The sequence below is a fragment of the Mycobacterium sp. G7A2 genome (assembly GCF_041902445.1).
GTDB lineage: Bacteria > Actinomycetota > Actinomycetes > Mycobacteriales > Mycobacteriaceae > Mycobacterium.
The window spans coordinates 454,926-510,629 of the sequence record NZ_CP169251.1 but is presented as its reverse complement, the minus strand read 5'-3'; the positions used below and the strand labels follow the sequence as shown (position 1 = coordinate 510,629).

General features: G+C 69.0%; 61 protein-coding genes (1 of these 61 cut by a window edge). 34 read left to right on the top strand and 27 right to left on the bottom strand.

The features are described from left to right. Positions 1-65: 65 nt before the first annotated feature. From ACEWX3_RS02485 to ACEWX3_RS02470, 4 genes are all read left to right on the top strand, one after another. Entirely contained in the window at positions 66-350 is a 285-nt protein-coding gene (locus ACEWX3_RS02485; RefSeq protein ID WP_374158605.1) for a type VII secretion target, read from the top strand. Between the two features lie 3 nt (positions 351-353). Beyond that, positions 354-1,325, top strand: a complete 972-nt coding sequence (locus ACEWX3_RS02480; RefSeq protein WP_374158604.1) for a WXG100 family type VII secretion target — start codon at positions 354-356, stop codon at positions 1,323-1,325. A gap of 163 nt (positions 1,326-1,488) precedes the next feature. After that, positions 1,489-1,701 (top strand): hypothetical protein, encoded by a 213-nt coding sequence (locus ACEWX3_RS02475; protein WP_374158603.1) that lies wholly within the window; start codon positions 1,489-1,491, stop codon positions 1,699-1,701. Further along, positions 1,698-2,429 (top strand): hypothetical protein, encoded by a 732-nt coding sequence (locus tag ACEWX3_RS02470; RefSeq protein WP_374158602.1) that lies wholly within the window; start codon positions 1,698-1,700, stop codon positions 2,427-2,429. Before ACEWX3_RS02475 ends, ACEWX3_RS02470 begins: the two co-directional genes overlap by 4 nt. A gap of 60 nt (positions 2,430-2,489) precedes the next feature. On the opposite strand, the gene ACEWX3_RS02465 is transcribed toward ACEWX3_RS02470, so the two are convergent. After that, complete coding sequence (locus ACEWX3_RS02465) at positions 2,490-3,002, bottom strand: hypothetical protein (protein ID WP_374158601.1); 513 nt, start codon at positions 3,000-3,002, stop codon at positions 2,490-2,492. A 435-nt stretch (positions 3,003-3,437) separates the two neighbouring features. On the opposite strand from ACEWX3_RS02465, the gene ACEWX3_RS02460 reads away from it, so the two are divergent. Then, positions 3,438-4,367, top strand: a complete 930-nt coding sequence (locus tag ACEWX3_RS02460; protein WP_286183810.1) for a phosphatase PAP2 family protein — start codon at positions 3,438-3,440, stop codon at positions 4,365-4,367. 2 nt (positions 4,368-4,369) lie between these two features. On the opposite strand, the gene ACEWX3_RS02455 is transcribed toward ACEWX3_RS02460, so the two are convergent. Continuing rightward, positions 4,370-4,507 carry a hypothetical protein gene (locus ACEWX3_RS02455; RefSeq protein WP_173012127.1) on the bottom strand — a complete coding sequence of 46 codons (138 nt, stop codon included), beginning with the start codon at positions 4,505-4,507 and terminating at the stop codon, positions 4,370-4,372. Between the two features lie 11 nt (positions 4,508-4,518). Further along, positions 4,519-5,505, bottom strand: coding sequence for an LLM class F420-dependent oxidoreductase (locus ACEWX3_RS02450; RefSeq protein WP_207069223.1), 987 nt, complete (start codon positions 5,503-5,505; stop codon positions 4,519-4,521). 106 nt (positions 5,506-5,611) lie between these two features. Here ACEWX3_RS02450 and ACEWX3_RS02445 point away from each other — a divergent pair, with 106 nt between their 5' ends. From ACEWX3_RS02445 to ACEWX3_RS02410, 8 genes are all read left to right on the top strand, one after another. Next, on the top strand, positions 5,612-6,793 hold the full coding sequence (locus ACEWX3_RS02445) for a hypothetical protein (protein ID WP_374159764.1): 1,182 nt from the start codon (positions 5,612-5,614) through the stop codon (positions 6,791-6,793). A gap of 1 nt (position 6,794) precedes the next feature. After that, positions 6,795-7,445, top strand: a complete 651-nt coding sequence (locus ACEWX3_RS02440; protein WP_374158600.1) for a DUF4129 domain-containing protein — start codon at positions 6,795-6,797, stop codon at positions 7,443-7,445. Continuing rightward, a complete protein-coding gene (locus ACEWX3_RS02435; protein ID WP_374158599.1) occupies positions 7,442-8,590 on the top strand; it encodes a DUF4350 domain-containing protein in 1,149 nt (382 codons plus the stop codon). Before ACEWX3_RS02440 ends, ACEWX3_RS02435 begins: the two co-directional genes overlap by 4 nt. Positions 8,591-8,628: 38 nt before the next feature. Further along, positions 8,629-9,549: an AAA family ATPase gene (locus tag ACEWX3_RS02430; RefSeq protein ID WP_374159763.1), complete on the top strand. Its 921-nt coding sequence runs from the start codon at positions 8,629-8,631 to the stop codon at positions 9,547-9,549. A 4-nt stretch (positions 9,550-9,553) separates the two neighbouring features. After that, the gene (locus tag ACEWX3_RS02425) at positions 9,554-10,876 is read left to right on the top strand and encodes a DUF58 domain-containing protein (RefSeq protein WP_207065399.1); all 1,323 of its coding nucleotides are present in this window, start codon (positions 9,554-9,556) and stop codon (positions 10,874-10,876) included. A 177-nt stretch (positions 10,877-11,053) separates the two neighbouring features. Continuing rightward, a complete protein-coding gene (locus ACEWX3_RS02420; RefSeq protein WP_374159762.1) occupies positions 11,054-11,686 on the top strand; it encodes a methyltransferase domain-containing protein in 633 nt (210 codons plus the stop codon). Positions 11,687-11,760: 74 nt separating this feature from the next. Further along, positions 11,761-13,008 carry a molybdopterin-dependent oxidoreductase gene (locus ACEWX3_RS02415; protein WP_207065411.1) on the top strand — a complete coding sequence of 416 codons (1,248 nt, stop codon included), beginning with the start codon at positions 11,761-11,763 and terminating at the stop codon, positions 13,006-13,008. After that, complete coding sequence (locus tag ACEWX3_RS02410; RefSeq protein WP_374158598.1) at positions 13,005-13,517, top strand: hypothetical protein; 513 nt, start codon at positions 13,005-13,007, stop codon at positions 13,515-13,517. The genes ACEWX3_RS02415 and ACEWX3_RS02410 overlap by 4 nt, the downstream gene beginning before the upstream one ends. Here ACEWX3_RS02410 and ACEWX3_RS02405 read toward each other — a convergent pair. Then, positions 13,507-14,499, bottom strand: a complete 993-nt coding sequence (locus ACEWX3_RS02405; protein WP_374159761.1) for a stage II sporulation protein M — start codon at positions 14,497-14,499, stop codon at positions 13,507-13,509. The two genes, ACEWX3_RS02410 and ACEWX3_RS02405, sit on opposite strands and share 11 nt — an antisense overlap. Before the next feature lie 28 nt (positions 14,500-14,527). Here ACEWX3_RS02405 and ACEWX3_RS02400 point away from each other — a divergent pair, with 28 nt between their 5' ends. Next, positions 14,528-15,400: an RDD family protein gene (locus ACEWX3_RS02400; RefSeq protein WP_207065397.1), complete on the top strand. Its 873-nt coding sequence runs from the start codon at positions 14,528-14,530 to the stop codon at positions 15,398-15,400. A 4-nt stretch (positions 15,401-15,404) separates the two neighbouring features. Here ACEWX3_RS02400 and ACEWX3_RS02395 read toward each other — a convergent pair whose 3' ends face one another. Continuing rightward, entirely contained in the window at positions 15,405-16,751 is a 1,347-nt protein-coding gene (locus tag ACEWX3_RS02395; protein ID WP_374158597.1) for a carotenoid oxygenase family protein, read from the bottom strand. Positions 16,752-16,856: 105 nt separating this feature from the next. Between ACEWX3_RS02395 and ACEWX3_RS02390 the strand changes: the two genes are divergently transcribed. The 6 genes from ACEWX3_RS02390 to ACEWX3_RS02365 all read left to right on the top strand — a co-directional run bounded on the left by ACEWX3_RS02390 (position 16,857) and on the right by ACEWX3_RS02365 (position 22,332). Beyond that, positions 16,857-17,390 carry a PadR family transcriptional regulator gene (locus ACEWX3_RS02390; RefSeq protein WP_221359067.1) on the top strand — a complete coding sequence of 178 codons (534 nt, stop codon included), beginning with the start codon at positions 16,857-16,859 and terminating at the stop codon, positions 17,388-17,390. A gap of 265 nt (positions 17,391-17,655) precedes the next feature. Beyond that, a complete protein-coding gene (locus tag ACEWX3_RS02385; RefSeq protein WP_374158596.1) occupies positions 17,656-18,369 on the top strand; it encodes a PadR family transcriptional regulator in 714 nt (237 codons plus the stop codon). Between the two features lie 73 nt (positions 18,370-18,442). After that, positions 18,443-19,318, top strand: coding sequence for an oxidoreductase (locus ACEWX3_RS02380; RefSeq protein ID WP_374158595.1), 876 nt, complete (start codon positions 18,443-18,445; stop codon positions 19,316-19,318). A 13-nt stretch (positions 19,319-19,331) separates the two neighbouring features. After that, a complete protein-coding gene (locus ACEWX3_RS02375; protein ID WP_374159760.1) occupies positions 19,332-20,111 on the top strand; it encodes a class I SAM-dependent methyltransferase in 780 nt (259 codons plus the stop codon). Positions 20,112-20,160: 49 nt separating this feature from the next. After that, on the top strand, positions 20,161-21,639 hold the full coding sequence (locus ACEWX3_RS02370) for a glutamate--cysteine ligase (RefSeq protein WP_221359064.1): 1,479 nt from the start codon (positions 20,161-20,163) through the stop codon (positions 21,637-21,639). Between the two features lie 33 nt (positions 21,640-21,672). Continuing rightward, a complete protein-coding gene (locus tag ACEWX3_RS02365; RefSeq protein ID WP_207065408.1) occupies positions 21,673-22,332 on the top strand; it encodes a class I SAM-dependent methyltransferase in 660 nt (219 codons plus the stop codon). Positions 22,333-22,335: 3 nt separating this feature from the next. On the opposite strand, the gene mftD is transcribed toward ACEWX3_RS02365, so the two are convergent. Next, a complete protein-coding gene (gene mftD / locus ACEWX3_RS02360; RefSeq protein WP_374158594.1) occupies positions 22,336-23,508 on the bottom strand; it encodes a pre-mycofactocin synthase MftD in 1,173 nt (390 codons plus the stop codon). Between the two features lies 1 nt (position 23,509). Next, on the bottom strand, positions 23,510-23,605 hold the full coding sequence (gene mftA / locus ACEWX3_RS02355; protein WP_374158593.1) for a mycofactocin precursor MftA: 96 nt from the start codon (positions 23,603-23,605) through the stop codon (positions 23,510-23,512). Positions 23,606-23,761: 156 nt separating this feature from the next. Between mftA and mftM the strand changes: the two genes are divergently transcribed. Next, entirely contained in the window at positions 23,762-24,646 is an 885-nt protein-coding gene (gene mftM / locus ACEWX3_RS02350) for a mycofactocin oligosaccharide methyltransferase MftM (RefSeq protein ID WP_374158592.1), read from the top strand. Between the two features lie 19 nt (positions 24,647-24,665). Here mftM and ACEWX3_RS02345 read toward each other — a convergent pair whose 3' ends face one another. The 13 genes from ACEWX3_RS02345 to mrf form a co-directional block, all read right to left on the bottom strand. Further along, a complete protein-coding gene (locus ACEWX3_RS02345; protein ID WP_207065386.1) occupies positions 24,666-25,304 on the bottom strand; it encodes a response regulator transcription factor in 639 nt (212 codons plus the stop codon). Beyond that, positions 25,301-26,644: a histidine kinase gene (locus ACEWX3_RS02340; RefSeq protein WP_374158591.1), complete on the bottom strand. Its 1,344-nt coding sequence runs from the start codon at positions 26,642-26,644 to the stop codon at positions 25,301-25,303. Before ACEWX3_RS02340 ends, ACEWX3_RS02345 begins: the two co-directional genes overlap by 4 nt. 19 nt (positions 26,645-26,663) lie before the next feature. Next, positions 26,664-27,890 (bottom strand): iron-containing alcohol dehydrogenase, encoded by a 1,227-nt coding sequence (locus tag ACEWX3_RS02335; protein WP_163672062.1) that lies wholly within the window; start codon positions 27,888-27,890, stop codon positions 26,664-26,666. Positions 27,891-28,021: 131 nt separating this feature from the next. Beyond that, positions 28,022-29,545: a VWA domain-containing protein gene (locus ACEWX3_RS02330; protein ID WP_374158590.1), complete on the bottom strand. Its 1,524-nt coding sequence runs from the start codon at positions 29,543-29,545 to the stop codon at positions 28,022-28,024. Between the two features lie 19 nt (positions 29,546-29,564). After that, the gene (locus ACEWX3_RS02325) at positions 29,565-30,728 is read right to left on the bottom strand and encodes an AAA family ATPase (RefSeq protein WP_374158589.1); all 1,164 of its coding nucleotides are present in this window, start codon (positions 30,726-30,728) and stop codon (positions 29,565-29,567) included. Between the two features lies 1 nt (position 30,729). Next, positions 30,730-32,022, bottom strand: a complete 1,293-nt coding sequence (mdo, locus tag ACEWX3_RS02320; protein ID WP_163672065.1) for an NDMA-dependent methanol dehydrogenase — start codon at positions 32,020-32,022, stop codon at positions 30,730-30,732. Positions 32,023-32,218: 196 nt separating this feature from the next. After that, complete coding sequence (gene egtE / locus ACEWX3_RS02315) at positions 32,219-33,298, bottom strand: ergothioneine biosynthesis PLP-dependent enzyme EgtE (RefSeq protein ID WP_374159759.1); 1,080 nt, start codon at positions 33,296-33,298, stop codon at positions 32,219-32,221. A gap of 14 nt (positions 33,299-33,312) precedes the next feature. Beyond that, positions 33,313-34,281 (bottom strand): L-histidine N(alpha)-methyltransferase, encoded by a 969-nt coding sequence (gene egtD, locus ACEWX3_RS02310; protein ID WP_374158588.1) that lies wholly within the window; start codon positions 34,279-34,281, stop codon positions 33,313-33,315. After that, a complete protein-coding gene (gene egtC, locus ACEWX3_RS02305) occupies positions 34,281-34,970 on the bottom strand; it encodes an ergothioneine biosynthesis protein EgtC (protein WP_163672067.1) in 690 nt (229 codons plus the stop codon). The genes egtD and egtC overlap by 1 nt, the downstream gene beginning before the upstream one ends. Then, entirely contained in the window at positions 34,963-36,267 is a 1,305-nt protein-coding gene (gene egtB / locus ACEWX3_RS02300) for an ergothioneine biosynthesis protein EgtB (RefSeq protein WP_374158587.1), read from the bottom strand. Before egtB ends, egtC begins: the two co-directional genes overlap by 8 nt. Positions 36,268-36,274: 7 nt before the next feature. Continuing rightward, entirely contained in the window at positions 36,275-37,549 is a 1,275-nt protein-coding gene (gene egtA, locus ACEWX3_RS02295; RefSeq protein WP_207065379.1) for an ergothioneine biosynthesis glutamate--cysteine ligase EgtA, read from the bottom strand. Positions 37,550-37,692: 143 nt separating this feature from the next. Beyond that, positions 37,693-38,298, bottom strand: coding sequence for a sensor domain-containing protein (locus ACEWX3_RS02290; RefSeq protein ID WP_374159758.1), 606 nt, complete (start codon positions 38,296-38,298; stop codon positions 37,693-37,695). 126 nt (positions 38,299-38,424) lie between these two features. Beyond that, positions 38,425-39,540: a ribosome hibernation factor-recruiting GTPase MRF gene (gene mrf, locus ACEWX3_RS02285; protein WP_374158586.1), complete on the bottom strand. Its 1,116-nt coding sequence runs from the start codon at positions 39,538-39,540 to the stop codon at positions 38,425-38,427. Positions 39,541-39,639: 99 nt separating this feature from the next. Here mrf and rpmB point away from each other — a divergent pair, with 99 nt between their 5' ends. The 5 genes from rpmB (at position 39,640) to ACEWX3_RS02260 (ending at position 41,515) form a co-directional block, all read left to right on the top strand. Continuing rightward, on the top strand, positions 39,640-39,876 hold the full coding sequence (gene rpmB, locus ACEWX3_RS02280) for a 50S ribosomal protein L28 (protein ID WP_163672071.1): 237 nt from the start codon (positions 39,640-39,642) through the stop codon (positions 39,874-39,876). Beyond that, complete coding sequence (gene rpmG, locus ACEWX3_RS02275) at positions 39,876-40,040, top strand: 50S ribosomal protein L33 (RefSeq protein WP_152519031.1); 165 nt, start codon at positions 39,876-39,878, stop codon at positions 40,038-40,040. The genes rpmB and rpmG overlap by 1 nt, the downstream gene beginning before the upstream one ends. Further along, positions 40,040-40,345 carry a 30S ribosomal protein S14 gene (rpsN, locus tag ACEWX3_RS02270; protein WP_207065376.1) on the top strand — a complete coding sequence of 102 codons (306 nt, stop codon included), beginning with the start codon at positions 40,040-40,042 and terminating at the stop codon, positions 40,343-40,345. Before rpmG ends, rpsN begins: the two co-directional genes overlap by 1 nt. After that, complete coding sequence (gene rpsR / locus ACEWX3_RS02265; RefSeq protein ID WP_374158585.1) at positions 40,342-40,593, top strand: 30S ribosomal protein S18; 252 nt, start codon at positions 40,342-40,344, stop codon at positions 40,591-40,593. The genes rpsN and rpsR overlap by 4 nt, the downstream gene beginning before the upstream one ends. Before the next feature lie 106 nt (positions 40,594-40,699). Next, positions 40,700-41,515, top strand: coding sequence for a MerR family transcriptional regulator (locus ACEWX3_RS02260; RefSeq protein ID WP_207065374.1), 816 nt, complete (start codon positions 40,700-40,702; stop codon positions 41,513-41,515). Here ACEWX3_RS02260 and ACEWX3_RS02255 read toward each other — a convergent pair. From ACEWX3_RS02255 to ACEWX3_RS02225, 7 genes are all read right to left on the bottom strand, one after another. After that, positions 41,506-42,351 carry an SDR family NAD(P)-dependent oxidoreductase gene (locus tag ACEWX3_RS02255; protein WP_374158584.1) on the bottom strand — a complete coding sequence of 282 codons (846 nt, stop codon included), beginning with the start codon at positions 42,349-42,351 and terminating at the stop codon, positions 41,506-41,508. The genes ACEWX3_RS02260 and ACEWX3_RS02255 overlap by 10 nt on opposite strands. Then, positions 42,348-42,713 (bottom strand): nuclear transport factor 2 family protein, encoded by a 366-nt coding sequence (locus tag ACEWX3_RS02250; protein ID WP_374158583.1) that lies wholly within the window; start codon positions 42,711-42,713, stop codon positions 42,348-42,350. The genes ACEWX3_RS02255 and ACEWX3_RS02250 overlap by 4 nt, the downstream gene beginning before the upstream one ends. Positions 42,714-42,833: 120 nt before the next feature. After that, positions 42,834-44,279 carry a catalase gene (locus ACEWX3_RS02245; RefSeq protein ID WP_374158582.1) on the bottom strand — a complete coding sequence of 482 codons (1,446 nt, stop codon included), beginning with the start codon at positions 44,277-44,279 and terminating at the stop codon, positions 42,834-42,836. Positions 44,280-44,383: 104 nt separating this feature from the next. Further along, the gene (locus tag ACEWX3_RS02240) at positions 44,384-44,821 is read right to left on the bottom strand and encodes a hypothetical protein (protein WP_163672079.1); all 438 of its coding nucleotides are present in this window, start codon (positions 44,819-44,821) and stop codon (positions 44,384-44,386) included. Between the two features lie 56 nt (positions 44,822-44,877). Next, positions 44,878-45,954: a DUF4185 domain-containing protein gene (locus ACEWX3_RS02235; protein WP_374159757.1), complete on the bottom strand. Its 1,077-nt coding sequence runs from the start codon at positions 45,952-45,954 to the stop codon at positions 44,878-44,880. Between the two features lie 34 nt (positions 45,955-45,988). Then, the gene (locus ACEWX3_RS02230; RefSeq protein WP_163672080.1) at positions 45,989-47,023 is read right to left on the bottom strand and encodes an aspartate-semialdehyde dehydrogenase; all 1,035 of its coding nucleotides are present in this window, start codon (positions 47,021-47,023) and stop codon (positions 45,989-45,991) included. A gap of 2 nt (positions 47,024-47,025) precedes the next feature. Beyond that, positions 47,026-48,291 (bottom strand): aspartate kinase, encoded by a 1,266-nt coding sequence (locus ACEWX3_RS02225; RefSeq protein ID WP_152519040.1) that lies wholly within the window; start codon positions 48,289-48,291, stop codon positions 47,026-47,028. Between the two features lie 97 nt (positions 48,292-48,388). On the opposite strand from ACEWX3_RS02225, the gene ACEWX3_RS02220 reads away from it, so the two are divergent. The 8 genes from ACEWX3_RS02220 to ACEWX3_RS02185 form a co-directional block, all read left to right on the top strand. After that, positions 48,389-48,976, top strand: a complete 588-nt coding sequence (locus ACEWX3_RS02220) for a nitroreductase family protein (RefSeq protein WP_374158581.1) — start codon at positions 48,389-48,391, stop codon at positions 48,974-48,976. A 126-nt stretch (positions 48,977-49,102) separates the two neighbouring features. Beyond that, positions 49,103-50,428 carry a type III glutamate--ammonia ligase gene (gene glnT, locus ACEWX3_RS02215; protein WP_374158580.1) on the top strand — a complete coding sequence of 442 codons (1,326 nt, stop codon included), beginning with the start codon at positions 49,103-49,105 and terminating at the stop codon, positions 50,426-50,428. A gap of 29 nt (positions 50,429-50,457) precedes the next feature. After that, complete coding sequence (locus ACEWX3_RS02210; RefSeq protein WP_374158579.1) at positions 50,458-51,366, top strand: glutamine amidotransferase; 909 nt, start codon at positions 50,458-50,460, stop codon at positions 51,364-51,366. After that, positions 51,354-52,049 carry a protein glxC gene (locus tag ACEWX3_RS02205; RefSeq protein WP_221359045.1) on the top strand — a complete coding sequence of 232 codons (696 nt, stop codon included), beginning with the start codon at positions 51,354-51,356 and terminating at the stop codon, positions 52,047-52,049. The genes ACEWX3_RS02210 and ACEWX3_RS02205 overlap by 13 nt, the downstream gene beginning before the upstream one ends. Beyond that, positions 52,049-53,416, top strand: a complete 1,368-nt coding sequence (locus ACEWX3_RS02200) for an FMN-binding glutamate synthase family protein (RefSeq protein ID WP_207065365.1) — start codon at positions 52,049-52,051, stop codon at positions 53,414-53,416. Before ACEWX3_RS02205 ends, ACEWX3_RS02200 begins: the two co-directional genes overlap by 1 nt. Continuing rightward, positions 53,413-54,609 carry an NAD(P)/FAD-dependent oxidoreductase gene (locus ACEWX3_RS02195; RefSeq protein ID WP_374158578.1) on the top strand — a complete coding sequence of 399 codons (1,197 nt, stop codon included), beginning with the start codon at positions 53,413-53,415 and terminating at the stop codon, positions 54,607-54,609. The genes ACEWX3_RS02200 and ACEWX3_RS02195 overlap by 4 nt, the downstream gene beginning before the upstream one ends. A gap of 10 nt (positions 54,610-54,619) precedes the next feature. Continuing rightward, positions 54,620-55,300, top strand: a complete 681-nt coding sequence (locus tag ACEWX3_RS02190; protein WP_374158577.1) for a helix-turn-helix domain-containing protein — start codon at positions 54,620-54,622, stop codon at positions 55,298-55,300. Between the two features lie 143 nt (positions 55,301-55,443). Further along, positions 55,444-55,704, top strand: partial view of an IS110 family transposase gene (locus tag ACEWX3_RS02185; protein ID WP_347221028.1) — the start only. Its footprint extends 837 nt past the window's final position; only the first 261 of its 1,098 coding nucleotides appear in the window; it begins with the start codon at positions 55,444-55,446; its stop codon lies beyond the right edge, outside the window.

Here is a 55,704-nt window from a genome sequence, read left to right as displayed (position 1 = left end):
GAGCCCGGTGCTGCGCTGGAAATTGGTGCGCGGGCGGCTCGCCCGGCTCCACTAATCTGGACGCTGTGGAAGTCGATCCGGAAGTCCTGCGTGCGTTCGCCGGGCAGGTCGACATCGCCTGCGGGGTAATTCGCGAGGCCGACGTCGGGACGAAGGTCGCCGCGGCGGCCGACGGCTTGGACGGATCGACGACTCAGTGGGCGGCGCGACTTGTGGGTGCGCACGTGACGGAGGTGGTCGAGCAGATGGCGACCCAGGTCAGCGCCATGGGCACCGCCGTGCGTGGCGCGGGCAACGCCTACGAGGTGACCGACGACGACCTCGCCGCGAGCTTCGACGGGATCTTCTGACCAGTGTTGCCGTCGCGCTCCCGCTTGGAGCGCTGGAATCCCGATTCTCTGACGCACACCGGTCACGCAATCGAGACCGGCGGACGGACCATCGACGACGCCGTCACCACGATGAGCAACAACATCGCCACCATGCCGGAAACCAGAGCGTGGTCTGGTGACGCGCACAGGGCGGCCACCACGATGTTCGACCGAGCGCAAGTCCAAGCCAACGCCTTGGCGGCGTACACACGCGATATCGGCGCTGTCCTGCGCGACGGTGCCGGCACCATCGGCGCAGCCCGGACAGCGCTGCTGGACAAGGCGGACGAGATCGACATGAACGGCCAGCTGTACGTCAGCGATCAATGGGTGGTGTTGATCACCGGGGCAGCGATGACCGCCGAGGAGGCGGCGGCGCTGGAACGCCGCGCGCAGGCCGAGCAGGTCACCGTCAACGCACTACTGCTGGCGGTCGGTGCCGCTGACGACTCCACCGCCGCAGCGGTGACCGCGGCAGCCACCGCACACGGATTCGAACCCCCTGACCCAACCGGTTTGGACAACGTGACGCCCGGACTTCAGCGACCCGGCGACGATGTGCCAAACCCGGCCGGGGCAGCCGGACTCATGCAGCAGGCCATGCTCCGTGACATCGACATGTCACGAACGATCAGAGACACCAGGGTTGACGTAGACGGTGACATCACAACCACCACGCACACCATGCAGGATGGCAGCAAGCAAGTGGTGACCGAGGACAACGAATATCAGTGGGACCGTGGCCCCACTCTGACGGTCACCCACTACGACAATGATGGCAACTTTCTTGTCCCAGACCAGCACTGTCACGTGGAAGGACACGACGACGTACTCCCTTCGAGGTGCCACGACGACCAGTACGCGACTCGCGGACGGCACACTTCTGGAAAGACATCAGTGGCCCAACGGCAGGGACGAAGCCAAGGTCTACACACCAGACGGTCGGGAAGGTGACATCCCGATCGAGATTCTCAGCAACCCGCCTACGGCGATCGCGGGCGGCGCCCTGACCGGTTTCGAGCGATACGTCGAGCAGGGTGGGTCCGTACCGAGGCTGAGTGCGGATGCTCTCAAAGGGGTCGGCGTCGGTGCGAAGTTCGCCGGACCTGCTGTGGGCGTGGCCGAGATGCTGTTCAACGTCGCCGGCGCCCAGAGCGCTTTCGAGCGATGTGTCGACACCTACAGCGGCGTCGGATCCGTGGCCGGCGGTTTCGCCCCTCTGCTTGTGCCAGGCGCGGGCTGGATTACCGCCGGCCTGATATCGATCGGTGGCTCGCAAGTCACCAGCGCATTCGGCACATTCCTCGGAAATCAGTTCTGCTCACGATGACGAACGCCCGCGATGCCGCCTTGTTCACTTTGCTCGCCGCTTGTGTCGTCATGTTCGCGTGGTGGGGTATTCAAGCGTTGTCCGAAGCTCATTCGGCCTCCGCACTGATCGCGTTCCTCTTCAGCAGCGCATTCCTCTTCTTTGCGAACCAGTGGGCGGTCATGAGATGGATGGCACGTCCTCGCGGTGGATACAGCCCTGCTGGGACGACCGTTCGGCCGAGAAAGCTGTTCGACGTACTCTCGTTGATCTGGATCGGTGGCGCAACGTTAGGCGCGTTGCTCTATATCGCCGTCTCCATGTTCGACGTCGTCGACATACCTACCTACCGGTCGTCTCTGGTGTGGGCGATGGTCTTCATCGCCATTGCGGGCGTAGCGACGCTGTGGCGCATGATCCTTCACGGTGGCGACTGCTACCTGCGCTTGACCCCGGATTGTTGCGAAGTGTGGAACGGCCCGTGGCTGGCCTTTCGGCGCGCCAAATGGGAAGACATCGAACAGATTCAGGACCATCCGCTGCGGCGCAAACTCCGCGGCCGGGAACTGATCGTGCTGGCGTTGCCCGAGGGTAGAAGTGCCACCCTTCTTTCGGATTGTGTCACCGACGACAGCGAAGCGCTTCGGGATTGGGTGCGGTTCTATTGGCAGCATCCCGAATACCGTGACGAACTCGTCGACCGCCGCGGCCTGCAGCGTCTTGATGACCAAAAGTTCACCGTCGAATGACATTGACAAAGCACGTCTCTGGAGGATCGGACTACCCGGTTGGCGCCGAGCTTCCTATCCTCACATCGGGCCACGACCCCTGTGCGCCGACTCCATGTCGTCGGCGATGAATCCCTCGATGAAGCCGCCCAACATCTCTGCCGTAACCGGTTCGGCGTATCCGGCGTCGGCCTCGTACAGGTAGTCCCCGTCGACGCTGACGTTCACCCACTGCAGGATTCGCCGCTGCGGATCAGTTCCCCACGTCCGCGCCGGTTCGTGGCGCGTCTGCACCGTACCGCTCGCCGTGACGTCGTGGATATCGACAACAGAGATGGCCGGCTCCCCGACATCGTTCGGCGGCAGCAGGAAGCCGAGGTCGTCGTACACCTCGATTGATTCCGGCGGCTCTGGAAGGTGGTTCCCTCCTCCCGCCACCGCAATCCGGGGGTGCGCACCTGCGCCGATCAGCCCGACCGATTCTGTGATGACGCCAGCCAACGTGTCCGGCGCCACGGCGAACACGTCGACGACGTCGACCCCGTCAGAGTCGATTCCCTGCACCGCGACGAAGCCGAGCTCGCCCGCACGCACCCATGGAAGCGCAACCCGGGGACGTCCTGGCCGAAGTGGTGCACCCGGCATTCGACGCAGACATCGGCTCGCACAAGCGCTTCCACCCATTCTCGAACGCCGTAGAGGTCACCATCGGCGAGCCGCTCAGCGATCGGTCGCACCTGCCTGGTGGCGAGCCAGACAGATCCGACCGGTCGGCGGCGGCCGAGCGGATACGGCAGTGCACTCCGTCCGTAGAGTTCGCAGGCCGACTCCAGATCGACCACCGCGATGGTCCCGGTGTGTTCGGCGGAAGCCGTCGCCGCGACACCCGGCCTGAAGGTCATGCCTGCCATTCTGCGGCGTCTGGACGGCGTCTTCACCAACTGGCCGTCCGCGCGTCGACGGTAGGCTCAGTGCAACGCTGGGGGCGTCATCCGTGCCATGTCGGAACGATGCAGAACGGGGGCTTGCGTGGCAACGAGGATCGACAGGCGGGTGGCGCTCGACGGTGACCAGCGGCTGCGCCGCGCCCGGCACCGCTGGACAGCGGTGTTGATCGGCGCGCTGTTGTTCGGCACTGCGGTCTACCTGCTGGCCGTTCACACGAGGACAGGGCAGCGCCTCGAGGACGCCGCACTGCGCGGGGCCACCCAGGTCGACGCCGACCTCCGTCAGACCGCGCTGGACATGTTCCACACCATCACGGTCACCTCACAGTTGGCCGCGGCGTTCCTCGTCGGCCTGATCGGGTTGCTGCGCCGACAGGTGTGGCTGGCGGTAGCGGGCGTCGGGGTGATCCTCGGCGGGCAGGCCGTGACGCAGGTGTTGAAGTACCACGTGCTGTCGCGCCCCGACCTCGTCTCCATCAACGGCACGTTCGCGGACAACACCCTGCCCAGCGGTCACACCACCGCGGCGATGTCACTGTTGTTCGCGACGTTGATCGTGATGCCGTACCGGTTCCGCGGGGTGGCCATGTTCGTGACGCTGACCTGGGCGGTGGGCATCGGCGCCTACACCGTCATCATCAGGGCGCACCGGCTCTCCGACACGCTGGCCGCCGACGCCGTCGCCCTCGTCGTGGCCTGCGCGGCGTCGCACTTCCTGGCGCGGACCGGCCGGATCCGGGCGGTCATCTCACCCGGCGCCGCACGGTTCACGTTGCGCACGGTGTTCGTCGTTCTCGTCGGTGCGGTCGGCGCGGCGAGCCTGACCCTCGGCCTGGTGCAGGTGCTCAACGCGGCCTCTGCTCATCTCAACGACCGGCCCGCCGAGTGGCACCTGTTCCTGGGTTCGCAGTGGCTGGCCGCAGCAGGCTCGATCGGGGCGGCACTGCTGTTCTGGTGGACGTGGCACCGCCTGGAGACCAAACGCAGCGGCGACCCGGTCAGCACCCGCTGACGTCAGGCCGTCGGCTCGCCGGCGTCCTTGTCGACGTCGGGGGTGTCTTCGCGGTGCTTGCCCTCTTCTTCGGCTTCCCGCTTCGCGCGCGACGCAGTGGAGCCCTCTTCGTCGTCGTAAATCCCTTTTCCTCGCGTCATCGAGCCTCCTTTCAGCGTGAAGCGTCGCGGAGCTTGTCCAACAGCGGACCCGCCGCCTCCTCGAGGAACAGATCCTGATTCTCGTCACCGATCTGGACGAGCGCAATGTCGGTGAAGCCGGCCTCCCAGTAGGCGCGCACGGCCTCGACGATGCCGTCGAGATCGGGTCCGCACGGAATGGACTCGGCGACGTCCTCGGGCCGGACGTACTGTGTCGCCGCGGCGAAGCCCGCGGTGGTCGGGATGTCGGCGTTGACGGCCCAGCCGCCGGAGAACCAGCGGAACTGGTCGTGTGCGCGTGTGACGGCGGCGTCGCGATCGGGATCCCAACACACGGGGATCTGACCGATCACCCGGGAATCCTCGGCCAGACCCGTCGCGCGGCGCCGGTCGTGCCACCCGGCGACCAGATCCTTGTCGGGCTCGGTGGTGATGAGGTGGTCGGCCAGCGCGGTGAACTGCTCCACCGAGCGCTCACCGGACACCGCCGCCGCGATGGCCACCGGAACCTCGGGCACATCCCAGATACGCGCCGAGTCGACCTCGAAGTAGTCGCCCTTCCAGTCGACCAGCTCGCCGGTGAGCAGTTCCCGGATGATCCGGATGGCTTCGGCCAGCATCTCTTGGCGGCGAGCCACGGTCGGCCAGCGGTGACCCACGACATGCTCGTTGAGGTTCTCCCCGCTGCCCACGCCCAGCGTGAACCGGCCGTCGGCCAATATCTGCATCGTTGCCGCCTTCTGCGCGACGACGGCGGGGTGGTAGCGCATGGTCGGGCAGGTGATGTAGGTCATCAACTCGACGCGCTCGGTGGCGTGGGCGACGGCACCCAGCATGGACCAGGCGTAGCACGCGTGGCCCTGCGAGGAGAGCCACGGGAAGTAGTGGTCGCTGCTCACCTCGAAGTCGAATCCGGCCTGCTCAGCCGAAACGGCATAACGGACAAGGTCTTTGGGTCCACTCTGCTCAGTCATCAGGGTGTAGCCGAATCGAGTCATGCGCACCGGGGTACCCGGTTGACCGACACCAAAACGGTGGCTGCTCGCCGCTGCGCGGATCGTGTCGACGTTGTCAATCGTTGCCGGCGTCGACAAGATGGTGATCATGACCCATGACGCCGGCGGCTACGGCCCACCGCAGGGCCCACCGCCCGGGTACGGCCCACCGCCCGGGTACGGCCCACCACCGGGGTACGGGCCACCACCGGGCTACCCCCCGCCGCCCGGGTACGGCCCACCGCCGGGCTACGGACCGCCCCCCGGGTACGGCCCACCGCCGGGGTACGGCCTCCCACCGGGATACGGACCACCGGTACTCAAACCGGGCGTCGTTCCGCTGCGACCGCTGACCCTGTCGGACATGTTCAACGGTGCGGTCGCCTACATCCGCGCGAATCCCAAGGCCACGCTGGGTCTGACGACGATCGTGGTGGTGGTGGCGCAGGTGATCGCGCTGCTGTTGTCGCTGTGGCCGTTCGCGTTCAGCGGCGACCTGGCACAGTCCCTGGACGGGGACGATCCCTCCACCGGGGCGATGGTCACCTGGGTCGCCTCCAGCCTGGGCTCGTCGCTGACGACCGCGCTGTCGACGATCCTTCTCAGCGGTCTGCTCACCGTCGTCATCGGCCGCGCGATCTTCGGTGCCGGCATCACCATCGGCGAGGCGTGGCGCCGGCTACGGCCGCGACTGTGGGCGCTGATCGCGTTCACCGTGCTGCAGGCGCTGGGCGCGCTGCTGCTGATCGGGGTCGTGGTCGGGATCATCGTCGGCGTGGCGGTCGCCGGGAACGGGTGGGCCGCGTTCTTCGTCGGTGCGCCGCTGACGCTCGCCCTGGTCATCGCGTTGGTCTACCTCGCCGTGATGCTGGCGTTCACCCCGTCGGCGATCGTGCTGGAACGCCGCGACATCATTTCGTCGATCAAGCGCTCGTTCAGCCTGATCAAGGGCGATTTTTGGCGGGTCCTCGGCATCCGGCTGCTCGCGGTGCTGGTGGCGCAGCTGGTGGCCGCGGCGGTCGCGATCCCGTTCACCATCGGCGGACAGCTCATGCTGGGCGCCTCGGCGGCGTTGGCAACCGAGATCCTCGCTCTGGTGATGCTGTCGGTGGGAGCCGTGGTCGGTCAGATCGTGACCGGACCGTTCAGCGCCGGGGTGATCGTGCTGCAGTACACGGACCGCAGGATCAGGGCCGAGGCGTTCGACCTGGTGTTGCAGACCGGCGCCGCGGCCGGCCCGGGGGCGGCGCCGGAGTCCACCGACGACCTGTGGCTGACCGGTCCGCGCTGACGTGGCCACTGTCGACATCGACCGTGACGCGGCGCACGACGCGGCGCAGAGTGAGCTCGCCAAGGCGATCTACCCGAAGCCCTCCCTCGGCGACCAGATCATGAGCTGGATCGAAGACCTGCTCTACCGGGTGGCGACGCGCGGGGCCGAGCTGCCCGGCGGGTGGTTCACCGTGGCGGTGTTGGTGCTGCTGGTGGCGGTCGCGGTCGTCGTCGCGGTGCGCATCGCCCGGCGTGCGATGAAGACCAGCCGATCGGCAGCGATCACCCTGTTCGACGACCATGAGCTCAGCGCCGCCGAGCATCGCGCGACCGCCGAGACGTTCGCCGCCTCGCAGCAGTGGGCGCCCGCCATCCGGCACCGGGTCCGCGCCGTCGCGCGCCAACTCGAGGAAGACGGGGTCCTCGACCGGGTCCCCGGCCGCACCGCCACCGAGCTCGCCCGGGTGGCCGGGCGTGCAATACCCGCGCTTGCCGACGAATTGAGTTCGGCTGCAACGGCGTTCAATGACGTGACCTACGGTGAGCGACCAGGCACCGAGGCGAGCTACCGGCAGGTCGCGGCGCTGGACGGCAGGCTCGGCGACCGGGCGACCTCCGGGCCGGGAGCGCCGCAGCAGCCCGTCGCGCCGACGTGGGCCGAGGTGCGATGACGCCGTCGTCGACGGCGGTCGGCCCGACCATGACCGCACGGTGGCGTGGCGGGCGCTGGGTACTGCTGGCCGTCGTGGTCATCGTCGCGGTCGCTGTCGCCGGCGCTTACCTGTCCGGGGCGCGCTCCGGCGGTCCGATGGATCCTGAATCGACCGCCGAGGACGGTGCGCATGCCCTGGTCGCGCTGCTTCGCGACCAGGGCGTTGCCGTCGTCGAAGCAGCCGACCTCGCCACCGTGGAGGGTGCGGCGCGGCCGGACACCTTGCTGGTCGTGGCGCAGACCCCTCACCTGCACGGCGACGAACTGCTGGGCCGGCTGGCCGCCCTGCCGGGTGATCGGCTGCTGGTGCAGCCCTCGGGCGCCACCCGGGAAGCGCTGGCTCCCGAACTCGACGCGGGCGAGCCCACCGATTTCGGTGGTCTGCGGCCGGACTGCGACCTGCGGGAGGCCACCCGGGCCGGTGCGGTGCGGTTCGACGGCGCCGACACCTTCGACGCCGCGGGCGCGGTGCCGGTGACCCGATGCTACGACGGCGCGCTGGCCCGTTACACGGTCGGGGAGCGCACCGTCACCGCAGTGGGCAGCGCCCACGTCATGGCCAACGGCGGGTTGCTGCAGGAAGGCAACGCCGCGTTGGCCATGAACCTCGCCGGCACCCGGCCGCGGGTGATCTGGTATGCGCCGCAGTTCGCCCAGTTCGACGACTTCGGCGGGGACGCAACACTTTCCGACCTGGTACCCAAGCAGGTTCCTTGGCTGGTCTGGCAGCTGGTGCTGGTGGTGGCACTGCTGGCGCTGTGGAAGATCCGTCGCGTCGGCCCGCTGGTGGCCGAGCAGCTGCCGGTGGTGGTACGTGCCTCGGAAACCGTGGAGGGTCGCGGTCGCATGTACCGGGCGCACCGGGCCCGCGATCGTTCCGCCGAGGCGCTGCGCACAGCGACGCTGCACCGGATGCTGCCGCGGCTGGGACTCGGACCGGCGGCGCCGCCCGATTCCGTCACCCATGCGGTGCACCAGCGGTGCGGGCTGGATCCGCACCACGTGGCCCGTACTCTCTACGGACCGCCACCGGTCACCGACGACGAGTTGGTGGGCCTGGCCGGCGCGCTCGACGACATCGAAAGGCAGGTCGCACGATCGTGACTCAACCCGCCCCGCACGAGGACGCCCGCACCGCACTGATGGCGCTACGCGCCGAGATCGCCAAGGTGGTCGTGGGTCAGGACGCCGTCGTCAGCGGCCTGGTGATCGCGCTGCTGTGCCGCGGGCACGTGCTGCTCGAGGGTGTGCCCGGGGTGGCGAAGACGCTGCTGGTGCGCACGCTGGCCGCGGCTCTGCAGCTGGAGTTCAAGCGGGTTCAATTCACCCCGGATCTGATGCCGGGCGACGTCACCGGATCTCTGGTCTATGACACCCGCACCGCTGAGTTCGAGTTCCGCGCGGGACCGGTCTTCACCAACCTCATGTTGGCCGACGAGATCAACCGCACCCCGCCCAAGACGCAGGCCGCACTGCTGGAGGCGATGGAGGAACGTCAGGTCAGCGTCGACGGACAGCCGCGGACGTTGCCCGATCCGTTCATCGTCGCCGCAACCCAGAACCCGATCGAGTACGAGGGCACCTACCAACTTCCCGAGGCGCAGCTGGACCGGTTCCTGCTCAAGCTCAACGTGAGTCTGCCGCCCCGCGAGCAGGAGATCGCGATCCTGCAGCGGCACGCGCGCGGCTTCGACCCGCGCGACCTGTCCTCGGTGCGTCCGGTGGCCGGGCCGGCCGAGCTGGCCGCAGGCCGCGAAGCGGTCAGGCAGGTGCTGGTCGGCGACGAAGTGCTCGGCTACATCGTCGACATCGTCGCCGCCACACGCCATTCGCCGTCGCTGCAGCTCGGCGTCTCGCCACGCGGTGCCACCGCCCTGCTGTCCACGTCGCGGTCCTGGGCGTGGTTGTCCGGGCGCAACTACGTCACTCCCGACGACGTCAAGGCCATGGCCAGATCCACGCTGCGCCACCGGGTGGCGCTGCGCCCCGAGGCGGAACTAGAGGGCGCGAGCGCCGACGGGGTCATCGACGGCATCCTGGCTGCCGTGCCGGTGCCACGTTAGATCCGTGGTTCTCACCGGACGGGTCGGGCTGATAGCACTGCTGTGCGCGGTGCCGATCACGCTGTCTTCGCGCCCAGCCCTGGTGTTCGGCGTGACGCTGGCCGCGCTGACCGTTGCCGTCGTGGCCGACGCCCTCCTGGCGGGAAGCCCCCGCAAGCTCGAACTGGTCAGGGATGGAGCACAATCGGCGCGATTGGGTCAGCCGGTCGAAACGACCCTGAGCCTGACCAATCTGGGGCGGCGGCGGTTTCGCGGAGTCGTGCGCGACGCCTGGGCACCCAGCGCGCGAGCGCAGCCGCGCACCCATCCGGTGAACATCGCTGCTGGACAACAGGTTCGGGTTCACACCCGGCTGCAGCCGGTGCGCCGGGGCGATCAGGTGTCAGCACTGGTCACCGCCCGCTCGACAGGGCCGCTCGGACTGGCCGGACGTCAGGGATCGCACCGGGTGCCGTGGCGCATCCGGATCCTGCCTCCCTTCCTGTCTCGCAAGCACCTGCCGTCGCGGCTGGCCCGGTTGCGCGAACTGGAGGGCATGACGCCGGTGCTGATCCGCGGACAGGGCACCGAATTCGATTCGCTGCGCGAGTATGTGGTCGGGGACGACATCCGCTCGATCGACTGGCGGGCGACGGCGCGACGCGCGGACGTGGTGGTGCGGACGTGGCGGCCCGAGCGGGACCGCCGGGTGGTGATCGTGCTGGACACCGGAAGGACGTCGGCCGGTCGGGTGGGCGTGGACCCCACCGGGGCCGATCTGAGCGGCTGGCCGCGACTGGACTGGTCGATGGATGCCGCGTTGCTGCTTGCCGCGCTGGCAGCCCGCGCCGGTGACCACGTCGACTTCCTCGCCCACGATCGCGTCACCCGCGCCGGCGTTCTCAACGCCTCGCGCACCGAGTTGCTGGCCCAACTGGTCGACGCGATGGCGCCGTTGGAGCCCGCTCTGGTCGAATCGGACGCGCGGTCGATGGTCGCCGCCGTGCAGCGCCGCGAGCGGCGCAGCGCGCTGGTGGTGCTGCTGACCGACCTGAACGCGTCGGCGATCGACGAGGGCCTGATCGGGGTGATTCCGCAGCTCACCGCCAAGCACCGGGTGATGCTGGCCGCGGTGGCGGACCCGCGGGTCGACAGCCTGGCCGCGGGACGCTCCGACGCGGTGGCCGTCTACGACGCCGCGGCGGCGGAGCGGGCCCGCAACGACCGCCGCGAGGTGGCGGCGCGGCTGCGCGGCCTCGGTGTCGACGTCGTCGACGCTCCGCCGGACGAACTCGCCCCCGCCCTGGCCGATCACTACCTCGCGATGAAGGCCGCGGGCCGCCTGTAGGCCGTCGGTTAACGAAGTCTGACGGTTCCCCGCCCCGGCTTGAGAACGAAAACGGCGGGTATTGAGATTTCCACGTGGACGCGTCGCACTGTTGCAGAATCACTGAGGTGGCCTGCCGGTCGACGGCGACCCACCCAGCGCGCACCGGCGGGCTGCGGAACCGAGTGCGGGGTGACGATGCTGGGACAGCTCTACGAGCGGGCGCTGGGCGGCGAGGGATGCTGGATCCGCGACGCGCGTGGTGGAGTGTCTGACCTGCCGGTCGCCCAGTGGTTGGGCGGCCACGGCGCAGACGAGCCGTTCGACACCGCGGTGATCGCCATGTGTGACGGGCCCACGATCGAGTTGGGCTGCGGGCCCGCCCGGCTGGTGGCCGGTCTGGTCCGGCGCGGCATTCCCGCGCTGGGGGTGGACCAGTCGGCCACGGCGGTAGGGCTGGCGCGTCGGCGCGGCACCCCGGTTCTGCACGGCGACGTCTTCGGACCGCTGCCGGGGATGGGACAGTGGGCGACCGTGCTGCTGGCCGACGGGACGGTGGGGTTGGGCGGTGACCCCCAGCGCCTCCTGGGCGTCGCAGCGCAATTGCTGCGCCGGGGTGGGCGCTGCCTCGTGGAGCTCGACCCGACGTTCACCGGCGTGGTGACCAGCCGGATCAGGCTCGAATCGTCCGATGCGATCGGCGAGTGGTTCCCCTGGGCGCGTGTCGGCGCCGACAGCGCCGCCCTGCTGGCCGAACAGGCCGGCCTCACCCTGGCCGGCCTGCACCGGCTGGGTACGCGGGTGGTCGCCAGCCTCGCGGCGGTGCCGTGACCGACGACGACCGGGAGGGTTACGGGTTTCCGGAGGCGGCGTGGCGCACGCTGGACCGTCATCCGCCGCCGGGGATGAAGCGGGTCCAGCGCTGGCGCAGTCCGCTGCGCGGACCGTGGCTGACATCGGTGTTCGGGGCGGTGCTGTTGGTGACCCTGCCGGTGGTGACGATCACCGGGCTGCTGTCCTACATCGCCTACGGACCGCAACTGGGGCAGGCCATCCCCGGCGATGTCGGGTGGCTGAAGCTGCCGACCTTCGACTGGCCCACCGACCCGTCCTGGCTGTACCGTCTCAACCAGGGTCTGCACGTCGGGTTGGGACTGATCCTGATCCCGGTGGTGCTGGCCAAGCTGTGGTCGGTGATTCCGCGGCTGTTCGTCTGGCCCCCGTCACGCTCGATCGCCCAGGTGCTGGAGCGGGTGTCGCTGCTGATGCTCGTGGGCGGCATCCTGTTCGAGATCGTCACCGGGGTGCTCAACATCCAGTACGACTACATCTTCGGGTTCAGCTTCTACACCGCGCACTACTACGGCGCCTGGGTGTTCATCGCCGGCTTCGTGGTTCATGTCGCCATCAAGGCACCCCGAATGTGGTCGAGCCTGCGGTCACGGTCGATGCGCGAGGTGCTACGCACCAGCCGCGAGGACACGGTCGCGGAGCCCCACGAGCCGGACGGGCTGGTCAGCTCCGACCCGGCGCCCGCCACCCTGAGCCGGCGAGGCGCGTTGGCGCTCGTCGGCGGCGGCGCGACGTTCGTCGCCGTGCTCACCCTCGGTCAGACCATCGGCGGCTGGACCCGCCACGCGGCATTGCTGCTGCCGCGCGGCCGCAGCCTCGGTGACGGTCCCAACGACTTCCAGGTCAACCGGACCGCGGTCGCGGCCGGGATCAACCCCCAGAACACCGGCGACAGCTGGCGTCTCACCCTCACCGGCGGTGCGGAGCCGGTTGTGCTGGATCGCGCCACGCTCAGCGCCATGACCCAGCACACCGCGGTACTGCCGATCGCCTGCGTCGAGGGATGGTCGACCACGCAGACGTGGACGGGCGTGCGGCTGCGCGACCTCGCTCAGCTGGCTGGGGTGGCCGAACCCGAATGGGCGCAGGTGACGTCCATCGAACGCTTCGGCGCGTTCAACAGCGCCAGGCTGCAGGCCAACCAGGTGCGTCACGCCGATTCGCTGCTGGCGTTGCAGGTCAACGGTGTCGACCTGTCGCTGGATCACGGCTTCCCGGCGCGCATCATCGTCCCCGCGCTACCCGGCGTGCACAACACCAAGTGGGTGCGCGGCATCGAGTTCCGGACGGACCCCCGGTGAGCACGCTGACCGCCGGGTTCCGCACGATCTACGGTTCGCATCCGTGGCACCTGCTGGTGCTCATCGCCGGGTTCGCCCTGTTCGGCGCGGTGATCGCCACGCTCGGGGTGAGCGCGCTGTGGAATCCGACGACGTGGTGGCAGTCGATCGCGGTGTGGTTCGCTGCGGCCATCATCGTGCACGATCTCGTGTTGTTCCCGGTCTACGCGCTGGCCGACCGGGTGCTGCTGCGGGTCACCCGACCGCGCGGCGGTCACCGGTCCGCCGTGCCGGTGGTGAACTACGTCCGGGTACCCGCGCTGGCGGCGGGATTGACGCTGCTGATGTTCCTGCCGGGCATCATCGAGCAGGGTTCACGCACCTATCTGGCCGCCACCGGGCAGACCCAGGAACCGTTCCTCGGGCGGTGGCTGTTGTTGACGGCCGCGCTGTTCGGCGTGAGCGCCGTGATCTATGCCGTGCGACTCGTCCGGGCCCGCCGCAGCGGTACTGCCGGGGTCACGCCGTAGGCAGCACGTCGGGCGCGTCGGCAACGTCGCCGGTCTCCCCGGCGCGCGCCGCTCGCGCGCCGAAGTAGACCACGTAGCCCAGAAACGCCGCCTCGACGGCGACACCGATCGCGATGCGCGCGAAGGTCGGCAGCGGGGACGGCGTGACGAACGCCTCGACGAGGCCGGCGACCACGAGCACCGCCACCAGGCCGACGGCGACGGCGATCACCGCGCGGCCCTGCTCGGCCAGCACCTGCCCGCGGGGCCGGTCGCCGGGCGAGATGGCCGACCAGCCCAGCCGCATCCCCGCGCCCGCGGCCAGGAACACGGCCGTCAGCTCGATCAGCCCGTGTGGGGTGATCAGACCCAGGAACACATCGCCCTTGCCCGCGCCGAACATCAGGCCGGCGCTGAGGCCCAGATTCAGCGCGTTGTTGTACAGCACCCACGGAATCGGGATGCCCAGCAGAATCGCCGAGGCGATGCACTGCACGGCGATCCACGCGTTGTTCACCCAGACGCTGAGCGCGAACGACCCGGCCGGGTTCTCGCTGTAGTAGGCGGCGAAGTCGTTGTTGACCAGCTGGTCGATCTCCTCGGGCGTGGCGATGGCGGCCTGCACCTCGGGGTTGTTCGCGATCCACGCGGCGATCACGATCGCCACCACGAAGAAGCCGACCGCCGAACCCAGCCACCACCGCCAGGACCGGTAGGCGACCACCGGGAAGGACACCGTCCAGAATCGGATGAACTCCTGCCGCAGCGGCGCATGCGCCCCGGTCACCACCGAGCGGGCGCGCGCCACCAGACCCGACAGCCGGCCCACGAGCACCGCATCCGACGACGACGACCGCACGATGGACAGATGGGTCGACACCCGCTGGTAGAGCTCGACCAACTCGTCGACCTCGGCTCCGCTGAGCCGTCGGCGCTTCTTCACGAGGTGCTCGAGGCGGTCCCACGAGGCCCGGTTGGCCATCACGAACGCGTCGACATCCACGCCGGCCATGCTAGTAGCGTGAGCGGTTATGGTCGGTTCGCAGCAGCCCGTGGTCACCGGGGACGCGGTGGTGCTCGACGTCCAGATCGCTCAGCTGCCGGTGCGGGCACTGTCGATCCTCATCGACATCGTCGTCATCTTCGTGCTCTACGTCGTCGGCGTGATGCTCTGGGCGACCACGTTGGCCCAGTTCGATTCGGCGTTCTCGGCCGCGGTGCTGATCATCTTCACCGTGCTCGCACTGGTCGGCTATCCCGTGATCTTCGAAACCGCCACCCGCGGTAGGACCTTGGGCAAGATGGCGCTGGGACTTCGGGTGGTCTCCGACGACGGTGGCCCGGAACGGTTCCGCCAGGCGCTGTTCCGCGCGTTGGCCGGGGTGATCGAGATCTGGATGCTGACCGGTGGCCCGGCCGTCATCTGCAGCCTGATCTCTCCGAAGGGCAAACGCATCGGTGACATCTTCGCCGGAACTCTGGTGATCACCGAACGGGCCCCGCGCCTTTCGCCGCCACCGACCATGCCGCCACAGCTGGCGTGGTGGGCGGCCACGCTGGAGCTGTCCGGGCTGGACGCCGAGCAGGCCGAGCTGGCCCGGCAGTTCCTTTCCCGGGCATCGCAATTGCATCCCCAGGTGCGTGATCAGATGGCCTACCGGATCGGCTCGGATGTCCTGTCGCGAATCTCTCCCCCGCCGCCGGCAGGCACGCCGCCTGCGATGGCGTTGGCCGCTGTCCTCGCCGAGCGGCACCGGCGCGAGATGATTCGTCTGCAGCCGTCCCCACCACCGGGTTGGCCGGGCCCCGCCTCTCCGCCGTCGCATCCCGGGTCGCCGCCGCCCCCAGCCCCACCCGGGCCACCCGCCGCGCCCCGCACGGACGGGTTCGCGCCACCGTCCTGAGCGCTCAGTCGGCGATCCAGTTCCCGTGAAAACCGTAGGGAACCCGTTGCGGCAATGCGATTCTGGCGACCGGTGGGCCGGTGAAGTCGGAGGCGTCGATGATGACGAGGTCGCTGCCGTTGCGGGCAGGATCGTAGACGTAGGCGACATACCAGCCGCTGCTCTCGTCGGCGGGCCCCACCGTGGACGGCACGAACACCGCCTCCCCCGGCCCACCGGGAGCGTCGGCGGTGCCGAATCGGTGTTCGACCGTGCTGCCGGTGCGCAGGTCGTGACGGATCAGCCGGGCGTCGCCGACGGTGACCGCGTAGCGGGCCGGCAGCGTGGCGAGTCGATCGTCGATGCGCGGGAATTCCACGACCCGGTCGTCGTGCTGGCGTTCGGACACGGTGCCCCGCTGCATGTCGATCGTCCACGTCCACATGACTGCCTGGGCGTCGAAGCCGGCGTCGTCTCGCCACAGTTCCGGGTACCGGACCGCCTGCAACACAATGGTGTTGCCGTCGTCGTGGGCGTTGGCCACGTGGAAGACGTAACACGGATCGATGTCGAACCAGCGCACCTCCCCGAACGGGTCGTCGCGCCGCAGCACACCGAGCCGGGCCCCGTAGCCGTCGTCCCAGCGGTAGGGCATGTCGCCGGTCCCGTTGCGGGCGAAGTCGACATCGAACACGATCGGCAGGTCGAGGAACACCACGAAGTTCGCCGTCAACGCGAAGTCGTGCATCATCGTCAGCGCGGGCACGTCGATCGGGCGATCGATGATCAGGTTTCCGTCGGCGTCGGCGCGGTGGTAGGTCACATGCGGCGCGAAGAGGCTGCCGTATCCGAAGAAATGCAGTTCACCGGTGACGGGGCAGATCTTCGGGTGTGCGGTCATCGCGTCGACGAGCTTGCCGTCGAAGTCGTACGCGCCGACGGTTTCGAGTTCGTCGGTGATCTGATAGGGCAGCGACGATTCCACCAGCGCCAACGTTTTTCCGGCATGGTTGACCACGTGGGTGTTGGCCACGCTGACACGGAGGTTGCGGGTGCCGTCGGCGTTGTAGAAGGGTCGGGGATCATCGAAGCTGTCGGTGCGCACCCAGCGGTTGCGATACCACTTGGCCTGCCCCCCTTCGAGTCGGACGCCGTGGATCATGCCGTCTCCGGTGAACCAGTGCCCTGTCGCCGAGCGGGGGTTGGGTCCGTTGCGCAGGTACCACCCGCTCAGTTCGGCCGGTATGGCTCCGGTGACCGGAAGATCGTGTTCGGTCAGCTCGTCGGCGACGGGCGCGTAGTTGCCGCGCTGGAAGAAGTCCCCGGTCCCGAACAGTGTCGGATCGTCGTGGTCGGTGGCGGTTTCGGTCATGGTCTGCAACCTCCTGTGAGATGTCTACCACATTCACATACCAATTCTGACATGTCAATAGTGGAATGTCTTTCCAGCCATCCGCCCCGCCGTACGATGCTGGCCGTGAGCCTGCGCTATGCCACCCTCGGCCTGTTGGCCCAGCAGCCCGGCAGTGGATACGACCTGCTGAAACGGTTCGAGGTGTCGATGGCCAACGTGTGGCCTGCGACCCAGAGCCAGCTCTACGGTGAACTGAACAAGCTCGCCGCCGACGGGCTGATCGAGGTCACCAACGTCGGCCCGCGCGGGCGCAAGGAGTACGGCATCACCGAATCCGGGCGGGTCGACCTGCTGGCGTGGATCACCCGGCCGCACGACGACACGCCACTGCGCCGGCCCGAGGTGCTTCGGGTGTTCCTCCTCGGCGAAATCCCAGCCGGCCAGGCGCGCGACTACGCCTCCCGCATGGCCGACTCCGCAGACCATGCACTGGCCCGCTACGAGCACATCCGCGACTCCGTCGAGTGGGGCGACTCGGACACTGCCTTCTTCGCCCGCGCCGCGCTCGAGTTCGGGTTGCGCACGGCGGCCATGGAAGCCGACTGGGCGCGCTGGCTGGCCCGGGCCATCGACCACCGCACCGAACCGGAGCGGTAACCCACCCGACCGCGTGCGGACATGCGGTCCGACGCGATTCACGATCGAAATCGACTGCCACAGCTGCGGATCGACGCTGCCAGGACCCTGTTCTGCCTCAGCGACGGCTCCGTCGCGCCCCCGTCGAGTTCGGCCACGACAACGCCCGGCGGCAAACTCCGCACACCCGTCGCTCCCCGAGTCGTTGCATCGCGATAGTTTTCGATATATCGTTGAGCCATCGGAAACGCATGGTGCGTTTCCCCGAATTCGTGAGGACACACAGATGAACCACCCATTCAGCGCACCCGCCGGCGGCTTCGGCTTCGGCCCCATCGATCGCCGGTCGCTGCACCACCAACACCGTCAGGCTCGCCGCGAGTTGCGCGGCCACTTGGGCGAGCACGCCGGTTCCGAGTCCATGGGACCCGGCTTCGGCCCGGGCTTCGGGCGCGGTCGAGGCGCCGGTTTCGATCCGCGCGGCGGCTTCGACTTCGGCTTCGATCCTCGAGGCGGGTTCGGCTTCGGCCCCGGCCCCCGCGGGGGTCGCCGCGGCGGACGGCGTGGCAAGCGCGGCGACGTTCGCGCCGCGATTCTGTCGTTGCTGACCGAGCGCCCGATGCACGGCTACGAAATGATCCAGGAGATCGCCGAACGCAGCCAGAACGTCTGGAAGCCCAGCCCCGGCTCCGTGTACCCGACGCTGCAGCTACTCGAAGACGAGGGCCTCATCGCCGCCGGTGACAGCGAGGGCAGCAGGAAGCTGTTCGAGCTGACCGAGGACGGCCGGGCCGCCGCGACCAAGGTCGAGACGCCGCCGTGGCACGGGCTCGCCGACGACATCGAGCCCGCGGAAGCCGACCTGCGCAACGCGGCGGCCCAGCTCCTCGGGGCGGTCCGGCAGGCGGCGTTCGCGGCGTCCGAGGACCAGCAGGAGCGCATCGTGGCGATCGTCAACAAGGCCCGCCGCGAGGTGTACGGCGTCCTCGGAGAGGACTAGCGCCTCGGCGGATCCGGCGCGGTAGAGCCCCGCCAGGGGACTAAATCGCGCCGGATCCGCGTCGGTATCCGATATGGACACCTTCCCTCTCGGCACCCACACGGTCGGTCGCGTCGGCTTCGGCGCCATGCAGTTGCCCGGACCCGGCGTCTTCGGTCCGCCGCGCGACCACGACGAGGCCGTCGCCGTCCTGCGACGGGCAATCGAACTCGGAATCGACCACATCGACACCGCGCAGTTCTACGGGCCGAATGTGGCCAACGAACTGATCCGTGAGGCCCTGCACCCGTACCCGGCCAATTTGACGCTGGTCAGCAAGGTGGGTGCCGCCCGCGACGATCAGGGCGGCTGGGTGGCTGCGCAGCAACCCGATGAACTGCGCCGCAGCATCGAGGAGAATCTGTCGGCCCTCGGCGTCGACCGGCTCGCCGCGGTGAATCTGCGGGTCTTCTCCGGCGGCGACCCGAACGCCCCCGGTGACGTCGATCCCGATCTGTTTCCCCGCCAGCTCGACGCGATGGCCGCCGCGCGTGACGAAGGGCTCATCGACGGCATCGGACTGAGCAGCGTCAGCGTCGACCATCTGCGGATCGCCCTGGATCAGACCGAGATCGTCTGCGTCCAGAACGCCTACAACCTCGTCGACCGCACCTCGCAGCCGCTGCTGGACCTGTGCACCGAACACGCCATCGCGTTCGTGCCGTTCTTCCCGCTGGGATCGGGGTTCACCGCCGACAACCCGGTCCTCGGCCACCCTGCCGTTGCCCGCGAAGCCGGCCGGCTCGGCCGGACTCCGGCGCAGATCGCGCTGGCCTGGACGCTCTCGGTGGCCCCCAACGTGCTGCTCATCCCCGGCACGTCCTCGGTGGCTCATCTGGAGGAGAACACCGCGGTCGCCGACATCGCCCTCGATGCCGACGTCAAGGCCGAGCTGGATGCCGCCGGCTGACCGCTCGGTCATGATGGAGGCCATGGGCACCACATCGGTGGATAGGGGCATCGCCGCGATGCCGCGCGGCGGGCCGGACGCGTCGTGTCTGGACCGACTGCTGCAGACCGACCGACCGGAGTACCTGGACCGGGACTCCGTCGAGGCTGCGGACGAGGCACGCAAGCGCAGCGTGATCCGGGCCCTGGACTGGACCGGCGAGGTGTTCGGCAACCACGACAGGTTCGCCCAGCTCGTCCTCGACGAGGTCGCCGATGTCGCCGATCCGCGCATCCTGGAACTCGGCGCCGGCCACGGCGGGCTGTCCCGCCGACTGCTCGACTGGCATCCGACAGCGCGGTTGACCGTCACCGACGTCGACGAAGAATCCGTCCGTGCGATCGCCGCCGGGCAGCTCGGCCACCATCCCCGGGCGACGGTGCGGACCATGGACGCCACCGCCATGGACGCCGGCGACGACGAGTTCGACCTGGCGGTGTTCGCACTGTCGTTCCACCATCTGGCGCCTGAAGCAGCTGCCCGGGTGTTCGCCGAGGGCACGCGGGTGGCGACCCGGTTGCTCATCGTCGATCTGCCGCGGCCGCCCGCGCCGCTGCACCTGCTTCGGCTGGCCACGATGCTGCCGTTCGCACCGCTGGTGCCGTTCGTGCACGACGGCGTCATCAGTTCGCTGCGCGCGTACAGCCCCTCGGCGTTGCGGGCGCTGGCCGCGTATGCCGACCCCGACATCGAGGTGACGTTGCGCGGAGGTCTGCTCAGCCCGCAGGTGGTGCTCGCGACGCGGCCACACTGAATCTGGGCACAAACCCACGCAAAGCCCCCGCCTCCCCGACAATGGCGGAGTGGGTGAGGAACTCAAGCACACCAGCTTCGGACCGGGGCACCGGCGCGACTACCGGCGCAAGGTTCAGCTGTGCCTCGACGTCTTCGAGACGATGCTCGCCAAGTCCAGCTTCGACTTCGAGAAGCCGCTGACCGGCATGGAGATCGAGTGCAACCTGGTCGACGCGGAGTATCAGCCGGCGATGAGCAACTCCGAGGTGCTGGCCGCGATCGCCGACCCGGCGTACCAGACCGAATTGGGTGCCTACAACATCGAATTCAACGTGCCGCCGCGCCGGCTGCCCGGGCGTGCGGCGTTGGACCTGGAAGCCGACGTGCGTGCCAGCCTCAACGCCGCCGAGGCCAAGGCCAGCACCGACGGCGCGCACATCGTGATGATCGGCATCCTGCCGACGTTGATGCCCGAACACCTCACCGGCAGCTGGATGAGCGAGTCGGTGCGCTACCAGGCGCTCAACGACTCGATCTTCACCGCGCGCGGCGAGGACATCATGATCGACATCGCGGGCCCCGAGCGGCTCAGCCTGCAGACCGCCTCGATCGCCCCCGAATCAGCCTGCACCAGCATGCAATTGCATCTGCAGGTCTCCCCCGCCGATTTCGCCGACAACTGGAACGCCGCGCAGGTGCTGGCCGGACCCCAGTTGGCGCTGGGGGCCAACTCCCCGTTCTTCTTCGGGCATCACCTGTGGGCCGAGACCCGGATCGAGTTGTTCGCCCAGGCCACCGACACCCGACCCGATGAGCTCAAGACCCAGGGGGTCCGCCCCCGGGTGTGGTTCGGTGAACGGTGGATCACGTCGATCTTCGATCTGTTCGAAGAGAACGTGCGCTACTTCCCGTCGCTGCTGCCGGAGATGTCCGATGAGGACCCGGTGGCCGAACTGGCCGACGGGCGCACCCCGAAGCTCTCGGAGTTGCGTCTGCACAACGGCACCATCTACCGGTGGAACCGTCCGGTCTACGACGTCGTCGAGGGCAGACCGCATCTGCGGGTGGAGAACCGTGTCCTCCCGGCCGGGCCGACCGTGTTGGACATGATGGCCAACTCGGCGTTCTACTACGGGGCGCTGCGTGCGCTGTCCGAAGAGGATCGCCCGTTGTGGACGAAGATGAGTTTCGCTGCGGCTCATGCCAACTTCCTGGAGGCGGCCCAGAACGGCATGCAGGCCCGACTGTACTGGCCCGAGCTCGGCGAGGTGACTCCCGACGAGCTCGTGCTGCGTCAGTTGCTCCCGCTGGCCGACGAGGGCCTGCGCAGGTGGGAGGTGGCCGCCGAGGTCCGGGACCGCTATCTCGGCGTCATCGAGGGCCGCGCGAAGTCCGGCCGCAACGGAGCCGCCTGGCAGTCCCTGACGGTCGAAGCGCTGCAGGGCCGCGGCCTGAGCCGGCCTGATGCGCTGGCCGAGATGCTGCGGTTGTACTGCCAGGGCATGCACAGCAACGAGCCGGTGCACACGTGGGAGGTGCCGGCGTAGGTTGGTCTCATGGCACCGGATAGCTCAGAGGTGATGGACTGGGACAGCGCCTATCGCGGCGAGAGCCCCGGGTTCGAGGGGGCGCCGCCGTGGAACATCGGCGAGCCCCAGCCGGAGCTGGCGGCGCTGATCGACACCGGTGGGGTGCGCGGTGAGGTGCTCGACGCCGGGTGTGGTTACGCCGAGCTGTCGTTGGCCTTGGCGGCACAGGGTTTCACCGTGGTCGGCATCGAGCTCACCCCCACTGCTGTGGCGGCCGCGCGCCGTGCGGCCGAGGAGCGCGGGCTGTCCACTGCGACGTTCGTGCAGGACGACATCACCAGCTTCACCGGCTTCGACAACCGCTTCGACACGATCATCGACTCGACGCTGTTCCACTCGCTGCCGGTCGAGGCGCGGGATGCGTACCAGCAGGCGGTGTTCCGCGCGGCCGCGCCGGGGGCAACCTACTATGTGCTCGTCTTCGCCGAGGATGCGTTTCCCGCCGAGATGGAGACCAAGCCCAACGGGGTCGACGAGGACGAGTTGCGTGCCGCGGTGGGGCGGTACTGGTCGATCGACGAGATCCGGCCGGCGTTCATCCATGCGAACATGCCCGATACCCCGGAGTTCTCGATGCCCGAACACGGGCGCGACGACCGCGGCCGGATGAAGATGCCCGCGTTCCTGCTCACCGCCCACAAACCCGCGTAGCCGTCAGGCGCCGAGGTCGCGGCGGAAGCCGTCGGGGATGACGAGGTCGGCGGCTCTGAGCTCGTCGATCGACGACAGACCGAGCCCCAGCAGCGCGGAATCGATTCCGCCACGCAGGATGTCGAGCACATTCTCCACGCCGCTCTGACCACCGGCGGCCAGTCCCCACAGATAGGCGCGGCCGATCATGACCGCCCGCGCGCCGAGAGCGACCGCCTTGACGACGTCGCTGCCCCGTCGGATCCCGCCGTCGAGAACGATCTCGATCTGATCACCGACCGCGTCGGCGATCGCCGGCAGTGCCCTGATCGGTGCCGGGGTGCCGTCGAGGTTGTTGCCGCCGTGGTTGGAGACCGAGATGGCGCTGACCCCGGCGTCGACGGCACGCTTGGCATCGTCGACACGCATCACGCCCTTGAGCATGAACGGCCCGCCCCACTGCTCCCGCAGCCACCCGATGTCCTCCCATGTCGGCAGCGGAGTCTGCATCCATTCGCCGTAGGCGCCGAAGAACGTCGGAGCCTCGCCCCCGTCGGCCAGGTTGGGGGCGGTCAGATCGGGAATTTTGCCGGCCTTGGCGAACTCGGCGAGCCAGCGAGGCCGGCGCAGGCCCTCGGGCGCGAAGCGCAGCATCGCCCGTAAGTCCATCTTCTCGGGGATCGCCGGGCTGCCCCAGTCCCGTCCGCTGGAGAACGACCAGTCCGTGGTGATGATCAGACCCACCGCACCGGCCCGTCGGGCACGTTCCATCCGGGCGAGCAGCCGGTCCCGGCCACCGGTCCAGTACATCTGGAAGAAGGTCTGCGGGTTCGCCGCCGCGACCTCCTCGACCGACTTGCTGGCGAACGAGGACAGACCGATGGCGGTGCCGCGTGCCGCAGCAGCGCGTGCCACCGCCACTTCACCGTCCGGGTGGACGGCCTGGACCCCTGTGGGGGAGATGAGTACGGGCATAGACAGTGACTGCCCCATGACCGTCGTCGCCATATCGCGCTTGGCGGACAGCCCCGCGACGTGTGGGGCGAACCCGATCTCGCTGAACGCCGAGAGGTTGTCACCGACCGTGACGCCCTTCTCGGAGCCGGCCACCAGAGCGCTGTAGACACTGGGCGGCAACCGCTTCTGGGCACGCCGCTGAGCCTCGGCGACCGTCTCGAACCAACCGGTGGCAGCCATCTCAGTAGACCCCGCACATTCCGTCGATCGACACTTCCTCGACCAGGGTCTCGGTGACGATCTCGGCGTCCAGCTCTTCGTTGGCGATACGCTCCATGGCGGCTCCTTCCCGACGTGGTGTGCCTCGACGTTATGGCACCCGGTGCCCACGGGGCACTCGCCAACCGGGCAGGACCTGCCCGCCCGGACGGGCGCGACGATCCACCCGTTCGGAGCGCGCGCGTCCAGCTCATCGATCAATAGCGTTGGGGCTGTGACCGCCGCGCTGCTCGACCCGCTCGCCCCCAGCGATGCCGGCGTGTGGAGCTGCGCCGGTGTCCGGGTGCGGCGCCGCCGGAATCCGCATCACCGGCACGCCGCCCAGACTGCCACGTGCACAACGCGATTCTGCGTGCAACGGTACGGGGAGGTGCTGCTCGTCGACCACGACCTGACCCCCGACGAGCTGTCCGACGATCTGGCCGTCATGTTGGCCGACGAGCTGGTCGACAGTGGCGTATTGCGGGGGCAGACCGAGTTCGAGTTGGTCTTCACCGGTGTCGTGCGCTCGACAGTCGTTGGGGGACTTGACTCGTGGGCGCGTTTCTACCGCAACTCCGTCGCGCGCCTGGAGGAGGGCACCGCCGCGTTCGCGCCGATCCACGCCTTCGCCGCGGGCCAGGTGCGGGGCCGGCAGGTGATCGACCTCGGTTCGTGTTTCGGGTTCTTCCCGTTACGGCTGACACAGCAGGGATTCGACGTGCTGGCCACCGATCTCAGCGCGCCGGTGATGCGCCTGTTGGCCGAGATGAGCACCGAGATGCGGCGGCCTCTGCACACGCTGGTGTGTGACGCCGCCGATGCCCCGCTGCCCGACGGGTGCGCAGACACCGTCACCGCGCTGCATCTGATCGAGCATCTGCCCACCGCGTCGATCACCGCTGTGCTGGACGAGGCGGTGCGGCTCGCCCGCCGCCGCGTGATCGTCGCCGTCCCCTACGAAGCCGAGCCGCGTGCCTGTTACGGCCATGTGCAGCGGTTCGATCCGGCTGTGTTGCAAGCGCTGGCGACGGCCACCTGCTCGGCTCATCCCGGGTGGACGGCGCACGTCCACGATCATCACGGCGGCTGGCTGATCCTGGATCGCCGAGCAGGTTGAGCGCGCGGTCGCGCCCCCCTCAGATCAGGCCGCGCTTGCTGGCCGCGTACACCGCCTCAGCCCGGCGGCTGACCTCGAGCTTGCGCATGATGTTGCTGACATGGAACTTCGCGGTGGTCGCCGAGATGTAGAGCTTCTCGCCGATCTTGTTGTTGGACAACCCCGCCGCCAGCAGACGCAACACCTCCAGCTCGCGGTCGGTGAGCTGCTGACGTGCCTCGGCGCGACCGGACATCGAGCGCACCACGGCTGCGGCACTGCGGGAGTCGAACGCACTGTCGCCCGCCGAGATCGCGCGGATGGCACGGACCAGTTCGGTGGTGTCGACGTCCTTGACGACGTAGCCGCGGGCGCCGGCGTGCACCGCCCGCACCACGAGGTCCTCGTCGAGGAAGGTGGTGAGCACCAACAGCCCGAGGTCGGGGTAGGCCGCAGAGAGCTTGGTGCACAACGTCAGTCCCTCGAACTCCGAGCCGGCCGACAGCTTGAGGTCGAGAAGCACGACGTCGGGAGCGGTGGCCCGCACCACCGCTTCGGCTTCCGCCTCCGAGGCGGCCTCGCCGACGACGACCAGATCGTCGGCGCGTTCCAGGACCGAGCGCAACCCCTGCCGCAGGATCGCGTGGTCGTCGACGAGCACAAGCCGGATCTCGCTCATGGGTGGCAGCTTTCTTCTGGATCCGACTGCGGGTACGGGATGCGGGCCACCACCCGGACACCGCCGATGCGGGCGCGGTGGACCTCGAATGTGCCGCCGTGTTCGTGGGCGCGGGCACGCATGTTGGCCAGGCCGCGGTGTCGGCCGTCGACGTCGGTGGCCTCGGCCAGCTGCAGGATCAACCGCATCTTGGCCGGGTCACCGGTGCCGTCGTCGGCGATCGCCAGGCTCACGCCGAAGTCGTCGTAGGTCAAGCGCAGCTGCGCTCGGGTGGCGTTGCCGTGCATGGCGGTGTTGAACAGTGCCTCCCCGGCGATGCGCAGCAGCGCGTGTTCGACCTCGCCGGGCAGTTCGACCCGCGGACCCGTGACCCGCAGGCCCACCCGCAGATCTTCGGGCATGTGCACGGTGGCCAGCTGGGCCAGCATCTCGGCCAGGCTGGACCGATGGGCGTCGTCGCCGGGCTGGTTGAGCGCATAGATCGCCGAGCGCAGCTGCTCGCTCGCCGATCGGGTCAGATCCTTGGCCAGGTCCAGTCGCTCCCCCAGGTCCTCGCGACCGTCGAGGCCGTCGATCTCACTGCGGCACACCTGGATCTGCATACCTGCCGACAGCACGGTCTGCGCGACGCTGTCGTGCAGCTCGCGCGCGATGCGGTGACGTTCGGAGTCGAGCACCTGATGGCGTTGGGCGGCACCGAGTTCCCGCTGGGTCGCCAGGAGCTCGGCGTTGCGCGCCTCGGACTGCGCCAGCAGTGCCAGCGACTTGGTGAACAGCGCCGAGTTCTGCAACGCCACCGCGGTCTGCCCGGCCAGGATGCGCATCACCACCGCGTCGGTCTCGTCGAGGGTGCGGTGCGTGGGCGTCCACGCCGCGAACGCGCCGATCACGTCTCCGTCGAGCTCGATGGGCACGTGGGCGTGCCGGCTCTCGATGACCGGCGAGCGGAACTGCGCGAGTTGCCCGCGCAAGATGTCGTTGAGCCGGTTGAGCACCGCGTCGGGCAGGTGAGGACCGGGGTCGCGGGCTTCGGAGAGCCCTTCGAAGGCGTACACCACCCCGTCCGAGTCGACGATGAGGTGCCGGACACTGGCCTCGGGCAGCGCGCCGTCGGCCAGGGCGAGCAGCACCCACTCCGCGTCGAGGTGGGCGCGGGCCGCCTCGGCGACCGCGCGCACCAGGTTCTCCGGCCCTTCGGTGGTCCGCACCAGCGCGCGCGAGATGGTGTCCAGCGCCGTCACCGTGCGGTGCAGACGCTGAGCCGTGACCCGCAATTCGGGATAGAAGCTTCCCTTGCCCGACCGTAGCCCGGTCAGCCGCGCCAGATCGGGGGCGGTCACGGGGCCGCCCCGGCGGGCGTCACATCGCCGCCTGGAACAGCGCGCGCATCTGCTCTTCGTCGGCGGGGCGCGGATTGGTGCTCATGCAGGCGTCCTGCAACGCGGAGCGGGCCAGCCGCGGCAGGTCTTCGTGACGCACCCCGAGCGCGGCGAGCCCCCGCGGCACCCCGACGTCGCGGGCCAGCCGATCGATGCGGTCGGCGAGCGCCAACGCGGCCTCGGCCGCCGGGGACCGCGGATCGGCCACCCCGAGGCAGGTGGCGATGACGGCGTAGGGCTGCGGGTCGGCTTCGGCGTTGAACCGCACCACGTGCGGCAGCAACACCCCGTTGATCACCCCGTGCGGCAGGTCGAGCAGGCCCCCGACCTGGTGACTCATCGCGTGCGCGGCGCCGAGGATCGCGTTGGTGAACGCCAGCCCGGCTTCGAGGGCAGCCTGGGCCATCAGCACGCGTGCCGACATCTCGGCGGGCCGCTCCATGGTGCAGACCAGGTTGTCGGTCACCATCTGCACGGCCCGCAGCGCGTGGTGGTCGGTCAGCTGGTTGTGGCCCAGCGACACGAACGCCTCGATGCCGTGCGTGAGGGCGTCCAGACCGGTGGCCGCGTTGAGCCAATCCGGCATCGTGGTCAGCAAACGAGGGTCGATGACGGTGGTGTCGGGCACCAGCGCGCGGCCCAGGATCGTGATCTTGGTGTTGCGGGTGGTGTCGGTGACGATGCAGAACTGCGACACGTCGGCCCCGGTCCCCGACGTCGAGGGGACCACCACCAGCGGCGGGATGGGCACCTGCGCCTTGTCGACGCCCTCGTAGTCGAGGATGTCGCCACCGTTGGCGGCTAGGATGGCAATTCCCTTGGCGGCGTCGATGACCGATCCGCCGCCGACGGCCACGAGCACGTCGCAACCCTGCTCGGCGTAACGCTGATAGCCGGCGGCGATCTCGTGATCTTTCGGGTTGGGCGTGAGGTCGTTCCAGACGACCGCCCGCACACCCTGCTCACGCAGATGCGCGACCATCTCGTCGACCCAGCCCGCCGCGATCAGCCCGGGGTCGGTCACCAGCATGGGACGCAGCGCACCGAGGCGCAGCGCGGCATGCGCGGCCTCGGCCATCGAGTCAACGCCGAACACGATCTCCGGCGCGTGGAACTTCAGCAGCCGCGGAGCGACCGCCGCGTGGGCCCGATCGGTTTCGGCCGTCAGCGTCGGGTAACGCGTGTCTGCCGAGGTGGGTCCTCTCATGTCCAGCTTCGCCACGGTCTCGCCTCGTCCTGCCCGTCCCGGACGCACCGAATGTGACCCGGGCAACATTGCATGCTCCAGGGTACGACCCGGCCTGGTCGCCTCGACGCGGTTCGTGGCGTGCGCTTTCCTCACCGCCCGACCGCCTCGGCCGCGAAGTCGTGCGCCGCGCGCTCGAGACCGGTCAGGTCGGCCACCACGCGCACCCGGTCGCAGTATTCGGCGTACGCCGGCAGATCGCAGCTGCCCAGGCCCCACGAGTAGCGCGGTTCGGGGGTCAGCCAGACGGTTTCGCGGGCGCGGCGGGTGATCTCCTCGAACGCCGCCAGGTTCGGGTCCTTGGCGTTGTTACGGCCGTCGCCGAGCACCAACACGGTCGTGCGGCGGGTCACCGCCGAAGAGTGTTCGGCCAAAAAGTCCCCGAACACGGCGCCGTAGTCGGAATTGGCGGCCACATCGATGACGTCACCCCCGAAGATCAACCCCAGCGCCCGCTCACCGGCATGGTCGCGGAACAGCTCGGTGGTCTCGGCGACCTCGGCCACGAACGCGAACGAGCGCACCTGGGTGAACAGGTCCTGCAGCCCGTGCACCAGGCTCAGCGTGAATCGTGAGGTCGCGCGCACCGAGAGGCTGACGTCGGCGAGCACCACCAGCCGGGGGCGGTCCTCGGCGCGCCGGGTGGTGGCCGGGACGAACGGCACGCCGTCGAAGCGCATGTTGCGCCGCATGGTCCGTCCGGAGTCGACCCTGCCTGCGGCGGTGACCCGGTGCCGGTGGGTCAGTGCACCGTGCAGCGTGCGCGCCAGCCTGCGCAGCGAGTCCTCCAGATCCGCGCGTTCGCGCTCGGCGATACGGTCGACGGTCGCCTCCCGGCGCTCGGTCGTCTCGACGATCCTGGTCTCCAGCGCGAGCAGCGCCTCGAGGTGACGTTTGAGGGCCTGCGGCAGGTTCTCCAGCACCCCGGCCAGCCGGGCCCGTAACTCGGCGGCGTCGGTTTCGTCGCCGGACGCGTCGTCGAGTTGGCCGTCCAGCCAGCCCAACAGCACCTCCTGTTCGGCGATGGACAGCTCCGCATCGACCGGGGTCCCGCTCGCCGTGGCCAGGCTGCCGGCGGTGCCTGCGCCGCTCAGCCGCTCCGTGCTCAGCTGCATGCGGTAGGACTCGTCGTCGCCGGTGCGACTGTCCTTGGAGAAGGCGATCTCGTCGGTCAGCGCGGCCAGGTCGATCTTGTTGGCCTCCTGATGCAGGTTGTAGCGCTGGGCCAGGTCCTCCTGCTTGAAGTAGTCCCGGATACTGGCCGGCTTGCCGTGTTCGTGGCCGGGTTGCGGTGTCTCGCTGGGCTCTTCGGAGATCGTGAACGACTCCAGGTCCCCGGTGTCGGCGAGATCGTCATGAGCGTGGGAGTGACCGTGCCCGTGTTCGTCCGGGCCGACACGCACCAACGAGAAGAAAGCGTCGAAGATCTCGTCGAACACGGCCTCGTCGCGATGGTCCTTCACCAGCGCCACCCGCAGCGCGGTGCGCAGCACGGTCCGCGACGACAGCACATCGGGCTCGGCGGCGCAACGCATCGCGTCCAGCGCTTCGGGGATGGACACCCGCACTCCGGCCAGCCGCAACAGCCGGATGAATCGGTGCAGGGTCGCCTCCATGGCTACTGGCTCCGCATCGCTACAGCGCCCGCCGGCGGCCCAAAGATGCCGTCGGCCCGGACTGCCCGGCCTTCTTCGGGGTGCCGTAGTAGCCGTCGGTGAATCGGCCCGGCTTGTCCTTGGCGGCTCGCACCGCCCGGCCGTCGCCACCGTGATCGTCATCCCCGTGATCGTGGGAATGACCGTCATGGCCGTCATGGCTGTGGTCGTGGGAGTGACCACCGTGGGAATGACCATGGGAATGACCGTTGCGCAACGAGGCCGGCACCGTGGCGTTCGGGTCCACCAGGCGCGGCAGCGCGTCGAGGGCCTTCCGTACGTCCTTGTCGTACTTGACCACGACCGAGACGGTGTCGGAGAGCACCTGGGCGGACAGTTCGTCGACGCCGAGAACGGCCAGAGTGCGGGCCCAGTCAAGGGTTTCGGAGATGCTGGGCGACTTGCGCAGTTCCAGCTCTCGCAGACCGCGGACGATGTCGACGAGCTGCGCGGCCAGCGCGTCGGGCAGTCCGGTCTTCTTCGACCGCACGATCTGGAGTTCGCGCTCGGCGGCCGGGTAGTCCAGGAACAGGTGCAGACAGCGCCGCTTCAGCGCGGCCGCGAGGTCCCGGGTGTTGTTCGAGGTCAGGACCACATACGGCGCGTGCTTGGCCGTGAAGGTGCGGATCTCGGGCACCGAGACCTGGTACTCGCCCAGCAATTCCAGCAGCACCGCCTCCAGCGCCTCGTCGGCCCGGTCGATCTCGTCGACCAGCAGCACGACCGGTTCCTCGGATCGCACCGCCTCCAGCAGCGGGCGCGGGGCCAGGAACCGGTCGGAGAAGAACACGCTCTCCTGCGCGCCGATGCGTTCCACCGCTTCGCCGAGATCGGCGGCGTCGGAGACGATCTGGCCGATCTTCTCCCGCAGGATCTGGGTGTAGAGCAGTTGCTTGCCGTAGTCCCACTCGTAGAGTGCTTTGGTCTCGTCCTGACCTTCGTAGCACTGCAGCCGCAGCAGTCGCCGACCGGTGGCGGCGGCGAGGACCTTGGCCAGTTCGGTCTTCCCGACCCCGGCGGGACCCTCGATCAGCAGCGGCTTGTCCAGGCGGGTCTGCAGGAACACGGTGGTGGCCAGGCGCTCGTCGGCGATGTATCCCTCGCCGGCGAGCGCCTCACGCACCTCCTCGACAGTCGAGAACATGTCAGGGCAGCAGCTCGTCGAGGTCGCCGTTCATGCAGTGCTCGACCACCGGGCGCACGGTGTCGAACGTGCACTCCTTGGCGTTACCCGGGGTGCAGGCGTCACCGAGGACGTGGTTGGTGATGCGGTCGACGTCGGCCTTGTCGCCCTTGATCACCGGAGCGTTCTCGTAGAACTTGGTGGGGCCCTGGCCCAGCCGGTTCTTCGAGTAGCTGTCCTGCTTGACGTCGGTGAACTTCTCGATGATGTTGACGTCGCGCAGCAACCGGATCGCGGCGGCCAGTGCGGCGTCGGCGGCCTGTACGTCGGTCATGCCGTAGGTGTCCACCCCCATGGCCGCAGCGATGTCGGCGAACCGCTTGTAGGCCACCGGCATGTTGAACGCCCACACCCGCGGCAGCGCGATCGCGTTGTTCAGACCGTGGTGGGTGTCGTAGAACGCGCTGACCGCGTGCGAGATGGAGTGGATGATGCCCAGGCCGCCGGAGTTGAACGCCTGCGCGGCGATGTACTGCGCATACATCATGCCCTCGCGGCCCTTGAGGTCGGTGCCGTTCCAGGTCGCCTCACGCAGGTTCTCGGCGGTCAGCTTGATCGCGCGGATCGCGTTGCCCAGCGACGGTTCGAAGTTCAGCCGGGACACATAGGGCTCCGAGGCGTGCGCGAGGACGTCGAAGCCGCACTGCGCGGTGTAGTCGACCGGGCACTCGTAGTAGAGCACCGGGTCGTCGACGGCCAGCGTGGCCACCGACGCGTCGTCGAACGCGACGTACTTGTGAGGGTTGTCCGGGTCGGTGGTGGTGTCGGTGATGACGTAGGCCCACGACGTCTCCGAACCGGTGCCCGCGGTGGTCGAGATCGCGATGTGCGGCGGGTTCTTGGGGTTCTCGCTCTTGTTGAAGCCCTCGAAGTCGTTGACGTTGCGCCCGTCGTGGGCGATCGAGATGCGGGCGCCCTTGCACGCGTCGTGGGTGGAGCCGCCGCCGATGGAGACGAAGCTGTCGCATTCGTTCTCCTGGTAGAGCTTCACGGTGTCCATGACGTTGTAGTCCTTGGGGTTGGACTCCACCTGGTCGTAGACGACGACCTCGAGCCCGTGCCACTTCAGCGATTCGGCCATGTTGTGCACGATGTCGGTGCCCCGCAGCCCGGAGGACATCAGCAGGGTGCGCTTGAAGCCCATTTTGAGCGCTTCGGGACCGACCATCTCGTGTGCGCCGGGACCCATCATGGCGCGGGGGAAGGGGTGGAATTCCTTGATGGGGAAGGGCTTGAGGAGATCTTCGACCTTCATGGTGGGGTCCTTTCCGGGCCGTGGCGACGATGCAGCAGGGATGAGTCGGTGCTCTGAGATGGCACGGTAGGCGCGCGGATGTGAGCTACGGAACAGTTGTGCGGCAAGACCGAATCGTCGGGCAGCGCAAGTGCGCACGACCGGGCAGTGGCGGACCTACCCGATCGGGCAGGTCGGCAGCGTCATGGCCGGTGGGTCAGGGGGTGACGGCGTGCAGTGCGCCCGCCACGGCGGCGAGCTCGGCGTCGGTGACGTCGACATGCGGCGACACCCGCAACGCCGGCTCGGTCATCTCCCGCGGGGCTCGCTCCGGCCCCAGGTAGGTCGTCACGATGGAGTGCTCGGCGATCAACCGGGCGCGCACGGTCGCGGGGTCGACACCCGGCGGCGGGCGCAGTGTGGTGATCGCGCTGGGTTCGTCGACCGGCTCCACGACCGTCCAGCCTGCGACACCGGCCAGTGCGGTGCGGGCGGCGGCCCCGACCTCCCGCAGTCGGGCCTGCATCTCGGCGGGTCCGGCCGCCACGTACTCCCCCAGGGACAGGGAAAAACCCACGTGCAGGCCGACATTCGTTTCGGCGTGGCCGAGTCGCAGCACGGTCGGTTCGGACAGCAGACCGGGCCGGGTGGCCAGCACGCCGACACCGCGCGGGCCCGCGACCCACTTTCGCGACGACGAGTAGAACGCGTCGGCGCCGATCCCGGCGCAGTCGAGGTGGCCGAAACCCTGTGCGGCGTCGATGACGACGGGCACTCCGAGGTCGCGGCACAGCGCGGCCAGCTCGCGGGCGGGCTGCACCGTCCCGGTGTGGCTACCCAGAATCGTGAAATGCACCAGCGGCGGCGGGTCGGCCGACAGCGCCCTGCTCGCCTCGTCGACGTCGAGTCGGCCGGCGCCGTCGACCGGCAGAGTCCGCACCTCGAACCCGCGCCGCGCCATGATGGCCAGATTCGGCCCGAACTCACCGGGTAGGCAGGCCAGCTGGCGCGCGCCGCGCCAGTCGTCGAGCAGGATGTCCAGGGCGTGGTTGGAGCCGGTGGTGAAGTACACGTCGGCGTCGGTCATGCCGGTGAGCGCGCGAACGGCGACCCTACCGGCATCTACTGCGGGGACGGCGGCCTCTGCGGCCTGGTATCCGCCGATCTCGGCTTCGTGGCGGGCGTGGGCCGCCGACGCGTCGATGACCGCGAAACTCTGCCGTGAGCAGGCCGCGCTGTCGACATGGATGCCCGCCGCGGGCGGGCGGGCGGCCCGCCATTGTTCGGCGAGCGTCATGTCACCAGATGTGCTCACTTCACCGAGAGCGACAGCCCGAAGTCGCCGGCCTCGTCGGTCCACCAGTGGGTGCGCTCCAGTCCGGCGGCGGCCAGCTCGGCGTCCACCCCCGATCGGCGGAATTTGCACGACACCTCGGTCAGCATCTCCTCGCCGTCGGCGAAGTCGACGTCGAGATCCAGCGCTGTGATGTGCACCCGCTGCGGACGCGTCGACCGCAGCCACATCTCGATGCGCTCCTCGTCGGCGTTCCACTTGGCGACGTGCTGGTAGGCGGGCACGTCGAAGTCCGCCCCGAGTTCGCGGTTGACCACGGTGAGCACGTTGCGGTTGAACTGCGCGGTCACCCCGGCGTTGTCGTCGTAGGCACGGACCAACCGGTCGACGTCCTTGACCAGGTCGGTGCCCAGCAGCAACGTGTCACCGGGCTGCATCATCTCCGAGACCGACGCGAGGAACTCGGCACGCGGTCCGGGCGTGAGGTTGCCGAGCGTGGAGCCCAGGAACGCCACCAACCGCCGGCCGACGGCCGGGATCTTGCCCAGATGTTCCTCGAAATCACCGCACACCGCGTTGATCTCGACACCCGGGTACTCCTGTTGGATGGCCTGCCCCGCCAGCTGAAGCACGCTGGGGTCGACGTCGAACGGGATGAAGCGGCGCAGCGACCCCTGCTCGCGCAACGCGTTCAGCAGTGCCCGGGTCTTCTCCGACGTGCCGCTGCCCAACTCGACGAGGGTGTCCGCCCCGGAGGCGGTGGCGATCTCACCCGCGCGGGCCGCCAGGATCTGCGCCTCGGCGCGGGTCGGGTAGTACTCGGGCAGCCGGGTGATCTGGTCGAACAAGTCGCTGCCGACGGCGTCGTAGAACCACTTGGGCGGCAACGTTTTCGGTTGCTGCGTCAACCCGTCGCGGACGTCGCGGCGCAGCGCCGCGTCGGCGGCGTCCGCGGCAAGGTAGTTGTCGAGCGACAGGTCGGTCATCACAATCCTCTCAGGGGCGTCAGCGTCACCTCTGTGCCGGTGACGTCGACGAGGTGGCGGTCCGGGACTTCCTGCCAGGACGGGTCGTCGTCGTAGGGTTCGCTGGCGATGACGACCCCATCGGGTCGGCGTAACACCGACAGGGTGTCCCCCCAGGTGGTGGCCAGCATCCGGGAGCCGTTGGCGGCCACGATGTTCAGCCGCGCATCGGGATCCCCGGCGGCCACCTCCACGATGGTGTCGCCGAGGTGGTCCAGACCGCGGTCGAAGATCAGCGCGGCGAGCAGCGCGCTGTCATTGGTGGACTCGGCTCGCCGCGACATCGGCAGCACCGCGCGGTCGACGATTCCGTTGTGCGACAACAACCAGGTGCCGTCGGTGAACGGCGCCGACGCCGAAGCTTCGACGGGCATGTTCACACTCGCCGAACGGACGGCCGCGACGACGCACCCGCTGGACAGCGCCGGCGCCACCGACGCGAACGACGGGTCTCCCCACAGCGGGGAGGCGCTGCGCCACCGCCGGGGCACCGACCGATCGAAGAAGCCGACACCCCAGCCGTCGGCGTTCATCAGTCCGTGCTTCTGGCGGCGCGGCGCATAGGACTGAACCAGCAGACCCGAGGGCGGCTCCAGCATCAGCGACGCGACCGACACCGGCTCTCCGAGCCAGCCCAGATGCCTACACATGCGCGTCCCAGGCCAGTCGCACACCGGAGAAGATCTGCCTGCGGATCGGATGGTCCCAGTTGCGGAAGCTGGGCCGCAGGATTCCCGGCGCGACCGCCCACGACCCGCCGCGCAGCACCCGGTAGTCGCCGGTCGTGACTCCGTCGAAGAACGGCTGGGAGTAGTTCTCGTAGACCATCGGGGTGAAGCCGGGCCACGGCCGCAGCGGTGAGGACGTCCATTCCCACACGTCGCCGAGCATCTGTTCGGCACCGTAGGCGGACGCCGAGGCCGGGTAGGCACCGACCGGCGCCGGCCGCAGACCGTCCCCGCCGAGGTTGGCCAGCGCGGCCGTGGGTGCTGTCGTCCCCCAGGGGTAGCGGCGCCGGGTTCGGGTGGCCGGGTCCCAGGCGCAGGCCTTCTCCCACTCGACCTCGGTGGGTAGCCGGGCCCCGGCCCACGACGCGTATGCCTCGGCTTCGAAGTAGGTGATGTGCTGGACGGGCTCGTCGTCGGGGATGTCCTCGAAGTGGCCGAACCGGGTGCGGGTGCCCGTGAGCGCCCCGTCGCCCCAGAACAGCGGGGCGGTCAACCCGGCCTGTCGGCGATGGGTCCAACCTTCGGCCGACCACCAGCGGGGCTCGCGATAGCCGCCGTCGTCGATGAAACCGCGCCATTCACCGTTGGTCACCGGCACCCGGCCGATGCGGAACGCGGGAACGTCGACGACGTGGGCGGGGCGCTCGTTGTCGAGCGAGAACGGCTCGGTGGTGGCGTCGACGCCGAGAACGAACTCCCCGGCGGGCACCAGCACCGACGTCCCGGCCACCCCGGTGCGCCCCGGAGGTAGAGCCGCGCCGCGGCCGAGCAGCGGGGCACCGGATCGCAGGCTCAACGCCTGCAGCATCGTCTCGTCGTGTTGGTTCTCATGGCTGACCACCATCGCGAACGTGAAGGCCTCGGGGTGGTCGTCGGGCAGGGCCTCGAGCACATCGAGGGCACGGCCGCGCACGGTGTCGCAGTAGGCGCGCGCATCGGCCGGCGGCAGCAGCGGCAGCTCGCCGCGGCTGGCGCGCGAGTGCGTGAACGCGTCGTAGAGCTGGTCCACCTGCGGGCTCAGCAGCCCCGGGCGGTCGGCGTTGCCGCCGCGCAGCAGCCACCACTCCTCCTGCTGCCCGATGTGCGCCAGGTCCCAGACCAGCGGGCTCATCAGCGGGTCGTACTGGCGGCGCACCTCGGCGTCGTCGAAGTCGACGAGCCGCAGCGTGCGTTGCCGGGCCTTGGTCAGCTCGTCGGCGAGCACCTCGTGTGTGGTCACATCTCCCCTACATCTCGGCGTGGGCCAGCTGCCGCACCGCGCCCGCGATGCCGTGCTCGACGGCCCGGTCGGCGAAGTCGTCGGCTGGGCACCATCCTTGTTCGACCGAACGCACGAGCAGCTGCATGGATTCCTCGACCGCCGCGGGTGCCCTCTCAGCGGCGGCCTGCACACACCGTTTCGCCGCGTCGTGCAGCCGCCGGTCCTGCAGCCCGGTGCGGGCGGCACAGTCCCATGCCGTGGCCACCGGCTCGGTCGCCTCGGCGGCGACGGCGGCGGCCGACGGGTCGTCGAGCAGCGTGGTCAGCGTGAACACCACGGCGGGCCAGATCGCGTCCGGGGTGCTGTCGAGGTAGCGGATCTCCAGGAAGCCGCGCGGCCGCACCGGCGGGAACAAGGTGGTCAGGTGGTAGTCGAGATCCGCCAGGGTCGGGCGCCGGTCATCGAGGAGCACCGTGCCGTCGGCCCAGTCGGCGAACGGGACCCACTGGGTGATCGGGGTCGGTTCGGAACCGTGCACCAACATGACCGGCGCGCGGAGGGCGTAGCGCGCCCAGTCACTGGCCGGGTCGTCGCCGCTTTCCCCGAGGATCGGCCCGCAGCGCGCCGAGTCCAACCGGCTCCACACCCGCTGACGCGACGACCGCCAACCGGTGAAGCTGCCGTGCTGGATGGGGGAGTTCGCGGCGACCGCCACCATCACCGGGCCGAGCGCATGCGCCAGCCGAACCCGTTCACTCCACCCGGAGCGCGGCCCTGCGTCGAGATTGACCTGGACCGAGGCCGTCGACGTCATCATCGCCGCGCCCGCCTCACCGGTCCCGCTGGCCTCGAAGAACTGCTCCATCGCCTGATAGCGGCCTCCCGGATTCACGCGCCGGGCCGGCCGGATCGGATCCACGCCGAGCAGGACCAGACCCAGACCCGCCTGCGCGAAGCGGGTCTTCAGGACAGCCCGGTCCCGCGCGATCGCCGCGATCGCCGCGGGGGCGGCGTCGAACGGGGGCCCCGAGAGCTCGACCGCTCCGCCGGGTTCGACGGTGACGACACTGCCTCCGGGCAGCGGCGGCAACGCCGCGATCACCGCGGTCAACTCGTCCCAGCCGGGACGGCGCGTCGGATCGGCCAGGTCGTAGCAGTGCGCCTCGATCTCCAGCCCCACCTGCCCGACCGGACCGTCGGTCAGACATTGTTCGGCGACGTGCTGGGCGGCATCTTCAGCGCTGGTCAACGGCTCGGCGCAGCCGACAGCGGCGCCCTCACAGACGGTGGCGCGGGCCATGTCAGCCCCTTCCGGGTCGGGAACGGTCGCTACCTTCTGTGTCCATCTTCCAGACCGCACCGACAAAGTCCCGCGTTCGGCAAGTGACACGTGGGTGACGTGTACCCGAATTCACCCGCCGTTACGTGACCTGATCACGTGACCTACTGGCCCAAGGTGTTCTGCATCGCCCCGGCCAACACGTTGACCGCGGGTCCGCCGTTACCCGACTGGCACACCTTGGCCTGCAGCAACACGTTCTCCCGCAACCGGGTGGTGACGAAGCAGCGCCGGTCTGTCCCGGCTTCCTGCTTGACCCAGTCGGCCTCGGTCGCCGTCGTCACGCCACCGGTGAAGGTCCACACCTCGGTGGTGAAGTTGTCCAGGTGCATCGCGGTGGTCTGGCCGTTGCATCCACTGGTGCGGTCGACGACGCGGTGGAAGGCGCGGTCGGCAGCGTCGGTGGTGGCGAACACTCCCACGGATTGCTTGACGAGGTGGGTCATGTCGGTCGGCGTTTCCTGCGCCACCGCACCGCTGAACGCGGCCAGGTCGGGATCGTCGTAGACCTCGGGCAGACCGATGTCGGCCCAGTTGTTGCAGGCCGGGTTGTCCACCCAGAAGGACTGGAACGGCTCGGTGAACGTCCACTCGTGGTTCAACCGGGCACCGACGATGTTGCTGACCGACCCCTTGGGCAGGACGGCGTAGTTGACCACGCCTGGAGCGGACGGACTCGCCGACGCCGCGATGGCCAACGGCACACCCATCAATGCGGCGGCGACACCGGCCAGAAGTCGGAGGCCGCGCACGTCAGACCTCGGTCGCTCGCGTCACGGCGTCGGGGTTCGCCTGGTCTTCGATGCTCATGCCACCGATCATGCCAGTCCGCCGGATCAGGCGTCCTCGGTCAGAAGCCGGTCGAGGTGCCAGTCCCCGAACGGATCGGGATAGTGGCGCCACGACTCCGGTCGGGCCATCTCGTCATCGGTGAGCAGTGCCCCCCGCAGTCCGGCCAGGATCTCCTCCGGATCGGCACCGCACACCAGCACGGTCATCGACGTGTGCCGGTCACCGTGCCGGTCACTCCATGCCAGATCGGCCATCGCGCGCCGTTCGGGGTCGACATAGGCGACCTCGCGCGACGTCATCGCCGCCAGCCACGGTCCCGCGTGGTCGACCCGCAGGCCACCGCCGGCCGATTCCAGCCACATGACCCGATCGGTCCTGTTGGCCAGCCAGAGCCGGCCCCGGCTGCGGACCACGCCTTCGAGCAGCAGGTCCACGGCGGCGTGGAGCCGCTCCGGATGGAAGGGGCGGCGTGCGGCGAACTCCACAAGCCTCACCGGGCCCATCGGCTCCAGGGGCGGCTGCCCGGCCAGCAGTGGCCCATGCGGGTTGTCGCTGCGGCCGCGGCGCGCGTCCGGCCGCAGACCTGACAGCGCCCGTTCCAACCGCTCGGGCCCGACGGTGATGCGGGCCTTGGGCGCCAGCCGCCGGGTGACGGCGAGGGTGTCGGGATGCGGGTCGGACAGCACGACGACGTCGGCGAACTCGACCTGCCCCACGAGCACCTGCGCCACCGTCATGCCGTCGTCGAGTTCCTCCTCGCCGACCGCTCCGGGGAGCCAGGTCGGTGTGTGCACCGCAGTGACCACCGCGCTGAGCGCGACGTCGCGCGCACATGCCGACCGGGTCAGCGCGAAACACAATTGCTCGGGCTCGGTCCACGGCGAGAGGCGGACGACGATGCGCTCGACGCCGGGCCGACGGTGCAGCGCACGCAGGTGGTCGAGCAGGTCGTTGCGCACCGTGCAGGCCACACAACAGTTCATGAGCTCGAGCACCGTGTCGGCGCTGACATGCACCCCGTTCTGCACCGTGACCGTCCGGCGGTGCACGACGTGTCCGTCGAACCAGTGCTCGACCAGGGCGGTGCCGGGCACGAGGAGGACGTGAGCGATCTCGTCGGTGTCGCACTGGCCAGCCACGACGATGACCGGGGTCCGCATACTTCCTCCTCTATCGGGAACGATTTTCATCAGGACGTTGTTCACGCTACAGTCGACGACACCAGTTGTCGAAAATCATTGTCATTAAGGAGGTGCCCCGTGTCCGCTCACTGCCAGGTGACCGGTCGCTCCCCGAGCTTCGGAAACACGGTGTCGCACTCCCACCGCCGCACCCGCCGGCGCTGGGACCCCAACATCCAGCGCAAGACCTACTACCTGCCCTCCGAGGGGCGCCGGGTCACGCTGCGCGTCAGCGCCAAGGGCATCAAGGTCATCGACCGGGACGGCATCGAGGCCGTGGTTGCCCGGTTGCGCCGGGAAGGCCAGAAGATCTGATGGCGCGCAACGAGATCCGCCCGCTGGTCAAGCTCAAGTCCACCGCGGGCACCGGCTACACCTACATCACCCGCAAGAACCGGCGCAACGATCCAGACCGCATCGTGCTGCGCAAGTACGACCCGGTGATCCGCAAGCACGTCGACTTCCGCGAGGAGCGCTGATGGCCAAGAAATCGAAGATCGCCGCCAACGACAAGCGGCGTGCGACCGTGGCCCGGTATGCCGAACGGCGGGCCGAACTCAAGGAGATCATCCGCCTGCCGTCCAGCTCGCCCGAAGCCCGCGCAGCCGCCCAGAGCGAGTTGAACCGTCAGCCCCGCGACGCCAGTCCGGTGCGGGTACGCAACCGCGATTCCGTCGACGGCCGCCCGCGCGGTCATCTGCGCAAGTTCGGGCTGTCCCGGGTGCGGGTGCGCGAACTGGCGCACGAAGGCCAGCTCCCCGGCGTGCGGAAGTCCAGCTGGTGAGGGGCAAGAAGCGCGACGCGCCGCCCGCCAAGAAGCGCCGCAATCTGCTCGACAGCCTGGACATCGAGCGCGTCGACTACAAGGACACCTCCACGCTGCGCCAGTTCATCTCCGAACGCGGCAAGATCCGCTCGCGCGCCGTCACGGGCGTGACGGTGCAGCAGCAGCGTCAGGTGGCCCTGGCGATCAAGACCGCGCGCGAGATGGCGCTGTTGCCCTACCCGGGCCAGAGCAACAGTCAGCGCTGAGCCTGACGGATCGGATCTTCGGCATTCTTCTGAAAAGTGCTTCTATGATCGCGATCTGAGCTGACTGTGCCGTCTCCCCGGGGAGAGCGTCAAAGGAGGACCACACGTGCGCTCCACCCTGACCATCGGAGAGTTCGCCACCCTGACGCGCCTGAGCGTGCGGACGCTACGCCGGTACCATGCCGCCGGCCTTCTCGAACCCGACACGGTGGATCCCTCGACCGGGTACCGGTACTACGCGCCCGAGCAGATCCCCACCGCCCAGGTCATCCACCAGTTGCGCCAGCTCGACGTCCCGCTTGCCGAGATCGGGACCATCCTCGCCACCGGTGACGCGCAGCAGCGTGCTGCGGTGGTCGAAGGACATCTGAGACGCCTCGAAGACGAGATGGACAGAACCCGGATGGCCGTCGTCTCGCTGCGGCGACTGCTGCATCCCGAACCGGTGGGACTGCCGATCGACGTACGGACGCTGCCGCAGCGCACCGTTGCCGGCATCACCGGTCATGTACGGCTCGCCGACTCGTTGGCGTGGTACGACGCGGCCATGGCGGAGTTGGATGGCGTCTTCGCCCCTGAGGAGCGCACCGGCCCGCCGGGTGGCCAGTTTTCCAACGAGCTGTTCGTCCAGGGCGCCGGGGCTCTGACGGTCTTCCGCCCGGTCCGAAATCCGCGTGCATCCGGACGCATCGAGGTCGTCGAGTTACCGGAGGTCGAGCTCGCCGTCACGGTTCACCCGGGGCCCCATGACGACATCGACGTCACCTACGGAAAGCTGGGATCCTGGGTGGTCGATCACGCGTTGACCGTCGCCGGCCCCATTCACGAGACCTACGTGGTGGGGCCGCGCGACACGCCCGAGCCCGCATCGTGGCGCACCGAGATCGGCTGGCCGGTGTTCCGGCTGTCTCGTCATGACTGATCAACGAAATCTGCTCCGCGGGCGAGATTTTCGTTGGCGCGAAGGTCTAGCAGGGTCTGCTCGAGCGTCGTGATCACGTCGTCGAAGCCGGCGCTGCCGAGCACGAGCCGGTGCGGTGGTGGCTGCTGCGCCATCGCCGCGATCACCGCACGCGCGCCACGCCGAGGGTCCCCGGGTTGGTGCCCGTCCTGCTCGACCATGACGGCGCGGACGCTCTCGAGCAGTGGGCGGTAGTCACTGACCGCCTCGGTGACCGGCTCTTCGGCGAACCCGGCGTACGCCTGGGTGCGAAACGCTCCGGGTTCGACGGCCAGCACGTTGATGCCCAGCGGAGCGACCTCCTCACGGAGCACCTCGGTGACCGCCTCGACCGCGGCTTTCGTTGCGCTGTAGTAGCCGAAGCCGGCCACCCCCGTCAGCCCCGCCACCGAGGACATGTTGACGATCCATCCGTTGCCGCGGCGGCGCATTTCCGGCAGTACGGCCCGGGTGACGGCGAGCACCGCGAAGAAGTTCAGCTCGAACATCGCCCGTACCTGCGCGTCGGCCATGCCTTCGATCGAGCCGTACCAGCCCCGGCCGGCATTGTTGACGAGCACATCGATACCGCCGAAGCGCTGGTGCGCCGCGTCGACGGCCGCGTGGATCTGTGCGGCGTCGGTGACGTCGAGCTCGACGACGTGGACGCGGCCGCCGTAGCCCTGCGCCCACTCCCGCAGCTCGGCGGGCCGTCGGGCGGTGAGCGCCACCCGGTCGCCGGCCTCGAGCGCCGCCTCGGCGAAGGCCATCCCGAATCCACCCGGGGTGCCGCCGGTGATGAACCATCGTCGTGTCATGGCTCGATCACCAGCCGGCTGATTCGACCGCCCTCGAGGGTGAATCGGTAATGCAGGTCGGCGACGCCCCCGGGAAAGTCACCTTCGAGATGCTGCACGACGTCGAACGACGCCGCGGCGAGGGTGCTCGCACCGGTGAATTCTGTGGTGTAGGAGTAGGAGTCGCCCGAGCTCTTCAGCCACTCCTCGATCTCGGCGCCGCCGTGATGGTCACGGCCCTCATCGGTGACCACGGCGTCGGTGGTGAACGCCGCCAGAGCCGCGCCGGTGTCGCGGCGGGCGTGGGCGACGAGGTACGTGGTGATCGGTCCGGGCAGCTGATCCCAGCCGATGACGGTCGCTTCGGTGCTGTCTGATGTCATGCCCCCAGGCTGCGGTCTCCCGCAGGGAGAGAGTCAAGCACGACTTCGGGGCGCCAATGGCACGGGCGGCCACCGCGTGGGTGGCCGCCCGTGTCAATCGATTCCGAACGCTGATCCAACCTAGCCCCCGTTGCGGACGCCTTCCTCGACCTTCTTGCCGAGTTCGGGGTCGACGTTCTTCCAGTACTCGAAGACCCGGGACAGCACGGGCTCCTTCACACCATCCGAGACGTGACCGATGATGTTGTGCGCCAACCGCTCCCGGGCCGCGTCATCGAGGACGTCACGGACCATGGTGCCGGCCTGGCCGAAGTCGTCGTCGTCCTGGCGCAGCGCGTAGGCGGTCCGCACCATCTCACCGTCGGCCGCCCAGTGCACCTCGGCCGCCCGCTTGGGGTCGACCTCGGGCCCACCCATCGAGTTCGGCGTGTACACCGGATCGGTGGCGTTGCGGATCCGCATCGCGCCGTCCTTGCTGTAGGCACGCACCTCGGTGTGGGGTTCGTTCACCGGGATCTGCTTGTAGTTGACCCCGAGCCGCGCGCGGTGCGCGTCGGCGTAGGAAAACCCCCGCGCCAGCAGCATCTTGTCCGGGCTGAGCCCGGTGCCGGGCACGATGTTGTTCGGTTCGAACGCGGCCTGCTCGATCTGTGCGTGGTAGTCCACGACATTGCGGTTCAACGTCATCCTGCCGACCTCGTGCAGCGGATAGTCGCTGTGCGGCCACACCTTGGTCAGGTCGAAGGGATTGAACCGATACGTCTTGGCGTCCTCGAACGGCATGATCTGCACGTGCAGCGTCCAGGACGGGAAGTTGCCGTCCTCGATCGAGTTGTACAGATCGCGCTGGTGGTAGTCGGCGTCCTCGCCGGCCAGCCGGTCGGCGTCCTCCTGGGTGAGGAAGTCGATACCCTGGTCGGTCTTGAAGTGGTACTTGACCCAGAACAGCTCGTCCTTGTCGTTGATCCAGCTGTAGGTGTGGCTGGAGTAGCCGTTCATGTGCCGCCAGGTCTTCGGGATACCGCGGTCACCCATCAGCCAGGTGACCTGGTGCGCGGACTCCGGCGACAGCGTCCAGAAGTCCCACTGCATGTTGTGGTCACGCAGATTGTTCGCAGCCATCCGCTTCTGGCTGCGGATGAAGTTCTGGAACTTCATCGGGTCACGCACGAAGAACACCGGGGTGTTGTTGCCGACCATGTCGAAGTTGCCGTCGTCGGTGTAGAACTTCAGCGAGAATCCGCGCGGGTCACGCCAGGTGTCTGGGCTTCCGCGCTCACCGGCCACGGTCGAGAACCGGGCCACCATCTCCGTCTTGGCGCCGGGCTGCAGGAACCGCGCCTTGGTGTAGGCGCTGACGTCCTGGGTGACCTCGAACTGGCCGAAGGCACCACCACCCTTTGCGTGGGGTTGGCGTTCCGGAATGCGCTCCCGGTTGAAGTTGGCCATCTGCTCGATCAGGTAGTGGTCCTGCAGCAGGATGGGCCCATCGGATCCGACGGTCAGTGAGTGCTCGACGCTGGGCGCGGGCGCGCCGCTGTCGGTCGTCGTGTACTTCTCGGCCATGCTCCCTCTTCTCCTCGAGACGTCGCGGCTACGGGGCTGTGCCACCGTCACGTCCTGTGGGGCGGGTACCCCCGGGGCGGGGTGCCTTTAACCCGGTGGCGACACTAATTTCCCGGCCGGCCCGGCGACGGTGAATCGCCCTGCCCGCCCGGTCCCGGAATCTCGATCACGGGGCCACCGGGGGCGAACGGTCCGGGGAAGCCGGGGCCGCGCTGGACGTCGCCGCGCGGGCCCATCGGGAACATCGGAGCGGCGGGCCGCAGCATCATGTGGTGGCCGCCGTCGCCGCGGGGTCCCTCACCGACCTCCTTGCCGACGAAGAAGCCGGTGCCGAAGATGACCGCGACGATGATCACCGAGCCGGCGACGATGCCCACCCAGGCCGCGACCTTGTTGAGCCGGTTGTTGTCCGGTGCGGGCGCGTACTGCGGCGGCGCAGAGTGATAAACGGGCGGCTGTGGTGCCGCCGGCGGCGATGGAGGCGTCAGTACGGGGCCGGTCGCGGGCTCGGACGATTCTGGCGGCGGAGTCGATTCGCTCATGCCGTCGATCCTGCGCTCCGTTTCACAGCTGCGGATAGGTGGCGGCTGTGAATCAGCTATGAGGGTTTGAGCGGGTTCACCGCGTACTGGATCACCCGGTAGGGGGTGCCGCCGCGCGGCATGGTGTTCCACTGGCTGACGAACACCCGCACCGCATCCAGCGTCGAGGTCGGGGCGATGTAGCCGCCGTAGGGCTGGGCGAGGCGGTTGTCCTGCGGCGGCGGCAGCACCTCGGCCGGGTCGGGCCAGGGCGCTGCGACGACGACCGTGGTCACCGGCGCCGTGCCCAGCCCGGTCGGGTCGTCGGCCACCCGGATCTCCATGTTGCCCGTGGTGGCGTTGAAGTAGGACAGCACGGTGCGGCCGTCGAGTTGGCGCACGCTCATCTCCCCCACCATGTCGTCCCACAGCGGCGCGGGCTCACCACCCCACTGCGCGCCGCTCCAGGCCTGCCATGAGTCGCGATCGGTGAACGAATCGGGCCCGGCGCGGTAGAGCTCGACGGGCCCGCTGCGGTCGAAGTTGTTGGCCACCAGATACACCCAGCCCCGTTCGGACTCGGCGGTGGGGATCGGATCGTAGTAGCCGCTGATCTGAGTCTGTCGACCCTGCGCGTAGCCGGCGTCGCGTTCCGAACCCGGCACCGTCGGCCAGTCACCCCGGCCCGGGAGCGCCTTGACCAGCCGGGAGCTCACCGGCCGCAGTGCCTCGGTGGTGGTCACCATGAGGTAGTTCTCGCGGTTGATCTCGATGACACCGGCGGGCAGCTGGGAGGTGCCCGCCGGGGTGGGGTCGGCCAGCAACGGGGTGGCGACCCCGGTGACACCGTCGTAGCGCACCCCGCCCCCGTCGTCGAGCGAGTCCCCCACCACGTGCAGCGCGACCGGTGAATACCAGCCGCCGTACCCGACGCCCTGTCCGGCGAAACTGTCCCCGCAGACCTGCAGGATCCCGCTCGGGAACTCCAGGAACTCGCACAGGTCGGTCGCACCGATGCCGTAGTCGGCGGTCAGCGTTCCGGTCCCGGCGGCGGGGCCGATCCGCAGCACCTGACCGGGCAGCAGCGGCGGTAGCTCGACCGGTGTCGCTCCCGCCGTGGGCGCCGCGTGCCACATCAGCAGGGCCGAGAGCATCCCGGCGGCGATGCGGTGGCGGCGCACGGCTGGATCAGAGCTTGGCGACCAGCAACTCGGCGATCTGAATGGTGTTCAGTGCAGCGCCTTTTCGCAGGTTGTCACCGGAGACGAACAATGCCAGGCCGCGACCGTCGGGCACACCCGGATCCTGGCGGATCCGGCCGACCAGCGACTCGTCCACCCCGGCCGCGGCCAGCGGCGTCGGCACGTCCACCATCGTCACCCCGGGCGCGGCGGAGAGGATCTCCGTGGCTCGCGCCACCGACAACGGTTGCGAGAATTCGACGTTCATCGACAGCGAGTGCCCGGTGTAGACCGGAACCCGCACGCAGGTGCCGGACACCGCCAGTTCCGGGATACCCAGGATCTTGCGGCTCTCGTTACGGAGTTTCTGGTCCTCGTCGGTCTCCCCGGAGCCGTCGTCGACGAGCGACCCGGCCAGCGGCAGGACGTTGAACGCGATCGGCGCGACGTACTTGTCGGGCGCCGGGAAGTCCACCGCGCGACCGTCGTGCACCAGCTCACGGCTGTCCGCGCCGACGGCGCTGACCTGACCGTACAGTTCTTCGACGCCGGCCAGACCGCTGCCCGAGACCGCCTGGTAGGTCGAGGCGATCATGCGGACCAGCCCGGCCTCGTCGTGCAGCGGCTTGAGCACCGGCATCGCGGCCATCGTCGTGCAGTTGGGGTTGGCGATGATGCCCTTGGGACGGTTTCCGGCATCGCGTTCGAAGTTGACCTCCGAGACGACCAGCGGCACGTCGGGATCCTTGCGCCACGCCGAGGAGTTGTCAACGACGACGGCTCCGGCGGCGGCGAACCGCGGTGCCTGCACGCGCGACATCGTCGCACCGGCGGAGAACAGCGCGACGTCCAGACCGGACGGATCAGCAGTCTCGGAATCCTCGACCACGATCTGCTCACCGCGGTACTCCAGTTTCTTGCCCGCCGAGCGCGCCGAGGCGAAGAAGCGCACCTCGTCGGCCGGGAAGTCGCGCTCCGCGAGCAGCGTGCGCATGACCTGGCCGACCTGGCCGGTCGCGCCGACCACACCGATGCTGACCATGTCTACCGCCCCGTTCCCGCGTAGACGACGGCTTCTTCGTCGCCGCCGAGGCCGAACGCCTCGTGCAGCGCCGCCACCGCGCGGTCCAGCTCGGCGTCCTTGATCAGCACCGAGATCCGGATCTCGGAGGTGGAGATCAATTCGATGTTGATGCCGGCGTTGGCCAGCGCCTCGCAGAACGTGGCGGTGACGCCGGGGTGCGACCGCATGCCGGCGCCGATCAGCGACACCTTGCCGATGTGGTCGTCGTAGAGGACCTTGGTGAACCCGATCTCGTCCTGCAGCGCGGTCAGCTTGGCCACCGCGCCCGGGCCGCTTTCCCGCGAGCAGGTGAAGGTCACGTCGGTCTTGCCGTCCTCGACCTTGGAGATGTTCTGCAGCACCATGTCGATGTTGACGTCGGCGTCGGCGACGGCGCGGAACACCCTGGCGGCGTAGCCCGGGATGTCCGGCAACCCGACGACGGTCACCTTGGCCTCGCTGCGGTCGTGGGCGACTCCGGTCAGGATTGCGTCTTCCATGGGGATGTCCTCGATCGATCCTTTGACGATGGTGCCCGGCCGGTCGGTGTACGACGAGCGGACATGGATGGGCAGGTCGAAGCGGCGGGCGTACTCCACGCAGCGCAGCATCAGCACCTTGGCGCCTGCGGCGGCCATCTCCAGCATTTCCTCGAAGGAAACGGTGTCGAGCCGCCGGGCGTCGGACACGATGCGCGGGTCGGCGGTGAACACGCCGTCGACATCGGTGTAGATCTCGCACACGTCGGCCTTGAGCGCCGCGGCAACGGCGACGGCCGTGGTGTCGGAACCGCCACGACCCAGGGTGGTGACGTCCCGGGTGTCCTGGCTGACGCCCTGGAACCCGGCGACCAACACGATCTGACCGTCGTCGAGCGCGTCGCGCAGCCGGCTCGGGGTGACGTCGATGATCTTGGCGTTGCCGTGCGTCCCGGTGGTGATGACGCCGGCCTGCGAACCGGTGAACGACCGGGCCTGCGCGCCGAGGGACTCGATCGCCATCGCCACCAGTGCGTTCGAGATGCGCTCACCGGCGGTCAGCAGCATGTCGAGTTCGCGGGCCGGCGGCGCCGGCGACACCTGCTTGGCCAGGTCGAGAAGTTCGTCGGTGGTGTCGCCCATCGCCGAGACGACCACGACAACGTCGTTGCCGGCCTTCTTCGTCTCGACGATGCGCTCGGCCACACGGCGGATGCGATCGGCGTCAGCCACCGAGGATCCGCCGTACTTCTGTACGACGAGCGCCACAAGAAAACCTTTCCAGTTCGGGGGGAGATCACATAAAGGATAGAGGCACCCCCCACCTGCATTTCCACCGCCGGTCGGGGCCGGTAGCCTCCGTGCGGTGCCTGACGCGCCCTCCGATCGCACGGCCGACACCTCGGTTCCGGTGCAGCCGGCCATCGCCGCGCGCTGGAGTCCCCGCGCCTTCGATCTCACCGCCGAGCTGGGAAAAGAGGACCTCGTCGGGGTGCTGGAGGCGGCGCGCTGGGCACCGACCTGGGGCCGGCGGCAACCGGTGCGGTTCCTGGTCGGCCGACGGGCAGACGAGGTATTCACCACACTTGCCGGGCTGCTGCGGCGCGGCAACAGCTACGCCACGGCCGCCAGCGCGCTGATCCTGGTGTGCGCCGACGACGGCGAGGACGACCGCACCGAGCGCTACGCCGCCGTCGATGCCGGCGCTGCGCTGGCCAATCTGTCGGTGGAAGCGGTCTCGCGGGGATTGATCGTGCACCCGATGGCCGGGTTCGACACCGAGGGCGCCCGTGCGGCCTTCGGACTGTCCGGGCCGCTGCGTCCACTGGTGGTGATCGCGGTGGGCCGCCTCGGTGACTACGCCGACGTTGCCCCGGAGATCGCCGAGCGTGACGGCCAGCCACGCCGGCGCCTGCCCCTGGAGGACGTCGTCCTGAACTGGGCACAGCTCTGACAAGCACCACCCACCCGCCGGCCTGATCCGGAAAACCACCGGCTCGACCTGCGGGCATCGCTCACACTGCGATATGTTTCCTTGAGTGATACTTTGATTCACAACAAGAGACAAAGGGTGGTCGACATGCCGGAAGACCTGGCCACACTGGCCGAGTTGTGCACACAGTCTGAAACGAAATTCATCCTCGCGCTGTTCGTGGACCTGCGCGGGAAGCCCTGCGCCAAGCTGGTCCCGGTGGAGGCGGTCGACATGCTGGCCACCGAGGGCGTCGGGTTCGCGGGATACGCCGTGGGCGCGATGGGCCAGGAACCCAAGGACCCCGACCTGATGGCGATGCCCGACCCGGCATCGTTCACCCCGATCCCGTTCATCAAGGACGGCCTGGCGATCGTGCACTGCGACCCGTACGTCAACGGTGCGCCCTGGCCCTACGCCCCGCGGGTGATCCTCAAGTCGCTGATCGAGCAGTGCGCCGACGCCGGTTTCGAGCCGTGGGTGGGCGCCGAGGTCGAGTACTTCCTGCTGCGACGCGGCCAGGACGGCAGCGTGTCTGTCGCCGACGCGGCCGACACCGCCGCCCAGCCCTGCTACGACGCCCGCGGGGTGACCCGGATGTACGAGCACCTCACCGCGGTGTCGGTCGCGATGAACACCCTCGGCTGGTCGAACTACGCCAACGACCACGAGGACGGCAACGGCCAGTTCGAGCAGAACTTCAAGTTCGCCGAGGCGCTCACCACCGCCGACCGGGTCGTCACGCTGCGCTACCTGCTGTCGATGATCGCCGCCGAGCGCGGCATGATCGCCACCTTCATGCCCAAGCCGTTCGCCGACAAGACCGGCAGCGGGCTGCACCTGCACCTGTCGCTGACCAGCGGAGGCAACCCCGTCTTCCCGGCCGACCCCGCCGCCGAGGACCACCGCGGACTCGGGTTGTCGGAAACCGCCTACGGCTTCATCGGCGGCGTCCTCGACCACGCCTGCGCGTTGCAGGCCGTCGTCGCCCCCACCGTGAACTCCTACAAGCGCACCGGCGCCACCTCCACCTCGTCCGGCGCCTCCTGGGCACCGCGAGTGCCCACCTACGGCGGCAACGACCGCACCCACTACATCCGGGTGCCGGACTGCGAACGCATCGAGCTGCGCGGCGGCGACGGATCGGCCAACCCCTATCTGGCGATCGCGGCGGCGCTGGGCGCCGGCATCGACGGCATCAAACGCAGCACCGATCCCGGCCCGGTGGGCGGCGGGAACGGCACCAAGGCACTGCCTCCGACCCTGCTGCACGCGGTGGAGGAATTCGAGGCCGACCCGGTGGTGAGCGGTGTGCTCGACGCCGCGGGAGACGGCGTCGCCGGCTACTTCGCCGGGGTCAAACGCGACGAATTCTTCGCCTACCACAGCGCGGTCAGCCCGTGGGAGATCGACAACTACCTGACCGCGTTCTGAGCGGCCCGAAACCAGAAGGGAATCAACACATGTGCGGGATCGTCGGGTTGCACCTGCGCAACCCCGAGCTCAACCCCCGACTCGGTGAACTGCTCACCGGCATGCTCTGCGAGATGGGTGAGCGCGGCAGCGACTCGGCAGGCGTCGCCGTCTACGGCGACCCGACCTGGTCGCCGCCCGGCCAGGGCTGCGTCTCGATCGCCGAACTCGCCCCCGGAACCACCGCCGACATCGCCGCGGTCACCGCTGCGGTCGAGGCCGAACTGGGTTCCGACGTCGACGGAGTCGCCGCCGACGACAGCTTCCTGCTGTCGGCTGGCGTGGAATCCGAAAAGCTGCTGGCCGCTGTGCGGTCGGCGTACCCGCAGGCGCTGATCGCCGGATTCGGCGCGGACATGGCGGTGCTCAAGGGGGTCGGTCATCCCCGCGCACTGACCGACGCCTGGGGCCTGGCGAAGGCCCAGGGCTGGCAAGGTGTCGGGCACACCCGGATGGCCACCGAATCGGCGGTGACCCCGGCCGGTTGCCACCCCTACGCCGTCGGTTCCGGCCAATGCCTGGTGCACAATGGGTCGTTCGCCAACCACGCCACCGTCCGTCGCGAACTGCGCTCGGCCGGAATCGCTTTCGACAGCGAGAACGACACCGAGGTCGGTGCCAGGTTCATCGCCAAACAGCTCGCCGACGGACTCGACGTCCAGACCGCACTGAAGGCGCTGTGCGCGACGTTCGACGGTTTCTACACGCTGCTGGTGTCCAACCGCGATTCCTTCGCCGTGGTGCGCGACGCCATCGCCTGCAAGCCCGCGGTGATCGCCGAGACCGACGACTGGGTGGCGATGGGCAGCGAATACCGGGCACTGGCCGGGCTGCCCGGCGTCGAGAAGGCCCGTATCTGGGAACCCGAACCGGAGGTGGTGTACGCGTGGAGCAGATAGTGCCCGCAACACAGTTCGATCTGCGCAACACGCCGCTTCGCGACGTCAACGCCGCTCTGCACGCCCCCGATCTGACCGGCGAGTTCGTCGTCAGGCACCCGGCCGGTGCGCACAACGTCGCCGTCGGCCTCGACGCACCCGTGACCGTCACCGTCGACGGGCACGTCGGCTACTACGCGGCGGGCATGAACCAGCGCGCCGACGTGGTGATCCACGGCAACGCCGGGACCGGGGTCGCCGAGAACATGATGAGCGGCACCGTATGGGTCAAGGGCGATGCCTCGCAGTCCGCCGGCGCCACCGCGCACGGCGGCCTGCTGGTCATCGAGGGCAATGCCGCGGCCCGCTGCGGCATCTCGATGAAAGGGGTCGACATCGTGGTCGGGGGCAGCGTCGGGCACATGAGCGCGTTCATGGCCCAGGCCGGGCGCCTCGTGGTCCGCGGCGACGCCGGAGAGGCGCTGGGCGACTCGATCTACGAGGCACGCCTGTACGTGCGCGGTGACGTCGCGTCTCTCGGCGCGGACTGCATCGCCAAACCGATGGACCCCGAACATCATCGAGAACTCGCCGAGCTGCTCAAGGCCGCCGGATTCGACGACGACGACACCGCCGCCTACACCCGCTACGGGTCCGCGCGCACCCTGTATCACTTCCACGCCGACAACACGAGTGCCTACTGATGACGCCACAGAACCCGGATTCCCGCGCCCGACTGGGGTTGCGCGAATCGGCCACTTTCGACCGCACCACCATCGCGGCCATCCAGCGCGCCGCCGACACGGGCATCTACGACATCCGCGGCTGGGGCGCCAAAAGGGCGCTGCCCCATTTCGACGACCTGCTCTTCCTCGGCGCGTCGATGTCGCGCTACCCGCTGGAGGGCTACCGCGAGCGTTGCGCCACCGACGTGGTGCTCGGCGATCGGTTCGCCAAACATCCACTGCACCTGGACATCCCGGTCACGATCGCCGGCATGAGCTTCGGCGCGCTGTCCGGACCGGCCAAGGAGGCGCTCGGACGCGGCGCCAGCGAGGTCGGCACGTCCACCACGACCGGCGACGGCGGGATGACTCCTGAGGAACGCGGGCAGTCCAAGACGCTGGTCTACCAGTATCTGCCGTCCCGCTACGGGATGAACCCCGACGACCTGCGTAAGGCCGACGCCATCGAGATCGTGCTGGGCCAGGGCGCCAAGCCCGGCGGCGGCGGAATGCTGTTGGGCCAGAAGATCTCCGAGCGCGTCGCGGCGATGCGAACCCTGCCGCAGGGCATCGACCAGCGCTCGGCGTGCCGGCACCCGGACTGGACCGGCCCCGACGACCTCACCATCAAGATCAACGAGCTGCGTGAGATCACCGACTGGGAGAAGCCCATCTACGTCAAGGTCGGCGCGTCGCGCGTCTACTACGACGTCAAGCTCGCCGTGCACGCCGGCGCCGACGTCGTCGTCGTCGACGGTATGCAGGGCGGCACCGCGGCCACCCAGGAGGTGTTCATCGAGCACGTCGGTATCCCGACGCTGGCCGCCATCCCCCAGGCCGTGCAGGCGCTGCAGGAACTCGGCGTGCACCGCCCCGCGGCCGGTGGCGCCGCAGACCGGAAAGGGGTGCAGCTCATCGTCTCCGGCGGCATCCGCAACGGGGCCGACGTCGCCAAGGCGCTGGCGCTGGGCGCCGACGCGGTGGCCATCGGCACCGCGGCGCTGATCGCGCTCGGCGACAACCACCCGCGTTACGCCGCCGACTACGAGAAGATCGGCAGCGCAGCCGGCTTCTACGACGACTACCAGGACGGCAACGATCCCGCGGGCATCAGCACGCAGGATCCCGAGCTGGCGGCCCGGCTGGACCCGGTCGCCGGCGGTCACCGGCTGGCGAACTATCTGCGGGTGCTGACGATGGAGGCGCAGACCATCGCGCGGGCCTGCGGTAAGGCCCACGTCTGCCACCTCGAACCCGACGACCTGGTCGCGGTCAACGTGGAGGCCGCCGCGATGGCCCGGGTTCCGCTGGCGGGGACCGACTGGATCCCGGGGGCGCAGCGGTGACCGAGACCGCGGACGTCGTCGTCGTCGGCGGCGGTCTGGAAGGCTGCGCGGCGGCGTGGGCGCTGAGCCGGCGCGGCGTCACCGATGTGGTGGTCGCCGAACGCGGCACCGTCGGCTCCGGGATGACGGGCAAGTCCAGCGGAATCGTGCGCTGCCACTACGGCGTCAGCTCGCTGGCCGCCATGGCCGCCGTGGGCTTGGAGGTGTTCGAGAACGCTCAGGATCTCTTCGGCACCGACATCGGGTTCCGGCAGACCGGCTACGTCGTCGGCGTCGCAGACGCCAACGTGGACGCGTTGCGCAAGAGCCTGGCCGCACAACGGTCCGTGGGAGTCGACACCGAGGAGATCGACCACGCCGAGGTGGCCCGCCTGTGGCCCTACGCCGACCTGACCCCGTTCGCGGCGTTCGGGTGGGAGTCCCGCGGCGGGTACGGCGACGCCTACCAGACCGCGCAGGCGTTCTCCGCCTCGGCGCGTAGCGCCGGAGCGCGGGTGCGCCAGGGCAGCCCGGCCGCCGGGTTGCTGGTCGACGGCGACCGCGTCACCGGTGTGCGCCTGGCCGACGGCAGCGAGATCTCGGCCGGCACCGTGGTCGTCGCGACCGGGGTGTGGACCCGGCCGTTCCTGGCGCCCTACGGCATCGACATGCCGATCCGCGTGGTCCGCGAACAGATCGTGCTGATCGACCCCGGTATCGACAACGCCGCTGTGAGCCGGCTTCCGGTGTTCTCCGATCTGGTGTCGCTGCAGTACGTGCGCCCCGAGGTGGGCGGGGAGATCCTGTTCGGCAACAGCGACCTCGCGCACACCGAGGACGCCGACCCCGACAGCTACCTCAACCGCGCCACCGAGGCGTTCGTCGACGTGACCGTGGACAAGGTCGGCACCCGCTTCCCCGGCTTCCCCGACGCGGCGATCTCGAGCAGCTACGCCGGCTGTTACGACGTCACACCGGACTGGAACCCGGTGATCTCCCCCGGCCCGTTGGACGGGCTGGTGATCGCTGCCGGCTTCAGCGGACACGGCTTCAAGATCGCGCCGGCGGTCGGCCGGCTGGTCGCCGACCTCGTGATCGACGGTCGCAGCAGCGACCCGCGCATCCCGGAATCGGACTTCCGCTTCTCCCGCTTCGCCGACGGCGAGCTGCTCACCACCCCCTACCCCTACGTCGGAGCGGGTGAGATGCGCTAGACATCTAGCTGTGGACTCCTCCGACGGCAACGACCCGCTCCTCGCAGAATCCGATTCGTTGCTTCGCAACAGGTCGGGCACGGCCCGGGACCGCGACCCCGCCGCCCCCGTCGACGAACTCGAGATCGAGGCGGCGATCGGACACAACGTCCGTCAGCTCCGTCTGCAGCAGGGGTTGACCGTCGCCGAGACCGCCGCGCGCGTCGGGATCTCCAAGGCGATGATGAGCAAGATCGAGAACGCCCAGACCTCGTGCAGCCTGTCCACCCTCGCGCTGCTCGCCAAGGGGTTCGATGTGCCGGTGACCAGCCTGTTCCGCGGCGCGGACGTAGAGCGGCCCGCCGCCTTCACCAAGGCCGGCACCGGCGCGCGCATCGTGCGGGAAGGCACCCGCGAGGGCCACGAGTACCAGCTGCTGGGCTCGCTGCGCGGGGAACACAAACGCCTCGAGTGCCTGCACGTCACGCTGTCGGAAAAGAGCCAGACCTACCCGTTGTTCCAGCACCCGGGCACCGAGTTCATCTACATGCTCGAAGGTGTCATGGACTACAGCCACAGCCGCACGGTCTACCGGCTGCATGCCGGCGACTCGTTGCAGCTCGACGGCGAGGGCGCGCACGGCCCCGTCGACCTGGTCGAGGTGCCGATCAGGTTTCTGTCGGTGATCGCGTTCCCCGACTCCCAGGTCTGACGGTTTCCGTTCAGACTGCAGCCAGCGCGGGAAAGTGCGAGTAGCGGGCACGCTGACCGCAGACGGTATGGGGGGGCTGGGGCCTCGCTCACATGTGAACGTGGGTTACCGACAGGGTGGTCCTGGCCGGTAGAGCCACAACCATGTGGGAGGCCCCAGTGTTACGTCAGCGTACGAGTGTTGGTTTGGATGTGCACGCACGATCGGTGATCGGGTGTGGATTTGATTGTGAGACCGGTGCGGTCGTCGAGCGGCGGCTATGTCCTGATCCTGGCGAGATCGGCGCCTGGGTGGCTACCTTGGCGGCGCCGGTGAAAGTGGTCTACGAGGCTGGCCCGACGGGGTACGGGTTGGCGCGACATCTGCTTGCTACCGGGATCGACTGCGTGGTCGCCGCGCCGTCC

Coding starts and splice junctions, on each gene's coding strand:
- ACEWX3_RS02470 (WP_374158602.1), top strand. CDS start 1,698: ATGACGAACGCCCGCGATGCCGCCTTGTTCACTTTGCTCGCCGCTTGT.
- ACEWX3_RS02455 (WP_173012127.1), bottom strand. CDS start 4,507: ATGACGCGAGGAAAAGGGATTTACGACGACGAAGAGGGCTCCACTGCG.
- ACEWX3_RS02450 (WP_207069223.1), bottom strand. CDS start 5,505: ATGACTCGATTCGGCTACACCCTGATGACTGAGCAGAGTGGACCCAAA.
- ACEWX3_RS02445 (WP_374159764.1), top strand. CDS start 5,612: ATGACCCATGACGCCGGCGGCTACGGCCCACCGCAGGGCCCACCGCCC.
- ACEWX3_RS02435 (WP_374158599.1), top strand. CDS start 7,442: ATGACGCCGTCGTCGACGGCGGTCGGCCCGACCATGACCGCACGGTGG.
- ACEWX3_RS02430 (WP_374159763.1), top strand. CDS start 8,629: ATGGCGCTACGCGCCGAGATCGCCAAGGTGGTCGTGGGTCAGGACGCC.
- ACEWX3_RS02420 (WP_374159762.1), top strand. CDS start 11,054: ATGCTGGGACAGCTCTACGAGCGGGCGCTGGGCGGCGAGGGATGCTGG.
- ACEWX3_RS02415 (WP_207065411.1), top strand. CDS start 11,761: ATGAAGCGGGTCCAGCGCTGGCGCAGTCCGCTGCGCGGACCGTGGCTG.
- ACEWX3_RS02400 (WP_207065397.1), top strand. CDS start 14,528: ATGGTCGGTTCGCAGCAGCCCGTGGTCACCGGGGACGCGGTGGTGCTC.
- ACEWX3_RS02395 (WP_374158597.1), bottom strand. CDS start 16,751: ATGACCGAAACCGCCACCGACCACGACGATCCGACACTGTTCGGGACC.
- ACEWX3_RS02385 (WP_374158596.1), top strand. CDS start 17,656: ATGAACCACCCATTCAGCGCACCCGCCGGCGGCTTCGGCTTCGGCCCC.
- ACEWX3_RS02380 (WP_374158595.1), top strand. CDS start 18,443: ATGGACACCTTCCCTCTCGGCACCCACACGGTCGGTCGCGTCGGCTTC.
- ACEWX3_RS02375 (WP_374159760.1), top strand. CDS start 19,332: ATGGAGGCCATGGGCACCACATCGGTGGATAGGGGCATCGCCGCGATG.
- ACEWX3_RS02365 (WP_207065408.1), top strand. CDS start 21,673: ATGGACTGGGACAGCGCCTATCGCGGCGAGAGCCCCGGGTTCGAGGGG.
- mftD (WP_374158594.1), bottom strand. CDS start 23,508: ATGGCTGCCACCGGTTGGTTCGAGACGGTCGCCGAGGCTCAGCGGCGT.
- mftA (WP_374158593.1), bottom strand. CDS start 23,605: ATGGAGCGTATCGCCAACGAAGAGCTGGACGCCGAGATCGTCACCGAG.
- ACEWX3_RS02345 (WP_207065386.1), bottom strand. CDS start 25,304: ATGAGCGAGATCCGGCTTGTGCTCGTCGACGACCACGCGATCCTGCGG.
- ACEWX3_RS02335 (WP_163672062.1), bottom strand. CDS start 27,890: ATGAGAGGACCCACCTCGGCAGACACGCGTTACCCGACGCTGACGGCC.
- ACEWX3_RS02330 (WP_374158590.1), bottom strand. CDS start 29,545: ATGGAGGCGACCCTGCACCGATTCATCCGGCTGTTGCGGCTGGCCGGA.
- ACEWX3_RS02325 (WP_374158589.1), bottom strand. CDS start 30,728: ATGTTCTCGACTGTCGAGGAGGTGCGTGAGGCGCTCGCCGGCGAGGGA.
- mdo (WP_163672065.1), bottom strand. CDS start 32,022: ATGAAGGTCGAAGATCTCCTCAAGCCCTTCCCCATCAAGGAATTCCAC.
- egtE (WP_374159759.1), bottom strand. CDS start 33,298: ATGACGCTCGCCGAACAATGGCGGGCCGCCCGCCCGCCCGCGGCGGGC.
- egtD (WP_374158588.1), bottom strand. CDS start 34,281: ATGACCGACCTGTCGCTCGACAACTACCTTGCCGCGGACGCCGCCGAC.
- egtC (WP_163672067.1), bottom strand. CDS start 34,970: ATGTGTAGGCATCTGGGCTGGCTCGGAGAGCCGGTGTCGGTCGCGTCG.
- egtA (WP_207065379.1), bottom strand. CDS start 37,549: ATGGCCCGCGCCACCGTCTGTGAGGGCGCCGCTGTCGGCTGCGCCGAG.
- ACEWX3_RS02290 (WP_374159758.1), bottom strand. CDS start 38,298: ATGGGTGTGCCGTTGGCCATCGCGGCGTCGGCGAGTCCGTCCGCTCCA.
- mrf (WP_374158586.1), bottom strand. CDS start 39,540: ATGCGGACCCCGGTCATCGTCGTGGCTGGCCAGTGCGACACCGACGAG.
- rpmG (WP_152519031.1), top strand. CDS start 39,876: ATGGCGCGCAACGAGATCCGCCCGCTGGTCAAGCTCAAGTCCACCGCG.
- rpsN (WP_207065376.1), top strand. CDS start 40,040: ATGGCCAAGAAATCGAAGATCGCCGCCAACGACAAGCGGCGTGCGACC.
- ACEWX3_RS02255 (WP_374158584.1), bottom strand. CDS start 42,351: ATGACACGACGATGGTTCATCACCGGCGGCACCCCGGGTGGATTCGGG.
- ACEWX3_RS02250 (WP_374158583.1), bottom strand. CDS start 42,713: ATGACATCAGACAGCACCGAAGCGACCGTCATCGGCTGGGATCAGCTG.
- ACEWX3_RS02245 (WP_374158582.1), bottom strand. CDS start 44,279: ATGGCCGAGAAGTACACGACGACCGACAGCGGCGCGCCCGCGCCCAGC.
- ACEWX3_RS02240 (WP_163672079.1), bottom strand. CDS start 44,821: ATGAGCGAATCGACTCCGCCGCCAGAATCGTCCGAGCCCGCGACCGGC.
- ACEWX3_RS02235 (WP_374159757.1), bottom strand. CDS start 45,954: ATGCTCTCGGCCCTGCTGATGTGGCACGCGGCGCCCACGGCGGGAGCG.
- ACEWX3_RS02230 (WP_163672080.1), bottom strand. CDS start 47,023: ATGGTCAGCATCGGTGTGGTCGGCGCGACCGGCCAGGTCGGCCAGGTC.
- glnT (WP_374158580.1), top strand. CDS start 49,103: ATGCCGGAAGACCTGGCCACACTGGCCGAGTTGTGCACACAGTCTGAA.
- ACEWX3_RS02210 (WP_374158579.1), top strand. CDS start 50,458: ATGTGCGGGATCGTCGGGTTGCACCTGCGCAACCCCGAGCTCAACCCC.
- ACEWX3_RS02200 (WP_207065365.1), top strand. CDS start 52,049: ATGACGCCACAGAACCCGGATTCCCGCGCCCGACTGGGGTTGCGCGAA.